This is a genomic window from Gottfriedia acidiceleris, assembly GCF_004138285.1.
GTDB classification, from domain to species: domain Bacteria; phylum Bacillota; class Bacilli; order Bacillales; family Bacillaceae_G; genus Gottfriedia; species Gottfriedia acidiceleris_A.
The window spans coordinates 1-57,671 of record NZ_SCFN01000008.1; the positions used below are offsets into that span (position 1 = coordinate 1).

Consider the following 57,671-nt stretch of genomic DNA (forward strand, 5'->3'; position numbering starts at 1 on the left):
GGGGGTTTCCCCCTGTGAGAGTAGAACGTCGCCTGGTAATCAAAAACATCAGCTATTAGGCTGATGTTTTTTTTATGTTTAAATTTGCAAATGTCAGTTCTTATCATGACTTTACATATAGAGAGAAAATATCAGAAGTCTAAAAGACAAGTTTAAGAATCGCAACAAGTTCGGATAAAAAATTAACAGTTACTTTACTTTTGCTAAAAATTAATAAAGTAAACAATAATATTAATGCTAGGCAAACACCCTTAATTATAAATCTACATAACCTAGATTGAATGGAGGGAAAAAGATGAGAGGAAAAATACTCAATTATTATGCAGGAGGTAATACTGCAAAAGGGTTTTATAATCTCTATGACTCAGCTTTAGAGGATTTAGATAAACTATTTATTCTAAAAGGTGGTCCAGGTACTGGGAAATCAACTTTAATGAAAACAATTGGAGAATTGATTGTAAATAAAGGAATCGATATTGAATATTTACATTGCTCTTCAGATACCAATTCAGTTGATGGCTTAATTATCCCGAAATTTCAAATAGGTATAGTAGACGGAACAGCACCACATGTAATTGAACCAAAAGCTCCAGGGGTTATTGAGGAATATGTGAATTTAGGTGTTGCTTGGGATTCTAATAAATTATCCGTACACAAGGAAGCAATATTATCACTAAATGCTGAAATTTCTAAGAAGTTTCAAACAGCATATAAAACATTTGCGGCTTCATTAAGTGCCCATGATGAGATTGAAGAAATTTATATCTCTAATATGGACTTTTTAGAAGCTAATAAACTGACTGACGAATTGATAGCGCAATTTTATGGTAATGACAGTAATACTGAAAAAGACTCCAAAGTAAAACATAGATTTTTAGGTGCAGCAACTCCAAGTGGTGCGGTTGATTATATTCAAAATTTAACAGAAGAAATCGAAAAGCGATATTTTATTAAAGGTAGAGCTGGTTCCGGTAAATCAACAATGTTAAAGAAAATAGCAGCTGCTGGAGAAGAAAGAGGATATGATGTAGAGATATACCATTGTGGATTTGATCCAAACAGTCTTGATATGGTAATTATTCCGGAAAAAGGTATTGCAATCTTTGACAGTACAGCACCACATGAATATTTTCCTGATCGTGAAAATGATGAAATTATTGATATGTATGAACGATGTATTACGCCGGGAACAGATGAGAAATATGCTACTGAAATAGAAAGAACAACAAATTCATATAAAGATAAAATGAAAGAAGCAATTTCTTATTTGGCAGAAGCTAAAGTTCTTAGAGACGAATTAGAAGCTATTTATATTGAAACAATGGACTTTTCAAAAGTTGATAAAATTCAGTCTGAATTAATAGAGGAAATTGAAAGTATCATAAAAAATTAAAATTATCTAATCTCTAAAAAGGCGAAACCAAAATGGTATCGCCTTTTTTAATTTAAATTATTAGTACTTATTAATCATTTTTTCTACGGAATTAGAATAAATATATGAAATTAAACAAATTTTCTTTATATTTCCACAAATTAAAATGAAAAAGAGTATATATTATTAAAAATTTCCGACACAATTATTGAATTATCGTTATATAATTTAGAATTTTTACAATTAATTTTGTCTAATACAATTTTTTTTGCCGTTTTTTGTAGAAATAACGCCTTAAATCATATGAAATTCCCCCAATTTACTTCGAAATATGTTGAATGTACATTTAGATAGTATTGTATTTATTTACTCACTTAATGGTAAGGGCTTAAGTTTAAACAAATTGACTATTCTCTATTTATTAAACTACTAACCTCTTAATCATAGTATTAAAGTAAATACATAATCGAAATATTACACTCATAAAAGGAGAACTCTAATGAAATTCAGTAAAATTATACCGTTTAAAGTAATGACTACTGTGGCTTTATCCTCTTTGATTTTCTCATCTTATACGGCTCTTGCGGAAAATAATGATACAACTACTCAAGCGATTGAGGATCAATTACCACAATTACTAGATCAAAGTCCAAAAGGCAAAGAGGACTTATATAAAGATATAAAAAAGGAAGAGTCTGAGAAAACGTATAAACCTACCGATAATGTTCGTTTTATAGTGCAAATTGAACAACCATCAACTACTGACACTTCTACATCAAACAAAAAATCCTTATTTAAAGAAAAACAAGACAAAGTAATCGAAGAAATCACAAAGAATAATAAGGCTAAATCAAATTCCCCTAAATTAAAACAACGTTTCTTTGAAGGGTTCAATGGTTTTAGTGTTGAGACGGAATATCAGAATCTCAATGAAATTAAGTCTATTCCTGGAGTACTTAACGTAAGTGTTGCAAAAACTTACCATGAAACAATGGCAGCGAGTAAAGAATTAGTACAAGCTCAAAAGGTTTGGAATCAATATGGTTATCAAGGTGAAGGATTACTTGTAGCCGTAGTTGATACAGGTATTGACTATACGCATAAGGACATGAAGTTGACTGAAAAAGGTAAACAAAAACAGAAGTTAACGCAAAGTGGAATTAGTAGTAAATTAGGCTCAACTTCTGTAAACGATATTTGGTACACAGATAAAGTACCAACAGGCTATGATTGGGCTGATAATGACACGGATGTGATCCCTCATGGAGATGGAAGTCCACACGGTACGCATGTTTCAGGTACAATTGGTGCAAATGGTGACGAGGCGAATAGTGGTGTTCAAGGAATCGCGCCTGGAACTCAATTATTAGCTGAAAAAGTGTTCTCCGATATAGGTGGAGGTGCATCCGAGGATAACATCATCGCAGGGATCGAGCATGCTGTTACAATGGGTGCAGATGTTATTAATATGAGTTTAGGTGTTGATGCAGGTTTTGTAGGAGAAGACTTTGACCCAATTCAGAAGGCGATTCGTTATGCAACGGAACAGGGTACACTTGTAATAGTTTCTGGTGGTAACTCAGCCTACAGTACAAAACACAACTTATTATTCCCTTCTGCTTATCAGCCATATGCAGAAAATCCAGATATTGGAACAGTAGGTGCACCTGGAGTAAGCCCTTTTGCTTTATCAGTTGCTTCTTATGAAAATACAAAAGTGCACTTAAATACTTTAGGGGATGCTAATGGTTTTAAACTTCCTTTCCAAGATCAAACTTACTTTGCACCAAAGTACAACTTTAAACTTTCTAAAAATTTAAACCCTGGTCAAGAGTATGAGTTAGTCTACGTAGGCGAAGGTTCGAAAACTGCTGATTTTATTAATAAAAACGTAGAAGGAAAAATCGTTGTAGCAAAAATGAACAATCAATATACTTCATATTCATTTGTTCAATTTAACGCTGCAAAATATAAAGCAAAAGCTGTTATTGTCATCCCGCCTAGTAATATAGTAGATTATCCGACTCTAAGATTTAGTGAATTTTCAATTCCAGCTGCAACAACTGGTAAGGCTGTAGGTCAAGAATTAATAAATAAATTAGCTAATAATCAAATTGTTAAGATGAAGTTAGACGGAGATACATGGATTGATAATCCTGATAAAAACACGATGTCTGATTTTTCATCATACGGTGCACCAAGTACACTAGATTTTAAACCAGAAATCTCTGGTCCTGGTGGAAATATTTACTCAACGGTTCCTGGAAATGATTATGAAGTCATGAGTGGTACATCTATGGCAGCTCCTCATGTTGCTGGTGGTTCAGCATTGGTGTTACAGTCACTTTATGAAAAAGGATTACAGCATTCAGAAAATACTGCTTTAAAAGCAAAAATAGCTTTAATGAACACATCAAATATTGTAATGGATCCAAGTACAAATGGAGAAGTTCCATATTCACCACGCGTTCAAGGCTCTGGTTTAATGCAAATTCAAAATGCGATTAGTACACCAGTCATTGTTACAAATAGAATCGGTTCTCTAGAGCAAGCTGGAGCAGTAGCTTTAAAAGAAATTGGAAAAAGTACTAGCTTTAAATTAAATGTTGAAGCATTTGATGCACCAAAAGAGAAAAATAATAGCGATGACATCGAATACAATGTTTATGTAGATTTATTAAAAGATAAAACGGAAACAAAGCAATTTGATTTAGATAATAATGGTACCCTTGATTCAAAAGATTATTTAACATTAATAAGTGAACGAATTGATGGCGCAGCAATTACTGTAAATGATAATAAAGTAACTTACAAAGATGGTTCATTACTGAAAATTAAACCAGGTCAAACAAAAATGCTGACTATTAATGTAAATTTACCAGATTCATTAAAGAAAAATAGTTTTGTTGAAGGATTTGTTCGTTTAGTTCCTGTAACTAAAGACCAAGATAGAGCTGTACCAATTTCTGTTCCTTATATGGGATTCTATGGAAAATGGGACGAGCCAAAAAACATTGATCCTCCAGCATGGGAAAAAGATGCGTTTTTAGGTTATACAGCGCTTTGGGATGGGACTTCAGAACGTTATCCAAAAGGATTTAATCCAACAACTGGTACATTCGATCTTAACAAAATCGCAATTTCGCCAAACTACCATTTAAATGGAATTTATTCTTCATTTACGGCTTTACGTAATTTAAAAGAAACTGAAATGAATATCGAAGACCAATCAGGTAATACGGTTAAATATTTAGGTAATTTTAGTGAGTTCGATGGAAAGCCATATAAATTCAGAAAAAATATAATGTCATATGGTGATACCAGCTATAACGAACTTTATGCTTGGGATATGACAGATGAGTCCGGAGAATTTGTTCCAGATGGAGACTATAAATATGTAATTAGAACAACATTAGATTATCCAGGTGCCAAACCACAAGAAGTGAAAATGCCAGTAAAAGTTGATTCAGTACTTCCTAAAGTTACAGACATTACAGTTACGCCAAAAAATGGAAAGTTCGAAATTTCATGGAAGGGTACTGATGAGAATGGATACGCAGGTTCAGTTGTTTGGGTTAATGGAAATCAATATTCACCAGGAGCAGCACAAACATTACTAGTAAATGTTGAACCGAAAAATATAGTTGTAGTTGGAGCCGACAACGCATTTAACCACTCACACACTTCTTGGGGGGACCAAAGTTCACAATACAAGAGTCCATGGATCGTTCTTTCAAATGCTAGTATTTATCCGACTACAAATATAAACCAAAACAAAGCAGCAGAAATTGCTATGTTTGCTCAAAACAGAGTAGACTTTACCTTAAATGTGAAAGATGCAAATGGAAAAATTGTCGATTCATCTGAATTTAAAAATGAAAAAGAATTTAAGACTAAATGGATTCCAGAAGCTGTTCTGCCAAACGGCACATACTATATCTCTGCTGATGTTACGACAAAAGATGGGTTCAAAGTAACATCAACTCCGACTAAAGTAACGGTTGTTCAATAAAAGTCAATAATTGAAAAAGCTATCTTTCCCATTTATTATAGGGATAGATAGCTTTTTTGTTCTTCATTGATTATTCGATAATAGAAATCCGAATAAGAAATAAAAAAATTACAGTTGCTATCAGTAATTTAATAAAAATAGGCATCATAGAATGTATAAAACTGAGTAAAACACGAACATTAAAATATTTTTTAAGAAAAACATTCATATTTTGTTGAAAAAAGAGTAATAAATTGATACTATAGAGATAGGAAATTTAGCAAACCTCATATAAGTTTGGGAATATGGCCCAAAAGTTTCTACCTAGTAACCTTAAATTACTGGACTATGAGGGGAAGTTAATCACACGTGTACGTTATCAGTATACGCCTAAGTAGATTATCTTTCTCGCCATAGAGGGATATTTCTATTTAGGCGTTTTTTGTTGGAAATTTATTGTAAAAATAAAAAAATAGCGAATAAACTTGGGGGAAAAGCAGATGAAACCGGTAGTTGGTGTCATTATGGGGAGTACAAGTGATTGGGAAACAATGAAACATGCTTGTGATGTGTTAGAAGAGCTAAATATAAGCTATGAGAAACGAGTTGTTTCGGCACATCGTACACCAGATTTAATGTTTGAGTATGCAGAATCAGCTAGAGAACGTGGTATTAAAGTAATTATTGCAGGTGCAGGCGGGGCTGCTCACTTACCAGGAATGGTAGCAGCAAAAACGACACTTCCAGTAATTGGTGTACCAGTACAATCAAAAGCTTTAAATGGTTTAGATTCATTATTATCAATTGTACAAATGCCAGGTGGTGTACCTGTTGCAACTGTTGCAATTGGTAAAGCAGGTGCGACGAATGCAGGCTTACTTGCAGCTCAAGTATTAAGTATCCAAGATCAAGAAGTTTATTTAGCATTAGAAACTCGTCGTGAAAACACTACTAAACAAGTTCTAGAAAGCAGTGAATCACTATGAATAGCAAAGTAATTCTACCAGGACAAACAATAGGGATCATCGGAGGAGGCCAACTTGGAAGAATGATGGCGCTTTCAGCGAAAGAAATGGGCTATAAAATAGCGGTTTTAGATCCTACTCCAAACTCGCCTTGTGGGCAAGTATCTGATATAGAGATTACGGCTGAGTATTCTAATATAGAAGCAATTAAACAGCTTGCGAAAGTAAGTGATGTTATAACATATGAATTTGAAAATATTGATGTAAACGCACTTGAGTATTTAGATGAACATTCCTATTTACCTCAAGGTAGTGAGTTATTAAAGCTAACAAGAAATAGATTAACTGAAAAAACAGCTATTCAAAATTTAGGAATTAAGGTTGCTCCATTTCGATTAGTAGAAAATGAAGAGCAATTTTCTGAAGCAGTTAGGAAAATAGGTTTACCAGCTGTTTTGAAAACGACAACAGGTGGTTATGACGGAAAAGGGCAAGTTGTTTTAAGATCTGAAGAAGACTTTGTTGAAGCGTTAGAACTTGTTAAAAAACAGCAATGTATTCTTGAGGGCTGGGTTCCTTTTGAAAAAGAATTGTCAATAATTGTCGCAAGAAATAGTAATGGAGAAGTAAGTACGTTTCCAATAGCAGAGAATGTTCATATAAATCAAATTCTGCATACTTCATCTGTACCGGCAAATACCTCAAAATCAGTAATAGAAACAGCAGAGAACTATGCAAAAAAAGTAGCTAGCTCATTTCATCTTGTAGGCGTTTTAGCAATTGAGTTATTTGTAACAGAAGATGAGCAGGTTTATATTAATGAATTAGCTCCGCGTCCACATAATACAGGACACTATACGATGGAGGCAGTTGAAACTTCACAATTTAAGCAGCATATTCGAGCGGTTTGTAATCTACCATTAGGGAATACGGAATTACTTAAACCAGTTGTAATGGTGAATATATTAGGTGAACATGTTGAAGAAGTATTGAATGTAATGCAAAATGATAGTACATTAAATGTCCATCTTTATGGTAAAGAAGAAAGCAAAAAAGGCCGTAAAATGGGACATATTAATATAATGGCAGCATCAACGGAACTAGCGATGCAAAAAGTACAAGAGTTAGGGATTTGGGAACAAAACCCGATGGAGGTAAAAATATGATTGAACGTTATTCACGCCCAGAAATGGCAGCAATTTGGACAGAAGAAAACAAATTTAAAGCTTGGTTAGAAGTTGAAATCTTAGCATGTGAAGCATGGGCTGAATTAGGGGATATTCCTAAAGAAGATGTAAAAGTGTTACGTGAAAAAGCTTCTTTCGATATAAACCGAATTTATGAAATTGAAAAAGAAACACGTCATGATGTAGTCGCATTTACACGTGCAGTTTCTGAAACATTAGGCGATGAACGTAAATGGGTACATTATGGCTTAACATCAACTGATGTAGTAGACACGGCACTTTCATACTTACTACGCCAGGCAAATGATATCTTATTAAAAGATCTAGAGAACTTCATTGGAATTCTTGAAACGAAAGCTAAAGAACATAAGTACACAGTAATGATGGGACGTACTCACGGTGTACATGCAGAACCAACTACTTTTGGCTTGAAACTTGCATTATGGACTGAAGAAATGAAACGTAACTTAGAGCGATTTAAGAATGCGATTGAAACAGTTCGAGTAGGTAAAATCTCAGGCGCTGTTGGAACATACGCAAATATTCCTCCATTTGTTGAAGAATATGTTTGTGAAAAGTTAGGAATTCAAGCAGCTCCAATTTCAACTCAAACATTACAACGTGATCGTCATGCTCACTACATGGCAACACTATCTTTAATTGCAACTTCAATTGAGAAGTTTGCAACTGAAGTACGTGGATTACAAAAAAGTGAAACACGTGAAGTTGAAGAATTCTTTGCAAAAGGTCAAAAAGGCTCTTCTGCAATGCCACATAAACGTAATCCAATTGGATCTGAAAACATGACAGGTTTAGCTCGTGTAATTAGAGGTCATATGGTAACGGCTTATGAAAATGTATCACTTTGGCATGAAAGAGATATCTCACATTCATCTGCAGAAAGAATCATCTTACCGGATGCAACAATACTTTTAAATTACATGTTAAATCGATTTGGAAATATTGTTAAAAACCTTACTGTATTCCCTGAGAATATGAAACGTAACATGGACCGTACTTACGGATTAATTTATTCTCAACGTGTACTTCTTGCTTTAATTGAAAAAGGAATGTCACGTGAAGAGGCTTATGATACTGTTCAACCAAAAGCAATGGAAGCTTGGGAAACTCAAGTACAGTTTAAAGAGCTTGTAGAAGCAGAGGAAAAAATTACTTCTTTATTATCTCAAGAAGAAATTAATGATTGCTTTGACTACAGCTACCACTTAAGTCAAGTCGATACAATTTTTGAACGCTTAGGATTAAATTAATAAATAATTGTTTGGCTAAGATTAGAGAAAAAAATTCTTAGCCAAACAATTCAAATAACAGATAAAGCATAAATTCTATTGGGTGTTTAAATGAGGATATGGGAGGCATTGTTAGCATGGCAGAGCAAGTAATGTTGTATGAGGGAAAAGCAAAAAGAATTTTCTCAACTGAGAATCCTGAAATTGTAAGAGTTGTGTACAAAGATTCAGCAACTGCATTTAACGGTGAAAAGAAAGCAGAGATTGCCGGTAAAGGTCGCTTGAATAATGCAATTACTAGTTTACTATTTTCAAAGTTAATGGAAACAGGTATTGCTACTCATTTCGTAGAAAAAACTTCAGAACTTGAACAACTTGTAAAACGAGTAACTATTGTACCAATTGAAGTAGTTGTTAGAAATATCGTTGCTGGTAGCTTATCGAAACGCATGGGATTAGATGAAGGTGTTAAGTTAGAAAAGCCAATCATCGAGTTTTATTACAAACGTGATGATTTAGGTGATCCGATTATTAATGAAGATCATATCGCTGCACTTGAACTAGCAACAACTGAAGATCTTGTAACAATTAAAGAAATTGCTCTCCGTGTTAATGATGTACTATTAGAACAGTTTAATGAATGTAATGTTCGATTAGTCGATTTTAAATTAGAGTTTGGCAAATTAAATGATGGAACTATTTTATTAGCAGATGAGATTTCACCAGATACTTGCCGATTATGGGATAAAGATACAAACGCGAAATTTGATAAAGATGTATTCCGTAGAGATTTAGGTAACTTAACAGATGGATACGAAGAAATTTTAAAACGCTTAGGGGGATTATCATGTTCAAAGTAAGAGTATTCGTTACATTAAGAGAAAGTGTTTTAGATCCACAAGGAAATGCAGTTAAAAATGCACTTCATAGCATGAATTTTAGCGAAGTTCAAGATGTTCGTATCGGTAAATATATGGAATTATTGATTGATAAAAATGTTGCAGATTTAGATACTACTGTAAAAGAAATGTGTGAAAAGTTATTAGCAAACATCGTAATTGAAGATTACCGTTATGAGGTAGAGGAGGTAGTCGCACAGTGAAGTTTGCAGTAATTGTGTTCCCGGGCTCAAATTGTGATGTTGATATGTATCATGCAATCAAAGATGAGTTAGGCGAAGAAGTAGAATACGTATGGCATGATTCAACGAATTTAGATGAATTTGATGGTATCTTATTACCAGGTGGCTTCTCATATGGAGATTACTTACGCTCTGGCGCAATTGCAGGCTTTGCAAACGTGATGGATGCCGTGAAGAAAGCTGCAGCTGAAGGTAAACCAGTATTTGGCGTATGTAATGGATTCCAAATCCTAACTGAAGCAGGTCTACTACCAGGTACTCTTAGACGTAATGAGAAATTAAAATTTATGTGTAAGCCTGTTGAGCTAGTTGTTGAAAACAATGAATCAATGTTTACAACTGGTTATGAAAAAGGTCAAGTAATTACAGTACCAATCGCACATGGTGAAGGAAATTACTATTGCGATCAAGAAACATATGAATCACTTAAAACTAATAATCAGATAATTTTCCGTTATCAAAACAATCCAAACGGTAGTTTAGATGATATCGCAGGAATTGTTAACGAAAAAGGAAATGTATTAGGAATGATGCCACACCCTGAGCGTGCAGTTGATGCATTATTAGGCTCAGCAGACGGACTTCAACTATTTCGTTCGATTGTAAGAAACTGGAGGGAAAACCATGTCGTTACTTCTTGAGCCAAATCCAATTCAAATTGAAAATGATAGAATTTATGCCACTATGGGCTTAACTGATGAAGAGTTTCAATTAGTCAAATCAATTATTGGTCGCAATCCGAACTATACAGAGCTTGGATTATTCTCAGTAATGTGGTCAGAACATTGTAGTTATAAAAACTCAAAGCCTTTATTACGTAAATTCCCAATTAGTGGTGAACATGTTTTACAAGGACCAGGTGAAGGAGCAGGTATTGTTGATATTGGCGATGAGCAAGCTGTAGTATTTAAAATCGAAAGCCATAATCATCCTTCTGCAATTGAACCATACCAAGGTGCTGCAACTGGTGTAGGTGGAATTATTCGTGATGTATTTTCAATGGGAGCACGTCCTGTTGCACTTCTAAATTCTTTACGATTTGGTGAATTAGAAACTCCAAGAGTTAAATATTTATTTGAAGAAGTTGTTGCAGGTATTGCTGGATATGGAAACTGTATTGGTATTCCAACAGTTGGTGGAGAAGTAAACTTCGATCCATGTTACGAAGGCAATCCTTTAGTAAATGCAATGTGTGTTGGTTTAATCAATCATAAAGATATTAAAAAAGGTCAAGCGCATGGTGCTGGAAATACAGTAATGTACGTTGGTGCTTCAACTGGTCGTGATGGAATTCATGGTGCAACTTTTGCTTCTGAAGAGTTATCTGATGCATCTGATGAGAAACGCCCAGCGGTACAAGTAGGCGATCCATTTATGGAGAAGTTATTACTTGAAGCATGTTTAGAAGTTGTTCAAAATGACGCTCTTGTTGGTATTCAAGATATGGGCGCAGCTGGATTAACATCTTCATCTGCTGAGATGGCTTCAAAAGCAGGAATGGGAATTGAGATGAATCTTGATTTAGTTCCACAACGTGAAGCTGGTATGACAGCTTACGAAATGATGCTATCAGAATCTCAAGAACGTATGTTACTAGTTGTAGAAAAAGGTAGAGAGCAAGAAATCGTAGACTTATTTGAAAAGTATGATCTACATGCTGTATCTGTAGGACGTGTTACAGATGATAAGATGCTTCGCTTACTTCATAAAGGTGAGGTTGTAGCTGAATTACCTGTAGACGCTCTTGCTGAAGAAGCTCCAGTATATCATAAGCCATCAACTGAACCTGCATATTATGGTGAGTTCCAAGCGATGGAAAACTATATTCCTGAAATTAGTGATTCAAAAGAAACGTTAAAACAATTACTTTCTCAACCTACAATTGCAAGTAAAGAGTGGGTTTACGGTCAGTATGACTATATGGTTCGTACAAATACAGTAGTTGCTCCAGGTTCTGATGCTGCAGTGATCAGAATTCGTGATACAAAAAAAGCTCTAGCAATGACAACAGACTGTAATGCACGCTACTTATATTTAGATCCTGAAGTTGGTGGGAAAATTGCAGTAGCAGAAGCAGCACGTAATGTAATTTGTTCAGGAGCTCGTCCTCTTGCAATTACAGATTGCTTAAACTTCGGAAATCCTGAAAAACCTGAGATTTTCTGGCAGTTAGAAAAAGCAACTGATGGTATGAGTGAAGCTTGTAATGTATTAAGCACTCCAGTAATCGGTGGTAACGTATCATTATATAACGAAACAAATGGTGAAGCAGTTTACCCAACTCCTGTAGTTGGTATGGTAGGTCTAATTGAAGATGTAGAGCACATCACGACTCAAAACTTTAAAACTGCTGGTGATTTAATTTATGTAATCGGCGGAGCAGAAGCTGAATTCGGTGGAAGTGAGCTTCAAAAATTATTAAATGGCAAAATCTTTGGTAAAGCACCAAGTATTGATTTAGCTGTTGAATCTAGTCGCCAAGAGCAAATTCTTGCTGCTATTCAAGCAGGTGTAGTTGCTTCAGCACACGATATTTCTGAGGGTGGTTTAGCTGTAGCGATTGCAGAAAGCACATTTGGTCCGTCAGAAGTTGGTGCAACTATTACGATCGAAGGAAATGAGGTTGTTTCATTATTTAGCGAAACTCAATCACGTTTCTTACTTTCAGTTAAACCTGAACATAAAGAACAATTCGAAGCATTAGTAGATGCAACGTTAATCGGTACAGTTACAGAAGAAACTTCAGTAACAGTTCGTAATGAAAACAATGAAACAGTTCTTCTTGCTTCAGTTGAGGAACTGAAACAAGCTTGGAAAGAGGCGATCCCATGCTTGCTGAAATAAAAGGACTAAACGAAGAGTGTGGAATATTTGGAATTTGGGGGCATACTGATGCTGCCCAAATCTCCTACTATGGTCTTCATAGCTTACAACACAGAGGCCAAGAAGGAGCTGGAATTGTTGTAACTAATGGGAATGAGCTTGAAGGTGCTAAAGGACTTGGCTTAATAACAGAAGTTTTCAGTAAAGGTCAATTAAATGATTTACATGGAAAAGCTGCTATTGGTCATGTTCGTTATGCTACTGCAGGCGGAGGCGGCTATGAAAATGTTCAGCCTCTATTATTCCAATCGCATACTGGAAGCATTGCTCTTGCCCATAATGGTAATTTAGTAAATGCTTCAAGATTACGTAAAGACTTAGAGATGCAAGGTAGTATTTTTCAAACTACTTCTGATACTGAAGTACTTGCTCATTTAATTAAACGTAATGGTTCTGCTCCATTAAAAGATAGCATTAAAGCATCTTTAAATATGATCAAAGGAGCTTTCGCTTACTTAGTTCTAACAAAAGATGCAATGTATGTCGCACTTGATCCAAATGGCTTTAGACCATTGGCGTTAGCTAAACTAGGTGACGCTTATGTTGTAGCTTCAGAGACGTGTGCATTCGATGTAGTCGGAGCGAAATATATTCGAGATATTAATCCGGGAGAATTACTTATTATTTCGGACAATGGAGTCGAAACTGATCAGTTTACTTCATCAGTTAATCACACAATTTGTAGTATGGAATATATTTATTTCTCTCGTCCTGATAGCAATATTGATAATATCAATGTTCATGCTGCACGTAAAAATATGGGGCGTGTATTAGCTAAAGAAGCTCCTGTTGAAGCAGACGTAGTAATCGGTGTTCCTGATTCAAGTATTTCAGCAGCAGTTGGTTATGCAGAAGAATCTGGTATTCCATATGAACTTGGATTGATTAAAAATCGCTATGTAGGTCGCACATTTATTCAACCTTCTCAAGAACTTAGAGAGCAAGGGGTTAAGATGAAACTTTCTCCAGTTCGTTCGATCGTTGAGGGGAAACGTGTAGTAATGGTAGATGATTCAATCGTTCGTGGAACTACAAGCCGCCGAATCGTACAAATGTTACGTGATGCAGGTGCAAGTGAAGTTCATGTTCGTATTGGCGCACCACCATTGAAAAATCCTTGCTACTACGGTATTGACACTTCTACAAGAGAAGAGTTAATTGCTGCAACTAATACAATAGAAGAAATTTGCGAAGAAATTGGTGCAGATTCATTAGAATTTATTAGTCTAGAAGGATTACTAAATGCTATTGGTAGAAATCATGAAGGACCAAATAGAGGTCAATGTACTGCTTGCTTTACAGGGAAGTATCCAACAGTAATCTATGATGAAAATGAATTAGTACATTCTCATAATTAAAAAATCGAGGCGGTGAGCAGTCGCCGCCTCTTTTCAATTGAATCTATTCATAAGGACTGAAAGGGGAAATCATCACATGGCGAATGCATATAAACAAGCTGGAGTAGATATCGAAGCTGGCTATGAAGCAGTGAACAGAATGAAGAAACACGTTCAAAAAACAATGCGTCAAGAAGTTCTTGGTGGATTAGGAGGATTTGGAGGAATGTTTGATCTTTCCAAATTCAACTATAAAGAACCAGTTCTTGTATCAGGGACAGATGGAGTAGGAACAAAATTAAAATTAGCTTTCCAAATGGACCGTCACGATACGATTGGCATTGATGCAGTCGCGATGTGTGTGAATGATATTGTGGTTCAAGGTGCGGAGCCTTTATTTTTCCTAGATTACTTAGCAGTTGGCAAGGCTGTACCTGAACGAATTGAGCAAATTGTAAAAGGTGTATCTGATGGCTGCGTTCAAGCAGGCTGCTCATTAGTCGGTGGAGAAACTGCAGAAATGCCTGGAATGTATCCAGAAGATGAATATGATATTGCTGGTTTTGCAGTAGGGATTGTTGACAAGCCGAAGCTTGTAACAGGACAAAGCATTAAAGAAGGAGATATCTTATTAGGAATCTCATCAAACGGGATCCATAGTAATGGATATTCTCTAGTTCGTAAAGTTTTATTAGAAAAAGGTGGCTTAACACTTGATCAACACATTGATAAATTAGGTCATACTTTAGGTGAAGAACTACTACGCCCAACTAAAATTTATGTAAAACCAATCTTAAATGTCCTAAAAAAGTTTGAAGTAAAAGGTATGGCACATATTACTGGTGGTGGGTTTATTGAAAATATCCCTAGAATGCTTCCAGAAGGAATCGGTGCAGAAATTGATTACGGTTCATGGCCGATCCAACCAATCTTTGATTTATTAGAAGAGATTGGTGAATTGAAGCGCGAAGAAATGTTTAATATTTTTAATATGGGTATTGGTATGGTTCTTGCGGTTAGTGAAGAGAACTTACATGACACTATTAAACTATTAGAAGAAGACGGAGAAAAAGTATTTATTATTGGAAGAACAAAAGCAGGTGAAGGTGTAACCTTTGGCGGAGGTTCTCTGTAATGAAGAAGATTGCCGTATTTGCTTCAGGAAATGGCAGTAACTTTCAAGCCATTCTTGATGCAACTCTAAGCGGAGAAGTGAATGCTGAAGTGAAATTACTTGTTTGTGATCGTCCAAATGCATTTTGTATCGAACGAGCAAAGCAAGCAAATATTCCATCATTTATATTTTCAGCGAAAAACTATGAATCAAAAGAGCAGTATGAAGGTGAAATTATTGCCCAACTTAAAGAGTTAAATGTCGAATTTATCGTATTAGCTGGTTATATGAGATTGATTGGTCCGACAATTTTAGACTCATTTCCTGGGAAAATTGTAAATATTCATCCTTCATTTCTACCATTATTTCCTGGAAAAGACGCAATTGGTCAAGCTCTCCTAGCTGGTGTCGAATCGACTGGAGTAACAGTTCATTATGTCGATGAAGGAATGGATACTGGTCCAATTATTGCGCAAGAAGAAATTCTGATTGAAAAGGGAGATTCTAAGGAGTCTCTTGAGCAGAAGGTTCATAGTGTCGAGCATGTTTTATATGTGCAAACACTAAAAAAATTGTTTAGTTAACTAGATTAGATATAGAGCATGAAATCGATTAGATAGGGGAATGTATCATGAAAAAACGAGCTTTAGTTAGCGTTTCAGATAAACAAGGGATTATTGAATTTGTAAGTGGATTAATTAAACATGATTTTGAAGTTATTTCAACAGGTGGAACTTTTAATTTATTAAAAGATGCTGGATTAAATGTAATTGGTATTTCAGAAGTAACTAACTTTCCAGAAATTATGGATGGTCGTGTAAAAACATTACATCCTTCAATTCACGGAGGTTTACTAGGTGTTCGTTCAAATGAAGAACATATGCGTCAAATGAACGAGTTAGGTATTCAGCCAATTGATTTAGTTTGTGTAAATTTATATCCGTTTAAAGAAACGATTATGAAGCCTGATGTTACATTTGAAGATGCAATTGAAAATATCGATATCGGTGGCCCTACAATGCTTCGTTCAGCAGCTAAAAATCATGAGTTTGTATCTGTAGTAGTTGACCCGACAGATTATGAAGTAATTTTAGCTGAGTTAGCTGAAAAAAATACGGTTTCTATTGAAACGAACCGTCGATTAGCTGCTAAAGTTTTCCGCCATACTGCAGCTTATGATTCATTAATTTCTAATTATTTAACAGAGCAAGTAGGAGAAGAAAATCCTGAAAGCTATACTGTTACTTACGAATTAAAACAATCTTTACGATATGGTGAAAATCCTCACCAAAAAGCAACGTTCTATCGTGCTCCAATGCCAACAGTTTCATCTATTGCTTATGCAGAGCAATTACATGGTAAAGAGCTTTCTTATAACAATATTAATGATGCAAATGAAGCATTAAATATTGTACGCGAATTCTCCAATCCAGCTGTTGTCGCTGTAAAACACATGAATCCTTGTGGAGTAGGCGAAGGCACTACAATTGAAGAAGCTTATGATCGTGCTTATACTGCTGATCCAGTTTCGATTTTTGGAGGAATTATTGCGACAAACCGTGAAGTTGATGCTGCAACAGCTAAGAAAATGCATGAATTATTCTTAGAAATTATTATCGCTCCTTCATTCAGTGAAGAAGCTTTAGAAATCTTAACTAGTAAAAAGAACTTACGTTTATTGACAGTGGACTTAGAAACTAAGCCTACGTTTGCTCCTAAATTAACGACAGTTCATGGTGGCTTATTACGTCAAGATATGGATACATTTGGATTAGATGATTCAACAATTACAGTCCCTACAAAACGTCAACCGACTGAAGAAGAGTGGGAGAATTTAAAATTAGGTTGGAAAGTTGTAAAACATGTTAAATCAAATGCGATTGTTTTAGCAAAAGATCATATGACAATCGGTGTTGGTGCAGGTCAAATGAATCGCGTTGGAGCTGCAAAAATTGCGATTGAACAAGCTGGCGAAAAATCAAATGGCGCAGCGTTAGCTTCAGATGCATTTTTCCCTATGAATGATACAGTAGAAGCAGCGGCTAAAGCTGGTATTACAGCAATTATTCAACCAGGCGGATCAATCAAAGATGAAGATTCAATAAAAAAAGCTGATGAATATGGAATTGCAATGGTCTTTACAGGGGTTCGTCACTTTAAACATTAAGAAATAAGGAGATGACAAGATGAAAGTATTAGTCATTGGTCGAGGAGGCCGTGAGCATACAATTGCTTGGAAGGTAAATCAATCGGAGAATGTAACAGACGTATTTGTTGCTCCAGGAAACGATGGAATGATTGATGTTGCAACACTTGTCAATATTGATGAAAGTGACCATGAAGCACTTATTGCATTTGCAAAAAAGGAAGAAATTGATTTAACAATCGTTGGTCCTGAAGTTCCTTTAATGAACGGAATTGTAAATGATTTTCGTGCTGCTAATTTAAAGATTTTTGGTCCAACTAAGGAAGCGGCAATTATTGAAGGAAGTAAAAGCTTTACAAAGGATTTAATGAAAAAATATGCTATTCCGACTGCAGCTTATGAAACATTTACTAATTTTGAGGAAGCAAAAGCATATGTTGAAAAAGTTGGTGCACCGATTGTTATTAAAGCTGATGGATTAGCAGCTGGTAAAGGTGTAGTTGTAGCGATGACAATTGAAGAAGCAATCATAAGCCTTCATGACATGCTACTTGATGAAAAGTACGGCGATGCAAGTGCATCTGTAGTAATAGAAGAATATTTAGAGGGCGAAGAATTCTCGCTAATGTCGTTTGTTAACGGGAATAAGGTTTATCCTATGGTAATCGCTCAAGACCATAAACGTGCTTATGATGGAGACAAAGGACCTAATACTGGTGGTATGGGTGCTTATTCACCAGTACCACAAATCTCAGAGTCAGTTGTTGAACAATCTTTAAAAGAAATAGTAGTACCAGTCGCAGAAGCAATGATTTCTGAAGGAAGACATTTTACTGGAATACTTTATGCAGGTTTAATGTTAACAAGCCAGGGACCTAAAGTAATCGAGTTTAATGCAAGATTTGGGGATCCAGAGACTGAAGTTGTATTACCTCGTTTAGAGAGTGAGTTAGCTGAAGTGTTGCTAGGAATATTAAATGAAGAAGAAATCCATTTAGAATGGTCAGAGGAAGCTGTTGTTGGAGTTGTGCTTGCTGCAAATGGATATCCTGAAGTTCCTGAAAAAGGCGCTGTAATAACTGGATTAAATAATGTAAGTAATGAAACGATGGTTTTCCACGCAGGAACAAAACTTGAAAATAATGAATATGTTACAAATGGTGGAAGAGTATTAATTATTGCGCATAAAGGAAGCTCAATTAATGAAGCTTGCGAAAATGTATATAAGCAAATTGACACGATTCAATCAACTGGCTTATTCTATCGCCACGATATAGCGCATAAAGCAATTAAAGTAAATAATTAGTAAGAAAGGGTCGTCATTTATTATCAATGACGACCCTATTTCTTGATAGAATAGGAACTAGTGTTCTATTTTTATCTATACAATCTACTCCATTTTTGATAAACTACTTTTATGAAGGTTGAATGTAATCTTCGAATGTATCTCCCTCATCGTGTTTATCTGCCATAATCTTACATTTCTTACCTAGAGCAGTCATTGGGCAAAAACGTAATACTCCCTCTGCAACTTTCATGGCACCGATTATGATCAAAATGATTACAGAATTACTACATCTTCTGCGTGTGAGCTTTGCTGTGCCGTAAGCTAAAATTGTTAAACCAGCAGTTATACGTATAAGTGCATTTATAATGCTAATATTTGGTCTCAACAGTAACTCCCCTTATAATAAGTATCAGTGACTACATCACTCTTTACCATTTTTCCCTTTAATTGTTTCAATATCATAGGAAACAATTAGTATTAATTACTTAAAATGGGGACGTAGGGTTACTTTTCCTTTTTAATAAGATACAATACATTTATATTTTTGATAAAAAGTACTTAATAAAAATAGATAAATTAATGTTAAAAAACAATTCCGGAGGACAAAATGTACGATTATTCACAATGGAATCACATATTTAAATTAGATCCAAACAAAGAAATCTCTGATGATGAATTAGAAAAAATTTGCGAGTCAGGAACGGATGCAATTTTAGTTGGAGGAACGGACGATGTAACGTTAGATGCTACGATATCTCTACTAGTTAGAATAAGACGCTATGCAGTACCATGTATTTTAGAGGTATCAAATCTTGAAGCCGTAACTCCAGGTTATGATTTCTATTTTATCCCGACAGTTTTAAATAGTAATGATCCAAAGTGGATTATTGGAATGCATCAACAAGCAATGAAAGAATTCGCTCATTTAGTTCATGCTGAAGAATTGGTAATGGAAGGTTATTGTATATTAAATGAAAATTGTAAGGCTGCAAAGCTGACAAGTGCAGTGACAGATCTTTCAGTAGAAGATATTGTAGCTTATGCGGAAGTTTCTGAGCAATTATTAAAATTACCGATTTTTTATTTAGAATATAGTGGCACATATGGTTCACCCCAGGTGGTAGAAGAAGTATCAAAAGTATTAAACAATACGAAATTATTCTATGGTGGGGGAATTTCATCAGCTCAACAAGCAATTGAGATGAAGCAATTTGCTGATACGATTGTTGTTGGAAATATTATATATGATAACTTACAAGAGGCTTTACTTACTGTGAAAGCTGTGAAAGAAGGAGCGACGAAGTAATGAAAACAGCAGAAGAATTATTGCAAGGTTTAAATCCAATGCAAAAAGAAGCCGTTAAAACGGTTGATGGTCCTTTATTAATTATGGCTGGAGCAGGTTCAGGTAAGACTCGAGTACTAACACATCGAATTGCGTATTTATTAGGTGAAAAAGGTGTCGCTCCTTGGAATATACTAGCGATCACATTTACAAATAAAGCAGCTAGAGAGATGCAAGAGCGTATTTTTAATCTAGTTGGAAAAGATGCAGAAGATATTTGGATTTCAACATTTCACTCAATGTGTGTACGTATCCTTCGTAGAGATATTGATCGTATTGGCTTCAATAGAAGCTTTTCTATATTAGATACAACTGACCAATTAACAGTAATAAAAAATATCCTTAAAGAGAAAAACTTAGACTCAAAGAAATTTGATCCACGTAGTATTCTAGGAACTATTAGTAGTGCAAAAAATGAACTACAAACTGCTGCAGATTATTCAAGAGATGCTTTTACTCCATTTGAAAAAGTTGTTGGAGAAATTTATGCATCTTATCAAGATCGACTACGTAAAAATCATTCTTTAGATTTCGATGATTTAATTATGATGACAATTAACTTGTTTGAACGTGTACCAGAAGTACTACAATATTATCAACGAAAATTTCAATATATTCACGTGGATGAGTATCAAGATACAAACCATGCTCAATATAAAATTGTAAAATTACTTGCCGAGCAATTCAAAAATATTTGCGTTGTAGGTGATTCAGACCAATCAATTTATCGCTGGCGTGGAGCAGATATTTCTAATATTCTTTCATTCGAAAAAGATTACGAAAAAGCACAAGTTATTCTGTTAGAACAAAACTATCGTTCGACTCAAACGATTCTTGATGCAGCTAACGCAGTTATCACGAATAATTCAAATCGTAAAGCGAAAAAGCTATGGACAGAAAATGGACAAGGTACTCCGATTCATTATTTTAGAGCTGCCTCTGAACAAGACGAAGGATATTTCGTAGCTGGGAAGCTAGCCGAGTGGAAAAAAGAAGGCGTTCGTCAATATGGCGACGTTGCAATTCTATATCGTACGAATGCACAATCACGTGCAATGGAGGAAGTTTTAGTTAAGTCTAATATTCCTTATAAAATGGTCGGCGGAGTAAAGTTCTATGATCGTAAAGAGATTAAAGATGTACTTGCTTACTTAAGATTTATAGCCAATCCAGATGACGAGATCAGTTTTTCAAGAATTATTAATGTGCCAAAACGTGGTGTTGGCGCGGCGTCTGTAGATAAAATTATTAACTATAGCATAATGAATGACTTATCTTTATCTGATACTTTAGAGCAAATTGATTTCGTTGGATTAAGTGGAAAAATCACGAAAGCAGTTGGAGATTTCCATGCTATGACGAAAAACTGGCAACAGATGCTAGATTATTTATCAGTAACTGAACTAGTTGAAGAAGTACTTGATAAAACAGGCTATATCCAAATGTTAAAAGATGAAAATACAATTGAATCTGCTTCTAGAATCGAAAATATTGAAGAGTTTTTAACAGTTACAAATGCTTTTGAAGAAAGCAGTGAGGATAAAAGCTTAGTATCATTTTTAACTGATTTAGCATTGGTTTCTGATATCGATCAAGCGGATAAAGAAGAGTCACAAGCAGATGAAGTTATACTTATGACGCTTCACTCTGCAAAAGGATTAGAGTTCCCAGTAGTCTTTCTAATAGGTTTGGAAGAAGGTATTTTCCCTCATAGCCGATCTTTAATGGACGAAGAAGAAATGGAAGAAGAAAGAAGATTAGCATATGTAGGTATAACACGTGCGGAAAAGGATTTATATATTACAAATGCTCAAACGCGTACACTTTATGGTCGCACTAGTGTAAACCAAGAATCTCGCTTTATTAATGAAATTCCTGATGAACTATTAGATCGTGCAAATAAGAAAGTAGTAACTGAGCGTCGTGCTGTTTCGAGACCAGCAGTTGCAATGAAAACAACAGGCGGCGAGTCACTCGGTTGGCGAGTTGGAGATAAAGCTTCTCATGGTAAATGGGGAATTGGTACAGTTGTAAGTGTAAAAGGAGAAGGAGAAGCAATGGAGTTAGATATTGCATTCCCAAGTCCTGTCGGTATTAAGCGTTTATTAGCAAAATTTGCTCCAATTACGAAAGCATAGAAGGGATGGAGAGCACTTGGATCAAAAAATCATTGATAAAGTTGAAGAACTAAGAACAAAATTAAATCAATACAACTATGAGTATTACGTATTAGATCAGCCATCAGTGCCAGATGCCGAGTATGACTCACTGTTACATGAATTAATTGGTTTAGAAGAACAATATCCTACTATTTTAACACCAGATTCTCCATCTCAACGTATAGGTGGACAGGCAATTGATTTGTTCGAAAAAGTCGTTCACAGTCATCCAATGTTAAGCCTAGGAAATGCGTTTAATGAAGGAGATTTAAGAGATTTCGACCAAAGAATTAGACAGGATTCAGCGGAAGTATCTTATGTTTGTGAACTTAAAATAGATGGCTTAGCCGTTTCACTTCAATATGAAAATGGATTGTTTATCAAAGGTGCAACTCGTGGTGATGGTACAGTTGGGGAAGATATTACGCATAATTTAAAGACGATTAAAGCAATTCCATTAAGACTTTCTGAGCCAATTACAATAGAAGCTCGTGGTGAAGCATTCATGCCAAAAGCTAGCTTCGAAAAGGTTAATGAATCGCGTGAAAAGAATGGAGAAGAATTATTTGCAAATCCAAGAAATGCAGCGGCTGGCTCATTACGCCAACTTGACCCAAAAATTGTTGCAAAGAGAGATTTATCGTTCTTTGTTTATGGATTCCCAACAGCTGAGGAATTTTCAATTCAAAAGCATAGTGAAGCATTAGACTATCTTCACAAACTTGGATTTAAAACAAATACTTTCCGCAAAACATGCCATACAATTGAAGAAGTAATTGAATACGTTGAGGAATGGAAAGAAAAGCGCCCATCATTGCCTTACGAGATTGATGGAATTGTAATAAAAGTGGATGAATACAGTACTCAGAAAAAGTTAGGATCAACAGCTAAAGTACCAAGATGGGCTATTGCATATAAGTTCCCAGCTGAAGAGGTTGTTACAAAATTAGTAGATATCGAATTAAGTGTTGGACGTACAGGTGTGGTAACACCAACTGCAATTTTAGAACCTGTTCGTGTTGCAGGTACAGTAGTGAAACGTGCATCGCTTCATAATGAAGATTTAATTAAAGAAAAAGACATTCGAATTGGGGACTCAGTCGTTATTCGCAAGGCTGGAGATATTATTCCTGAAGTCGTAAATGTATTATTAGATCGTCGTACTGGTGATGAACAACCTTTTGCAATGCCAACTCACTGCCCTTCATGTGATCATGAGTTAATAAGAGTGGCAGGTGAAGTAGCACTACGTTGTGTAAATCCTTTCTGTCCATCTCAAATTCGAGAAGGATTAATTCATTTTGCGTCTCGTGATGCAATGAATATCGATGGTTTAGGTGAAAGAGTAGTATCGCAATTATTCGATGCTAATTTGATTAAGACATTCACAGATCTTTATCTTCTAACGAAAGAACAATTATTATCATTAGAACGATTTGGAGAGAAGTCAGCAGATAAATTAATTTCTGCAATTCAAGCTTCTAAAGAAAATTCACTTGAAAAATTATTGTTTGGTTTAGGTATTCGTCATGTTGGAGCTAAAGCAGCAAAAACATTAGCACAGCATTTCCAAACAATTGATCGATTGGTGGAAGCATCGGTTGAGGAAATAACCGGAATTAATGAAATTGGTTCTAAAATGGCCCAGTCAATTAATGATTATTTTTCACAAGACGAAGTAAAAGAACTTATTTCAACGTTTAAAACTGTTGGAGTAAATACTGAATATAAAGGGATTCAAGTAGAAAATGTAAATATGGATTCTCTTTTTGCTGGTAAAACAGTAGTGTTAACTGGTAAGCTAGAACAGATGACTAGAAGTGAAGCTAAGAAACAATTAGAAGCACTTGGCGCAAAAGTAGCAGGAAGTGTTAGTAAGAGTACTGATTTAGTCATTGCAGGTGAGGCTGCTGGATCGAAATTAGATGCTGCACGTAAATTAAATATCGAGGTTTGGGATGAAGAGAGAATGATTAAAGAGCTTCAACCACAATAATATTTCAATCAACTAGAGGGCGGATTAATGAAGTATTAGTTCGTTCACTTAATAAGTAGAAGGTGTGAGTTAAATGAAAAAACGTATAGGAATGCTCCTATGTTGTTTTTCGCTCATCTTATCTGGCTGTTCATTATCAATAAAGAATGAAGATAAGGTTGTACAAGAGAGCAATAACAAAAAAGGGGAAGATGCAATAATACCCCGTTATTCAATTTCAAATGATTACTACAAGACAATACTTCCATTTAAGCCGAGTAAAACAAGAGGTGCTGTCGTTGCAAATATCGATAATAGACTTGATATTAGTGAATTTGAATTAGGTTTAATGCGAATTGTACAAGAGCAATATTCAACAAAAGATTACTTGTATCAAGAAGGACAATTATTAAGTAAAAAAACAGTAGAATCTTGGCTAAAAAGGAAGTATACTCCTTCACAGTTTAAACAAAAACAAGATGCACTTAAGAGCGCAAATTTAAAACCGAATTCGATTACAAATGATGGATTGAATCCAATTCAAACGGATACAAAAAATCTTAATGAAGATCAAAAGGCTAAACAGGCTCCGATTTTTTTAAATTCTATTTTAGAGCAGGATTATCTAAAAAAGAACGGAAAAGAAGTTAAAGTTGAGGGAGTAGCAATTGGTTTAGCAATGAACTCTGTTTATTATTATCAAGAGGAGCACGGCTACCCAAGAGAGCTTAAAATTCCTCAAGATGAAATGATTAAACAAGGTAAAGCGATAGCACAAGAAATTTTGACGCGAGTGCGAAAAATGGACGAATTTAAAGATATACCAATCACATTTGCTATTTTCCGTCAGCAAAGCCAGTCATCTGTAGTACCTGGAAACTATGTTGCTATGACTTCAGTTTCTGGAAATGACTTCTCGATTAGTAATTGGGATAAAATAAATGAGAAGTACTATTTATTCCCTTCAGCTGCTGCAACTGCAGATTATCGAGATGATGCAATGAAAATGGTTAATTTTAAATCGGATATAGAAAATTATTTTCCGAATTATACAGGCGTTGTAGGCACAGGTTTTTATAAGGATAATGAATTAATACAACTAAAAATTGATATACCTATGCAATTTTATGGTAAGGCAGAAGTCATAGCTTTTACTCAATATGTGGCGGGACTTATGATGGACCATTTCCCTTCATACTTAAAGGTTGAGACGAATATATTCTCATCAAATGGACAGGAAGCACTCATCGTAAAAGATGTAGATGCTAAGGAACCAAGTGTGCATATTTATAACTAAAAGGAAGAGGACTACTCTTCCTTTTTTTTATATAAGGGAAGAATCTGTAAGCGTTTCATATTTGAAGAATATATAGGAATATTGTATTATGTAATTGTGAGTTTTTTATACAGTAGTTATTCTACTAGCAATTGACTGAAAAAACTGATAGAAAAACGGTTACAGTTGTTGCTATTTTCAAACTAAAGGGGGATTTATTCAATGGTTATACCTTACAAACATGAGCCATTTACAAACTTTGGCTTAGAGGAAAATCAAGAACAATACAAACAAGGATTAGCAAAAGTTTCATCTTATTTAGGTGAAAAATATCCACTAATCATTGGTGGAGAGCGTATCTTTACAGAAGAACAGATCGTATCTGTAAATCCTTCAAATCATAAAGAAGTTATTGGTTCTGTATCTAAAGCAAGCCGTGACTTAGCTGAAAAAGCTATGCAAATTGCTGATACAACTTTTAATACATGGAAAAAAGTTAAACCTGAAGTTCGTGCTGACATCTTATTCCGTGCGGCTGCAATTATTCGTCGTCGTAAACACGAATTCTCAGCTCTATTAACTAAAGAAGCTGGTAAACCTTGGAATGAAGCAGATGCCGATACAGCTGAAGCAATTGATTTCTTAGAGTTCTATGCTCGTCAAATGTTACAATTAAAAGACGGAATTCCTGTTGAAAGCCGTCCTGGTGAATATAACCGTTTCAACTACATTCCATTAGGAGTTGGTGTTGTAATCTCTCCTTGGAACTTCCCATTTGCAATCATGGCTGGAACAACTGTAGCTGCTGTAGTAACAGGTAACACTGTTCTATTAAAACCAGCAAGTACAACTCCAGTAGTTGCTTACAAATTCTTAGAAGTATTAGAAGAAGCTGGATTACCTGCAGGAGTAGTAAACTTCGTTCCAGGTAGTGGTGCTGAAGTAGGAGATTACTTAGTTGATCACCCACGCACTCGTTTCATCAGCTTTACTGGTTCTAAAGAAGTAGGTATCCGTATTTATGAGCGCGCTGCAAAAGTAAACCCAGGTCAAATCTGGTTAAAACGTGTTATCGCTGAAATGGGCGGTAAAGACACAATGGTAGTTGATAAAGAAGCTGATTTAGAATTAGCTGCTAAATCAATCGTTGCATCTGCATTCGGATTCTCTGGTCAAAAATGTTCAGCATGTTCTCGTGCAGTAATTCACCAAGATGTGTATGATCAAGTTCTTGCTCGTGCAATTGAATTAACTAACGAATTAACTGTTGGAAACCCAGAAGACCGTTCAACTTACATGGGTCCAGTTAATGACCAAGCTGCTTTCAATAAAGTAATGAGCTACGTACAAATCGGACGTGAAGAAGGCCGTGTAGTAACAGGTGGAGAAGGAGACGATTCTACTGGTTGGTTCATCAAACCAACAATCGTTGCTGACGTTAAAGAAGATGCTCGTTTAATGAAAGAAGAAATCTTTGGACCAGTTGTAGCATTCTGCAAAGCTAATGACTTTGATCACGCTTTAGAAATTGCTAACAACACTGAATACGGTTTAACAGGTGCTGTTATCTCTAACAACCGTGCAAACATCGAAAAAGCACGTGAAGATTTCCACGCTGGTAACTTATACTTCAACCGTGGATGTACTGGTGCAATCGTTGGTTACCAACCATTTGGTGGATTTAACATGTCAGGTACTGACTCAAAAGCAGGCGGACCAGACTACCTAGTTCTTCACATGCAAGGTAAAACAACTTCAGAAATGCTTTAATTAATAGAGTAAAGGTTTGTTTTATTGACATCCTTTATAAGAATAAACCCCACAGAGAAGTTAATTTCTTTGTGGGGTTTCTTTGTATTCATTCCCTATTATCATAAATTAAAAAGAGAGCTTATGAATTTTACACTCTTCTTATACTAACACTTTACTAACTAAGCCTTTCACCATATTATTATGCTATAATTTTAAATAAACGATAGTGAACAGAGAGAAGGGATACCATGCAAATTTTACAGAGAATTATTCAATTAGTAGATTCAATTCCTTTAGGAACTCGTGATGATTGGGACTCTTATTTTTTAGGACAGGCATTTATAACTTCTCTTCGTTCAACTTGTGGAAGTAGAAGGGTTGGAGCAGTTATTGTAAGTGATAATAGAATAATTGCTTCTGGGTATAATGGTTATCCAAAAGGAGCTAAGCATTGTATTGATGGTGGATGCCCACGCTTTGCTGCTCGTCAAGAAGGGTTATTAGATAGTGGTAAATACTCAGATCAATATCCTTGTGACGCTTTCCACGCTGAAGAAAATGCAATTTATCAACTAGTACAATCAGGAATTCAAAAAACGAAAGGTGATAATTGGACAATCTATTGTACAACTGCACCATGTCGAGCTTGTGCAAAAATGATAAATGGAGCGGGGATTACTAGAGTTGTATATAATGTAGGCTATCCGGATGATTATTCAATTGAGTATTTTAAAAAATATGGAATTGAACTAACAAGAATACCTACTGAATAATCGTTAATCCATATTTAAACAAACGTTTGATTTATTTTTATAAGTAGGTTAATCCAAAATTTGATGTACAGACTGTTTGGAAGCGAATGTCTTTCGAGGCACGTGAGCCTGATGAGGAGCGGAGTTACCTTATACGGTAATGAGAACTTCAGTTAGGTGAAGTAACGAAGAAAGCGAGCGTTTGGCGGGCAGTCTGTAATTATTTTACTTGGATTTAAGTGGAATGTTGCCCGACACATGGGAAATTTGGTATTATCAGTATATTGTATGTTGTGCGAATAATATGGAGGTGCATATAAATGTCAAAAATTACAATGGAGCAAGTTAAGCACGTTGCTCATTTAGCGCGTTTAGCTGTGACTGAGGAAGAAGCAGAGAAGTTTTCAAAACAACTTGGAGCAATTTTAGATTTTGCTGAGCAGTTAGGTGAACTTGATACAACAAATGTGAAACCAACTACACATGTCCTAAAAATGCGTAATGTATTACGAAAAGATGAGCCAGGTAAAGGTTTACCAATTGAAGAGGTACTGAAAAATGCACCAGACCATAAAGATGGACAAGTTAAAGTACCGTCAATATTGGATTAAGGGGGGAAAATAGAATGTCATTATTTGAATATACAGTTTCAGAATTACATAGCAAATTAAAATCAAAAGAGATTAAAGTAGAAGAATTAGTAAATGAATCTTATGAGCGAATTTCTGCAGTTGATGGTGAAGTAAAATCATTTTTAACTTTAAATGAAGAGCAAGCGCGTCTACAAGCGAAAGCACTTGATGAAAAGCCTTGGGATGAGTCTCGTGGAATTCTTTCTGGTATGCCTATTGGTGTAAAAGATAATATCGTTACAAAGGGTCTACGTACTACTTGTGCGAGTAAAATTCTTGAGAACTTCAATCCAATTTATGATGCGACAGTTGTAACGAAACTAGCACAAGCTGAAAGCATTACGATCGGAAAATTAAATATGGATGAGTTTGCAATGGGTTCATCTAATGAAAATTCTGCGTTTGGTGGTACTCGTAACCCTTGGAATACTGAATACGTACCAGGCGGAAGTAGCGGTGGATCTGCAGCTTCAGTTGCTGCTGGAGAAGTATTATTCTCTTTAGGTTCTGATACAGGTGGGTCAATTCGTCAACCAGCTTCATTCTGTGGGGTTGTTGGTTTAAAACCTACATATGGCCGTGTATCTCGTTCTGGTTTAGTAGCATTTGCTTCTTCTCTAGATCAAATTGGTCCAATTACTAGAAATGTAGAAGATAATGCACTGTTATTACAAGCAATTTCAGGATTAGATGCAAGTGACTCAACTTCAGCAAATGTAGAAGTTCCTTCATTTGCCAAGGCGTTAACAGGTGATGTAAAAGGTCTTCGAATCGCTGTACCTAAAGAATATTTAGGTGAAGGCGTTGGAGAAGAAGCTCGTGCATCTGTAATGGCTGCTTTAAATTTATTAGAAAGCTTAGGTGCTACTTGGGAAGAGGTTTCATTACCACATTCTAAATATGCATTAGCTACATATTATTTAATTTCTTCTTCTGAAGCATCTGCTAACTTAGCTCGTTTCGATGGTATTCGTTACGGTCATCGCGCAGCTGATGTAGAAAACTTAATTGATCTTTATAAGAAAACTAGAGCTGAAGGCTTTGGAGATGAAGTAAAACGCCGTATCATGTTAGGTACTTATGCATTAAGTTCTGGTTACTATGATGCTTACTATAAAAAAGCTCAACAAGTACGTACATTAATAAAAGAAGATTTCGAGAAAGTATTTGAAAACTATGATGTTATTATTGGACCAACTACACCAACTCCTGCATTTAAAGTAGGAGAAAAAGTAAGTGATCCAATGACAATGTACGCAAATGATATTTTAACGATTCCTATTAACTTAGCGGGTGTACCTGCGATTTCTGTTCCTTGTGGTTTCCATAATGGTCTTCCATTAGGATTACAAATTATCGGTAAACATTTTGATGAGTCTACAATTTACAGAGTTGCCCATGCATACGAGCAAGCAACTGACTTTACAAAACAAAGACCACAACTATAAGGAGGCGCGGGAAAGATGAATTTTGAAACGATAATCGGTTTAGAAGTACACGTAGAATTAAAAACAAAATCAAAAATCTTCTCACCAAGCCCTAATGCGTTTGGTGCAGATCCAAATACAAACACTGGTGTAATTGATTTAGGTTATCCAGGTGTGTTACCAGTATTAAATGAAGAAGCTGTAAACTTTGGTATGAAGGCAGCAATGGCATTAAATTGTGAAATTGCAACTGAAACAAAGTTTGACCGTAAAAATTACTTCTATCCTGACAATCCAAAAGCTTACCAAATCTCTCAATTTGATAAGCCGATTGGTGAAAATGGATGGATTGAAATTGAAGTTGGTGGCAAAAAGAAACGTATCGGTATTACTCGCGTTCATTTAGAAGAGGATGCTGGAAAGTTAAATCATACAGATGAAGGTTATTCATTAGTAGACTTTAACCGTCAAGGAACTCCATTAATTGAAATCGTTTCTGAGCCGGATATGAGAACTCCTGAAGAGGCTTATGCATATTTAGAAAAACTTAAGTCAATTATTCAATTCAGTGGGGTATCAGATGTAAAAATGGAAGAAGGCTCACTTCGTTGTGATGCTAATATTTCATTACGTCCATTTGGACAAGAAGAATTCGGTACAAAAGCAGAATTAAAGAACTTAAACTCTTTTGCTTTCGTTCAAAAAGGATTAGAGCACGAGCAAGTTCGCCAAGAAAAAGTATTATTATCTGGCGGAGTAATCCAACAAGAAACACGTCGTTACGATGAAGCTACAAAGACTACAATCCTAATGCGTGTTAAAGAAGGATCAGATGATTATCGTTACTTCCCAGAACCAGACTTAGTTGAGCTATACATTGATGATGAGTGGAAAGAACGTGTCCGCAAAAGTATTCCGGAGCTTCCAGATGCTCGTCAAAAACGCTATGTAGAGCAATTAGGTTTACCAGCATACGATGCAATGGTATTAACTTTAACAAAAGAAATGTCTGATTTCTTCGATGCCACTGTGAACAATGGTGCAGATGCAAAATTAGCATCTAACTGGTTAATGGGTGAAGTTTCAGCATACTTAAATAAATCACAGAAAGAACTGCATGAAGTTGCTTTAACGCCTGAAAACTTATCTAGTATGCTTAAGTTAATTACAGACGGTACAATTTCTTCTAAGATTGCGAAAAAAGTATTCACTGAGTTAATCGAAAACGGCGGAGACGCAAATGAAATTGTAAAAGCGAAAGGTTTAGTACAATTATCTGACGAGGGCGCTCTTCGTAAAATCGTTATTGAAACTCTTGATGCTAACCCACAATCAATTGAAGACTTTAAAAATGGTAAGGACCGAGCTATTGGTTTCCTTGTTGGTCAAATGATGAAAGCGACTAAAGGCCAAGCAAATCCACCACTATTAAATAAGATCTTAATGGAAGAAATTCAAAAAAGATAAGGTTTTCAATAAAAAAACTACGGGCTATAAGCTCCGTAGTTTTTTTGTACTGTTTAGGGTTAAAATGACTCAATAATATGGTTGGCTTGTTGGTGCATACAAAAGGATATCCATTTTACTGTTGGGTCGTTATATAATCCTGTTATATGTATTAATAAAGAAAAACAACCAGCACCTAGTATATTTCCAATGTAGGTTATAAGCCACAAATTTAACACCTCTAGCCAATTCATTTTTCCTTTAATTGCAGTATAGGCAAAATAAAATATGTTACCTATAAATAAGTCAGCACCACCGTATGCAATTAGAAGAATGGCGACAGAAATTGTTATAGCAGCCATTGGGTAGGCAAAAGGTGTATATGCAGCATGAAAGAAATTACCTGATTTAAATGCTACTATAACTCCGAAGCCTATAAACATACTAGCCATAATTGCTCTTAATAAAAAACGCAAAACACTATCACGGTAAATTTTTAACTTTTTTAGAGCAAAATACTCTACATTCACGAACGGTTTGTTTCCCATCTCATTATCAATCCTTAATTCTACTTTAATGTATTTATCATCAATATGTACTATAATGATTAAGTTGTTCAAAACGTTTGAAAAATATAGCAAAGAAACGAATGTAATATAAATTTAATATAATATAATACAATATTGCTTTTTAATCTGGGTTTGAACATGCTTTAGAAAGGTAAAAATAGATAAGTAAATGGAAAAAGTTTACTACAAAAACTTTTTAGGTTAGGATATAAGTTAGAGAACTTAAATAAATAAGTAGGATGGTTAATGATGAAACGTGCTAGAATTATCTACAACCCTACTTCTGGTCGTGAAATTTTTAAGAAAAAGCTTCCTGATGTGTTGCAATTGTTCGAGCAAGCAGGTTATGAAACCTCTTGTCATGCAACAACCGGTGCAGGTGATGCGACAATCGCAGCAAGAGAAGCATGTGAACGAAAATTTGATTTAGTTGTAGCTTGCGGTGGAGATGGAACACTTAATGAAGTCATTAGTGGTATGGCAGAACAAGAATATCGACCAAAGTTAGGATTAATCCCGGTTGGGACAACAAATGATTTTGCTAGAGCAATTGGTGTGAATGTTTCAATTATGGAAGCGGCTGAAGTCATAACAAATGGGCAAACTGTCCCTCTTGATATTGGAAGAGTTGATGATAAATATTTTGTAAATATTTTAGCTGCCGGTAAAATTACAGAATTAACATATGAAGTACCTAGTAAACTAAAAACAATGTTAGGACAGCTAGCATATTATTTAAAAGGTATTGAAATGTTACCAAGAGTTAAGCCTACACGATTAAAAATTGAGTATGACGGAAAAGTATTTGATGAAGAAGCATTTTTGTTCTTATTATCGAATACAAATTCTGTTGGTGGATTTGAAAAAATTGCACCTGAGGCAAGCATCAATGATGGACAATTTGACTTATTAGTCTTAAAGAAATCAAATATTGCCGAAATCATCAGAGTATGTGCTCAGCTATTAAGTGGCCAGCATGTGCAAAATGAACATGTTCTTTATACTAGAGCAAGCCATTTGAAAATTATGTCTGATGATAAACTACTATTAAATATTGATGGTGAGTATGGTGGAGAAACACCATGTACTGTCGATATGCTTTACAACCACCTAGAAATCTATGTACCATAATAAGTGAAATAGTAGCAAATACTAGTAAAAGTAACCACGGTAGTTAACGTGGTTATTTATTTTGTATAATGAAATGGTTTAATAAAAGGTCGAAAGGTAGGTAAGGGACTTGTCGAAAAGAGTGTTACCTGTAGAAAAGAATCAATTCATAGATGTTGAATTTATCGATTTAACTCATGAGGGACATGGAGTTGCAAAGGTGGATGGATATCCGATATTTGTACCAAATGCACTTCCTGGTGAAAAAGCACAAATTAAGGTGCTAAAAACAAGCAAAGGCTTTGGGTTCGGTAAAATTATTGAATTCCAAAAAGAAAGTGATGTTCGAGTTGAACCAATTTGTTCGATTTACAATCAATGTGGTGGTTGTCAAACTCAACATATGAGCTATGAAGGCCAACTTGAGGCGAAACATAAACAAGTAGTAGAAGTTGTGAAACGAATTGGGAAACTTGACGATGTAGTAATCCATCCAGTGTTAGGAATGGAAAATCCATGGAGTTATCGTAATAAAGCACAAGTTCCAGTAGGGGAACTAGAAGGTGGACTAGTTGTTGGTTTCTATCAAAAGAGAAGCCATGAAATTATTCCAATGAATGAATGCTACATTCAAGGAAAAGAAAATGATGAAATGATACAAGCTGTGAAAGATCTTTGTGAGGAATTAAAAATCGAGCCATACGATGAAGTTGGCCACAAAGGGCTATTGCGTCATATTATGGCACGCTATGGATACTATACAAATGAATCAATGCTAGTTCTTGTTACAAATAAAGTGAACTTTGCTCAAAAAGACGAATTAATAGCTAGAATTGTTGAGAAATATCCAACAATTACAAGCATTATTCAAAACGTAAATAATGAAAAAACAAATGTGATTCTTGGAAATCAAACAATTGTATTATACGGAAGTGAAACAATCAAAGATAAAATTGGTAACATTACTTTCGAAATTTCAGCGCGATCATTTTATCAGGTAAACCCTACACAAACTAAGGTTTTATATGATAAAACACTCGAGTATACAAACTTAAACGGTAGTGAAACAGTTATTGATGCATACTGTGGAATCGGATCAATATCCTTATTTTTAGCTCAAAAGGCTAAAAAGGTTTTTGGTGTAGAAATTGTACCAGAAGCGATTGAAGATGCGAAACGAAATGCAATGATTAACGAGATGACAAATGTTGAATTTGAAGTAGGGAAAGCTGAAGAAGTTATACCTAATTGGTACAAGCAAGGAATTACAGCAGAAATATTAGTTGTAGACCCTCCAAGAAAGGGTTGTGACGAGGCTTTATTAAATACAATCATTGATATGAAGCCCAGCAAAGTAGTTTACGTATCATGTAATCCTGCCACATTAGCAAGAGATTTACGAGTACTTGAAGACGGCGGTTATAAAACAGTAGAAATACAGCCAGTGGATATGTTCCCACATACTAGTCACGTGGAAGCTGTCGCGAAATTAGTACTTAAAGAAGGGAACTGACTCTAGGGCATTGCTTTTTCTTACCACCAGTTATTTGTCTTTTTAGTAAATTAACATAAAATGATGAAGCATAGGGTGTAAAAAAAGCAGGGACTCGTTTTTTATTTTTGGGATAAGGGCTGGACTATTATCCCATAATGAGAGGATTTGAATTTAATATGTTAGATAATTTTTGGCGTGATTTACCACGACCATTTTTTGTACTTGCACCAATGGAGGATGTGACAGATGTTGTTTTTCGTCATGTAGTAAGTAAAGCTGGTCGACCGGATGTATTTTTCACAGAGTTTACAAATTCGGATAGCTATTGTCATCCAGAGGGCATGAAAAGTGTGCGTGGCCGTTTGATTTTTACAGAAGATGAACAGCCAATGGTAGCACATATCTGGGGGGATAATCCCGAATATTTCCGTCAAATGAGTATTGGTATGGCAGAACTAGGATTTAAAGGAATCGATATAAATATGGGTTGCCCTGTACCGAATGTAGCATCAAGAGGGAAGGGTAGTGGCCTTATTCTGCGTCCAGACGTTGCTGCAGAACTTATTCAAGCAGCAAAAGCAGGCGGACTGCCTGTCAGCGTAAAAACGCGACTAGGCTTTAAGGAGGTAAATGAGTGGGAGGAGTGGTTAACGCATATTTTAAAACAGGATATTGCAAACCTTTCTATTCATTTACGAACAAGAGAAGAAATGAGCCAAGTAGATGCGCATTGGGAGCTAATTCCTGAAATCAAGAAATTACGTGACCGAATCGCACCAAATACGCTGTTAACAATCAATGGAGACATTCCTGACCGTCAAGTTGGGCTGCAGCTTGCCGAAAAATATGGTATTGATGGGGTAATGATTGGACGAGGCATTTTTAAAAATCCTTTTGCTTTTGAAAAAGAGCCAAAAGAGCATAGCAGTGAAGAACACCTTGATCTTTTAAGACTGCAGCTTGATCTTCAAGATCAATATGCGGATGTATTGCCACGATCAATCACAGGGCTACATCGCTTTTTCAAAATTTATGTAAAAGGATTCCGTGGGGCTGGTGAATTAAGAAATCAATTAATGAACACGAAATCAACAGATGAAGTGCGTGCATTACTTGATAATTTTGGAAAAGAATAGAATGTAATAAGCCCAAGAGCGCTTTTGTGTTGCCTCAAATACTTTACACATGTTGAGACCGAATCGCAACTAGTTTTAAAAACGAAATAATGGAAAGAAGGCAACGTTCCTATATTGGTAAGTGGCCTCTGCAATTTATCCACACACTTTAGAACAGGAATTTGAAAAAAAAGGGAGATACTTTTAATGGTATCTCCCTTTATTTCATTGAAATATTTATATCGTTACTTAAGCGTAATTGATCGCTTTACAGAATTACTCTTGTTACCTGCATGATCGATTGCATATAGTACATATTCATTTTTCCCTTTTGATGGCTTCGGAAGTATTGCGACAAATGTTCCATTACTTGAAACTTTAACCTTCGCCACTTCTTTTGTGCCTTTTTTTACAATAATCGTAGCTCCTGCTTCTGCTGTACCTTTAATTTCAAATTTTCCTTTAGCAAAAAAGCTTGTAATTTTAGGTGCATTCGGAGCTGTTCGGTCTAATACAGTTGTAGTCGCTGCTTTACTTTGATTTCCTGCTGCATCAATGGCGAATGCAGTTAAGGCTGTGCCTGCTTTTTGTCTGCTAATTTTAAGACTAAATGCGCCTTTAGAGTTCGCTTTTCCAGATACGATTATTTTGTTTTTGTATTTTACAATAACTTTCGAATTCGCTTCCGCTGTTCCTACAATCACAGTATCATTATCATCTACTGCTTTGATTTTAGGTGCATTCGGAGCTGTTCGGTCTAATACAGTAGTAGTCGAAGTTTTACCTTGATTACCTGCTGCATCGGTAGCGAACACAGATAGGACTATACCCGCAGTTTGTCGGCTAATCTTGATACTAAATGCGCCTTTTGAGTCTGCTTTTCCAGTTGCGATGACCTTGTCTTTAATTTTCACAGTAATGTTAGAATTCGCTTCCGCTGTTCCTACAATCACAGTATCATTATCATCAACAGCCTTGATTTTTGGTGCACTTGGAGATGTTTGATCTAATCCAACGTTCTTAGTCAAAGTTGATACATTACCTGCTTTATCAGTAGCGATTGCTTCAATCGAATTTTCACCTTTTACTAATAAGATTGGTAATGTGAAAGATCCAGCATTATCAACTTTTGCTTTCGTACCGTTAATCATAACTGAATCAAAGTTTTCATCAGTGGCAGTTCCTTTCACAATAACAACGTCTTTATTTGTTTTATATCCATTTGTTGGCGCTGTAATCGTGAGTTGAGGTTTGGTCTCATCCAGGATTACCTTAACAGGATTCGAAGGTTCCGTCATTCCCGTTTCAGTTGAAGCCGTTGCTGTAATCACATTATTTCCTTTAGACATTAAAACATCTGCTTTAAACTTACCATCTTCATTAGATGTAGTTGTTCCTATATCGCTGCCATCTCTAAAAATGTGTACTTTTGTTAGCGGAGTCGTTTCCCCTGCAACAGATACAGTTTTTTCATTTGTATATTTTCCGTCAACTGGCTGTGTGATTAATGGCTGTGCAACCTCATAGCTGACATGAGCTCTAATCATGTAATTTCCTTCTGTAGTTGGCGTTTGAGACCATATTCCTTCTTTACACTCCCAGCTTCGGTAAGCTTTGTCTCCATTATCGTCTCTTCCTATACCTGGGACAGAAGGGTATCTATTTTCCTGTACGTAGACAATATAGAAATCACTGTCAACAACAATACCTTCAGATGATAAATCTACTGACATATATTGCCCGTTTCGGACTGCTGTTGCATTGATTGGTCCAGCTAGCTTTTTGCCAGGTGCACCAAAATTACCGTTTGCATCATAAACTTCAACCTTGAATTCCGTTCCACCTGGAGTCGGCCAGCTAGCATGGAAGGCGAATAAACCTTCAGTTACTAAAGCACGTTTTTTCCCTTTAGGGAGTGACATTTTAACTGCAAATTTATTCCCACTATTCGTTAATGCTGTACCAGCTTCCAATGATCCATCATCATAACCAATTTCGCCTTGTTGTCCAACGAATGGTTTTAATTGAGAATTTTGTTCTGTCGTTTTTCCACCTGAAATAGTGATCGTCATGTCTTGATTGTAAAAGTTGTTAGGTGCTGAAACATGCATTGTGTAAGTGCCTTCATAAGCAGTAATCGTAAATTGTCCATTTTCATCAGTTAATACTGGTTTGATTACTGCATCTTCCATCAACATTAACCTTGCATTTTGAATTGGTTTACCAGTAACTTTGTTAACTACCTTACCGGTAACCGTACCCTTTGGAATTGGCTTTAAAGTAAAATCTTCTTTCGTTACATTTTTATCTGCAATATTAACTGTATGGCTAGCTGACTGGAATCCATACGCCTCAGCTTTTAAGGTGAATGTTCCAGTTTCTTGGCTTAACAAGTAACTACCATCAGCAGGATTCGTATTGACAGAGCGTCCTGTTTCAAGAACGCTTACTCGTGCTTGAAGAGGTAATGCGGATGATCCAGATACATTGGCTTGTTCAGTTGATAATGTCTGATTTCCAGTTTGTGTATCGTTCGAATCAACCAACTTTTTCTGAATAGTATTTGAAACATTTAAAGCTGTATTTGTGATCGAAATATCATCTAAATGCCATCCAAAGGCTTGATAAGAATCGTTAGACTTTACATTAAAGATTACATAGATTTTTTTACCAGCATATTTAGATAGATCAATTTTTCCGTCCTGCCATCCATTAGCAGTATTTTCATACTGTGCAACTTGTTCCCAATTTGTTTTATCTGTCGACACGTAAATGTAGCCAAAATCGGTTTTATATTCAAACCCATACCAATGCTTGAAGTTTAAAAATGTTTGACCTTCTGGAACATTAATTGGCGGCATTGCCAATGACATGTCTGCGTTTGGAGCATACGCACCTGACAAGCTTGTTCCATACATTTTATTTTTTAGCACATCTGCACCTGGCTTAATTGGTCCGCTTTTTGCAAAAACTCCCTGTTCCCAACTGTTATTTTTTCCGTAGCTGTACCAGCCTATTGGAATCGATTCGAAATCTTGTTTATATCCTACTGAAGCTCCTGAAACGATTTTTGTTGAATAGCTGTCACTAGTCGTTTCATTTCCTCCGAAATCTACTATTTTCCATCTATAAGAGATTTCAGGTTGTGCAATCTTTTCACCAGGAATATTTGCACGATAAGTCCCATCAAGGTAATTACCAGAAGTGCGTGTTGTAGGTATAGATTGCCATTCTTGATCTTCACCAATACGATATTGTAGCTCTACTTTTTTGACGCTGACATTATCTTTAGCATTGATTTCAAGTGGTAAAGCTAAACCTTCATATGCTTCTGAAGGGACAGTATGCTGGAATGTTGGAGGCTTATTATCTTCTCCATCTCCAAGGACTTGACCTGATACTGCTCCAAAATTATTTGTAATAGAGGAAACAGCTTTAAATACGTTCAATAGACCATAACCATACCCGCTATTTGGCACTTCAGTATACTTGCTATCTGTAAGCGGCTTTGCAGTTTTCATCAAAATTTGTTCAATGTCATCTACAGTTAAAGAAGCGTTTGCCTGTAGAAGTAATGCGGCAGCGCCAGCTACGGCCGGTGCAGCCATTGAGGTTCCGCTCATTGCTCCGTATGTACTCCCTGGTACGGTAGAAAGAACATTAACACCTGGTGCAGAAATATTTGGCTTAATCTCATCATATGGAGCTGGGCCTCTTGACGAAAAGTCAGCTAATTTTTCATCAATATCTAACGCTCCAACTGTAAATGATTCAGGGTAGTTTCCAGGTGCAGCTGCAGTTCCAGTACCCGGTCCGGAATTTCCTGCAGAGAACACCGGTAGAATACCGGCTTCACGCCAATTTTGAACCATTAATCTGTACCACTCATTTAATCCAGGCCCGCCGCCCCATGAATTATTAACGATATCTGGAGCTTTTTCAGGATGTGGATTTCCTTCTTTATCTTTTGGAGCAAGAATCCATTCTCCAGCTTGAAGTAAATCGGCATCTGTTGCTCCTAAAGTCGAAAATGCTTTAACTGCAATCCACTTTGCACCTGGAGCAACTCCAACCTTTTTGTCATTGGTAGAACCAACCATAGTACCCATTGTATGTGTACCATGGGCTCCTGCGTCGTAAGGGTCTTCTGCTCCGCCTGTAGCATCAAACCAGTTAAACTCATTATTCGGCTGATCCGGATGTGCAGGGTCATACCCACGATACTTTTCCTTTAACGCAGGGTGATCCCATTGAACACCTGTATCGATATTGGCTACAACAACACCAGTACCGTCAATTCCCCTATCCCAAGTTTGGGGTGCTCCGATTTTTTCAATATTCCACTCAATATTAGTAGCATCTTCTGTGTTATTAATTTTTGCAGATGTCTTTGTAGTTTCCTGTACGGGTTCAATTTGATGTCTGATCTCATTCGGAAGAATCTTCTCTACTTCTCCAAATTCAGCAAGCTCATTCATTACCTCTTCCGTTCCCGTAACAGCCATAGCGTTTACGATATAGAAAGATTCATAATCTTTAACACTTCCATCTTTCTTCTTTTTTCCTAAAAATTCTTGTATATTATGTTGAGTTTCTGAAGCTTTTGATTTTAATGAAGATACGACTGTTGAGCGGACTGCTAGCTCACTCCTTGCTTCAGAAAGCTTTTGATCTTCAGCTTTTTCAGCAGCAATAGCTGCAATAGTAGGCGTATTAACCTGATCTCTAAACTTAACTAGAAACGTTACATATTTTTGATCGTCAAATTGATTAAGAAGCCTCTCACTAACCTTGTCTGTTCCTACATCATTGGAACTGTACACACTCAAATTTGATTGTGCGTAAGAAACAGCTGAAAAATTGGATGGTACAAATAGCGTCATACTAAGTGATGCAATAGCCAACCTAGAGCTAAAACTTTTCTTTCTCCTCATCCTACTCAATCTCCTTATTATGTTTAGATTTGTCTGGACTTCAAGCACTCTCCAATTAAAAAATGGAGTTGCTAAAAAGCCAAAATGGCGTTATTCTTTCCTCCTTTCTTGCATTAAAAAGTAAAATACAATTTTAATAATAGGTGCAGTTTATGTGTTTTTAATGTTTTGAAAATTATGTCAATTTTAATTTTTCTTATATTTTTTTAATGCGAGGTGCTGTTATTCTGATTTAGAAATCAACTTTTCGATTGGGGTCTTTTATAAATCTAGAAGATTTCACTAGTCTTGAAGTATGTTTAAAGCCTTTAGTAGAAAGAAGGTATCATGAATATATGCGGATTAATTTTTAAGGAGTTCAACAGAGAAGACAATCTTGAAGTAACGAATTGAAGAACGCAATTTTAATAAGTGGTTTTTTTCCGTTATATAAAGAAAATATCATCCTAGAAAAATAGGGAAGTATACTTTACAATGAATGCAACTATACGTTAACAACATGATGAAATTAATAAAGAACGGTTGAGAAATGAACTGAAACGTCGAATGTATTCGTAGATTGCCTAAAATATCAAGAGTGTTGGACGCAACATATTAAATGAATGAAAGGATGAATAAACAGCTAATGACTAATAGATTGATAATTGGAATGGACGGCGGAGGAACGAAAACGAGAGTTGTGGTCAAAGAACGACTAGATGGAGAAACGTTATTTGATCAAAATTTTGGAATGTCAAATTATAACAACATCGGTGTAGAAGGGCTTAGACCAGTATTTAGTGAAATATATGAATCGCTTATTTCTAAATTTGGAGAGCGCTTACAAAATGCGATTCTTGTACTAGGCTCTGCTGGAGTAGATCGACCGAAAGATATTGATATTTATTTGAATGCATTAAAAGAAAGTGGTTTTACTTGCCAGTTAGAAGTAGTGAATGATGCAGAAATTGCTCTTGTTGGTGGGAACGGAGATCGAAAAGATGCTTTAATGATTGCTGGAACAGGTTCCATTGTTATGGGGGTAGACTCAAAAGGAAATACAATACGCTCAGGCGGATGGGGTGGATTAATAAGTGATGAGGGTGGCGGCTTCAAAATCGGTTTACATGCAATCGCGGCTGTTATGAATGAGTATGACAAAGTTATTGCTCCTACATCATTTACCGAAAAATTACTCGCTCACTTTAAGTTGAATTCTCCGGAAGATTTTATGGACTTATTATACATGGACGATACAATTCCGGTAGATAAGGTAGCTTCATGCACGCCAATCGTTCTAGAAGCATGGGTAAAAGGAGACGAAGTTGCTCGTACAATTGTTGAAGGGGAACTAGATAAGTTGGTTCGTTTAGTCATTGGAATCAGCCGACAAATGGGCTCAATTAATTTCCGCCTTTCTGTGGCAGGAAGTTTGCTGACGAAATCGGCTGAGTATTTTGATACGCTAAAAGAGAAGTTAAGAGTGGTTTTACCACAAGTTGAACTTTCTGCACCTCTTTATGATCCAGTTTTTGGTGCCATCATTATTGGCGAAAAATACAAGTAATCTAAAATAAATATAGTAAGGAATGGCGATCTAATATGCGTGAAATAGGAATTAGTGTGTATCCCAACTTTTATCCTTTGAATCAAATTAAAGATTATTTAGAAAAGGCTAATTCATTAGGTTTTAAAAAGGTATTTGTTTCACTGATTTTAAATAATCATGGTTTTGAAGGTGCACTAAATGTAAATGCGGACACTTGGAATGAATTATTCAGTTATTGTAAAGAACTTAATATGAATGTGTCAGCTGATATGAATGATGAAGTTTTCAACGAGTTGGATTGTACATTGACCGACCTTACAGCATTACAAAATATGGGCATCACAAGACTCCGCATCGATGGAGGGTTTACGAGTGAAGAAGTAGCAGTTCTTTCAAAAAATAAGCAGGGAATTCAAATAGAAGTAAACGCTTCGATGTCTTCTTCTAATAATCAAGATGGAAACGCTTTACGCGAATGTCGTGAGTTTTTAGAAACAATAGAAAGAGAAGGAAATATTGGACAACTAACAGCTTGTCATAATTTTTTTCCCCTACCAGATACAGCATTGTCTTTAGAAGACATACGCTCAATTAACAATATGTTTGCTTTATTTGGTGTGCCAGTTGGAGGGTTTGTTGCATCGCAACTTTCGCCTAAAGATTTACACCACTTAGGTCATGGGGTTTGTACAATTGAAAAACACCGCTTCTTGCCTAGCCATATTGCCATGTTAGAGTTATTTGCTAATGGTTTTAATGATGTGTTAATTGGTGACTCATTTGCAGATTTTTCAGAGCTCAAAGAAATGGCAAGATGTTACAAACAAGATTATATAGAAATTCCAGTTGTTTTTAATCAGTTTGTTCCCGAGCAGACAAAGATGAAAATTCAAGAACAAGCTCTTATTTCAAGAGTAGATCAACCAGCGAATCTAATTCGTGCAACTGATACAAGAGGAATGGAAGTACCTCATTGCTATTGTGCACCAAGAGGAAAATATACAGTTTCTATTTTAAATAATCGAAGTGCACAATATGAGGGAGAGGTACAAATCTCATTAAAAGATTTAGGACAATCCGTTGAACATAATGTCATTGGATTTGTTCATCCTTTTGCATACGATTTAATGCCTTATCTATTAGCAGGCAAAAATAAATTTCGATTAGTTGAATATAAGTAAAAAATTTTTATAGTCGAGGTATTGGAATGGTAAAAAATGCAGTTATTCTTGCGGCAGGCAAAGGGAGTAAAATGAATCCTTTCAACGCAGTTCGCTCCAAAACAGCAATAAAAATCGCTGGTAAACCATTAATCCGTTATAATATTGAATCCATTGTAGCAATGGGAATAGAAGAGATTGTTGTTGTCGTTAATGAGGAACATCAAAGAGAAATTGAGAATCTTCTATACGACATAGATAATGTTAAATTTGTAGTTGATCAATCAAATTTAGGAAGTGCAGAAAGTTTAGTAAAGGGAGTTGAGAAACTTTCAGCTACTAAGGAGTTTCTTGTACTTTACGGTGATACGATCGTCGAACAAAAGGATCTCGAGCAATTAGCTAATTCCAACAAACCTACTGTTTTGTTGAAAAAATTAGAAGAGTCATCAAGAAATTGGATCGGTGCGAGTTTAAGGGATGGATTTGTTCAGTCAATCGGTGCTCACTACCGTGGTGACAGTATTACCCATCAATTCGCAGGATTTCTTTTTGAAGAGTCATTACTGGATGAAGTGAGGAGAACGCCCGATTATTTTCCGAATGTAAAAGTAGGAGTGGGTGTTCCGAAAGAACGATATATCGAAGCTGCACTTCTAAAATCACTTGAGAAAACAAAATTACAAGCGATTGAGTGTAATGGTCATTTCTTTGATATAGACAAGCCTTGGCATATGTTAGAAGCGAATGAATATATGGTGAATCATTATTGTAATGCAATAAAAGAGAACGAACTAGCAGAAGGTTCGACGATTTCTGAAAATGCAACCATTCATGGTCATGTAAAGCTTGGTAAGAATTCCTCAATTGGTGATCGAGTTGTCATTCACGGTAACCTAATTGTAGGTGATAATACAATTATAGATAATGGTGCGATTTTCAATGGCAATGCAGTTATTGGGGATCATACAGCCATTCGTAATTATTGTATGATTTATGATGGAGTTTCAATTGGATCGAATTGTATATTCGACCATTGTGCAGAGTTCCTTGGCGGAATGGTAATGGATAAGGTATATCTTTACCACTATGGCGAGTTTTATGGCGCAATAGGCAGTCATACGGATATCGGTGCTGCAACAGTTTGTGGAACATTACGCTTTGATGACGGTGAAACTGAGCACGTTGTAAATGGACGGAAAGAAATACCTTTACATTTTTCAAATGCAGCTTATCTTGGTGATTATTGTAGAACTGGTGTGAATACGATTATTATGCCTGGATGTAAAATAGGTGCTTATAGTGTGTTAGGAGCAGGTGCGATTATCGATAAAGATATTGAACAAAATAGTCTTGTTTTCGTAAAACAAGATATAGTTATTAAAAAATGGAGTGAAAAGAAGTACGGTTGGTAATTTATTAAATCAATAAAAGAAGGTATTCATTTATGGAGAATTATTTTAAGTATGTGATGGCAAATCTCGAAAAACTATATACGACACAGAATCAAAAAATGGACGAAGCGGCAACTTGTATTTTTGAAGCCATTCAAAATGGTGGTCGTTTCCTTGTTACTGGTTCAGGTCATTCACATATGTTTGCAGAAGAATTTTATGTAAGAGCAGGTGGGTTTGCTGGGGTCTCTCCAATTTTGCCGAATGAGTTTTTTTTACATGATCATCCATTAAAAAGTACTGTGATTGAAAGGATAGAAGCTTATGCAAAGGTGATATTTGATTTATACAAAATAAGCTCAAAGGATATTCTTGTGATTGCTTCCAATTCGGGAAGAAATGGAATGACTGTTGAACTTGCAAAAATGACACAGGAATGCGGCGCAAAGGTTATTGCTTTTACAAATCCAAATCATCCTGAAGGCTCAAAATCAAGACATAGTAGTGGGAAATATCTTTGTGATTTTAGTGATGTAGTAATAGATAATTGCACTGGACCTGGAGATGCTTACTTTTATGTAGAAGAAGCAAATACAGGTATGGGGGCAACTTCTACAATGGCTGGAGCCTTTGTTGCTCAAACAATATCCATATTATTAGCAAAAAAATATCATCAAGCTGGTTTAAAACCACCTGTGTTTAAAAGCTCTAATGTAGATGGTGGAGATGAATGGAATAAAGAGTTGTTTGCTAAGTACTATGGTGTTTAATCATTAATCGATTAGCTATTAAAAATAACTAGAAAGACTTATCTTACTTATTGACTCGCTTTTGCGTTCCTAGTTTATGGGAGCGCTTTTCCTGTTTGAGGATTAAGGTGTTAACCTCGTCTTACAGAATTTCTAATACGTTGTTAAGAAATGCTTAAAACAACAAAAAGCTAAAATCCTTGATCTTAGTGCTTTTATGCTAAGAAAAGGATTTTTTTTGTATACAAAAGAAATAGAATCTGTTTGTGTTAGTAAAATGTACCTGTATTTTATGGTAGGACATAGGTCGTATTATAGCAGTAGAAGGTAGTGTGACATATGAACTAGACTTATTTGTTTTAAATTGCGAACTATTTTGGAAAAATTCAAACTGTTAAATAGATTTGTTGGAAAGTAAACTTAAAATACTAGATTAGGCATCTAGGGTGGTGAGGTAATGTATGCGAAGAGATTTAATTTTGCAATATTTGTATCAAAAAGGAAAATCACTAACTTCACAAGAACTTGAATCAGAATTCGCCATTTCGAATCGTACTTTACGAAATGAATTAAAAGAATTAAACACGATTGGAGAAAAGTCCGGATTTGTGATTCAGAAAAAACGTGGTGAAGGCTATTTACTTCATGTTGAAAACCAAGAGTTGGTTCAAACGTATTTGAAAGAAATAGACGGAGCATTATCTCCAGATTTACCTCGAGTTCGAGTGAATAATATTATTATGCTTTTGCTTCAAACGACAGAATTTCAAACGATCGATATGTTTGCTGATAGTCTAATGATTAGCAGATCGACAGTTTTTACAGACATGATAGAAGTTGAAAAGCAAGTTAGGATTTTTGATCTAAAAGTAGAAACAAAATCACGTTACGGAGTTCGGTTACTAGGTGACGAAACAAATTTTAGAAGGGCGTTTTCCTACTTTTTAAGTCAAAAAGAAACAGGATTGTTAAAAAAGTCAATTTATCAAACTTTCGAGAAAGCGTTTCCGTTTGCGGAAATTCGAGCTGTTTTGAGTGAAGAAGTACAGAATAATCAACTGAAATTAAGTTATTTTGCACTTGAGAATATTTTAGTGCATATCCAAGTACTCTCGTTTCGAGTAACTCAACACAACTTTATCTTGCCTAATCAAGAAAAAAAGTTAGATGTTTCTCTAATCAAACCGTCGTTTATGAATATAGCAAAGAGAATTTGTGAAATTCTTTCTGAACTATATCATGTCGTATTACCAGAGAGTGAAATAATCTATTTAGCTGCTCATATAAGTGGTAAATCGAGTGTAGACGATATTGAGGAACATGAAAAAAATGACTTAAAACAAAAACTAAAGAATTGTTTAGAAAGATTAGATCAAACATTCTTAACTCAGTTTTCAGGTGATCAGCAACTTTTAAATACGATGATCATGCATATGTATCCATTGTTAAGAAGATTATATTTCAATTTAAAGCTTACGAATCCATTGATAGATGATGTATACAGTAGGTATTCGGATGTATTTATGATTGCTTTAAATTTTTCTGAAATGATAAAGGAAATATGGGGATTCGAACTTTCTAGTGACGAAATGGGTTACATTACAATGCATTTAGCTGCTCATGTTGAAAGGGAGAAGCAAAAACAATTAAGTTCCTACAAAAAAATTCTACTATCTTACGGATTAGGAGCAGGATCAGCCGATTTAATGAAAATGAAACTTGAAACACTTTTTCAAGGGGCAGTAATTGACGTCGTTGTGTATAGTGAGCTTCAATTAGTAAATTTAGAATATTACGATTTATTAGTTTCATCGACTTCGATTCCCTTTGACAATATTTCGATTCCGTATATTCAAGTAGCACCAATACTAACTGAAACGGATGTCCAAAGAATTCGTCGTACGCTTACTAGATACCCAGCTAACAAAGTTAAAGAAGATGTACCTACACTTTTATCTTTATTTCATACAGATTTGTTTTATATAGAAGAAAGCAAAGAGTCGTTTGACTACAAAGCCTTTATTAAAGAAAAGGCGAAAAGTGTTGTTGAACTAGGATTTGCAGCACCTAACTATCCTACTTTAGTTGTCGACCGTGAAGAAAAAATATCGACGATACTGCAAAATGGAATAGCTGCGCCACATGCATTAAAAATGGTTGCTATCCAAGATTCAATCAGTGTGGTGATCTTTAAAAATCCGCCAACAATCGATGGAAAAGTTGTACAAATCCTATTTTTAATTAATCTTCGTGCCGGAGACTTGTTTTTACACAAAGAATTAAGTCGATTATTTTTACACTTAATGGATCACCCCGAGACGAAGCAGAAAGTATTAAAATCAAATAATTTCAACGATTTTCAATATGAAATTTCAAAAATCTTGTTTCAGTATGGTTCGTAATCGTAAACGTTCATCTAGTTAAAAATTAGTTTCAAACTGAAAGAGTTTAGCTGGGTGAACGATACGATTACGAATTAATATACTCTGTATTATTAGTTCACTCCATTTTCATACGTATGTAAGCGATTACTTTTTTAGCGGAATAAACAGTTGAATAAATACATTCAAGATACTGCTGATTAAAATATTTGCTTAAATAGGTATCCCGCTAAAATGGAGATGGCAGAAGAAAAAAGCAATTTTAAGTTAAAAACATTAAAAATATATATTTTGGAGGAAGTTAAATGAAAAGAAATAAATGGTTTTTGGGTAGAGCTTTACCGGCTTCAGTATTAGCAGCTTCAATGTTTGCAGGTACTTTTAACAGTGTAGTAGTTAATGCTGCTCCTACCATTTCAACTCAATCTACTGTATCTCCTATTTCAACTGGTACTAAGATTTATATGACAACTACACAAATCACTCATGCAAAACCTGCTGATTTAGATACAACAAAGCCAGTAAAATGGACAACTTCTGATCCATATGTTGCATATGTTGATACGATTGGTAACGCAAAAGGTGATTATAGCGGAAAGATTTTAGGGGTATCTGGTGGTACTGCAAGAATCACTGGTACTGGAGTAGATATGAGTGGTAATGCAAAAACTGTGAATATTACGGTTACCGTAAGTGAGACACAGTCATCTACAAATCTTGAAAAGCTTGTTTATTATTACAATGCTGGAGATTCAAATATTCCGGTTGAACTAAAAGACTCAAAATGGGAAACAACAAATATTCCTACTGCACCATCAGGAGTTAAATTCCCATCTAAGAGCTATGTTGGCTATGTAAATGGAGAAAGTGGCGTAAAATGGTTAGTTTCAAAAGATACTTTAATCAAGTCAAACGATAAAATTATTCTTGGTGATGAAAGAGCTCATGGAGTAATTACTGGTATCGTATCTGATGCAATTACACTTTACGATCCAAACTTAGCACCAGCAGATCAAATTCAGTATCTACAAGGTGGAAGATATATTCCTCAAACTGGTGAATCTTCAGGTTCTGGTACTAATAATTCTGGTGCGGCTGCAACTTTTAACGCAAAAGAAGTGATTACAAACATTATGCCTGATGGTAATAATGGACTTTGGGTTCTAGGTGAAAAAGGTAATGCAACGCATATCGTTAGAAAACAAATGTCACTAATGGGTAAATCTTTACTACAAACAGAGGTTTCTAGAAACTATACAGATAGATTTGGGTTCCAATCAGGTAGTATGTCTTTCTCTTCTACAGCGGACATGGTTAAAGCTCTTATGACAGCTGATAAAGACGCTGCTAGAGCAACAGGTGATACAGACAATGATGGTCTTTGGACGACAATGTATGCTTCTGGTGAAATCTGGAGATACAACTACATGAAGGAAAACTTCGGAGCATCTGATGAAAGAACAAAAGATGCAAAAGCATCTGCTATTCGTGCAGTTGAATCAATTGTAACTCTTGGTTATATATCTGGTACGCAATTAAAAGTTACATCTAAAAACAATGTAAACGACTATGTGTATGTTGTTAACTCTTACGGTGGAAACGTATCAACGATCGATGAAGCAAAAGCGTGGCTTGCAGAGAACGAAGGAAAGCCAGTTTACGTTGATGAAAATGGTAAGTATACATTAGATCACACAAAAAAACCTGCTTCATCTGGATTCTTTGCTAGATCGTACAAGGTTAATACAAGTAATAACGGTGCTACAGTTCCAGAAGCTGAAACTTGGGATAATGCATGGATTAAAAAGAAGGCAGGACAAGCTGAAGATATAAATGGAGATACAGTTTACTATAACGTGCCAGGATCTTTCAAAAATGGAACGAATAATGCTCTTAAAGCTTATGACACAGTTGCAGTACCTCCACGTTTAACAGAAATATTTGCAAACCAAAACGAAGGTATGGATGCTGATACAAAAGCTTTAGACTCAAATAAAGTTGTTTACAAAGCAACAACATCTACAGATGAATTAGTAGGTCATTATTTTACACTTGATCTAGCATATAAAGCGTTCAAAGATGAGGATCCAGAACTAGCAGCGTTAATTAAAAATAATATGATTAACCACACAAATGCATTAATGCTAAACAACTATTTCCAACTGACTGTTAACGGCGAGAACCCAACTGAATCTCGTTTTAATGAGGGAACGATTCGTGGAAATGGATTAAACGTTCCAAATGCTCCAACTAGATGGGCAAATTTAAACCCTGAATACCTTGATGGTAATAAGGATGCATGGGGAAGAGACGCAGACTATGAAGATGGTCCTTTAAATGCACAATTACTGTTACAAGCACTTGTAGTTGCAAGAGATTTAGGTGGATATAGTGACACTGAAAAAGAAATACTAAAAGCTCAAAAAATTAATATTGCTGAACCACTTGACTATGCAAACGAGTACAAAGTAATGAACGGTGAAAAAGCGTCAACAAAGGCTAATGAACACAATGATTTTGAAGTAAGATATCCAAAAACACACAATTCAAAATCGATGCTTGATATGACATTACAATATCTTGCAAGATACTTTGGTATTGCTGCTCATAATGGTGATGATATCGGTGTAAACGGTGTAACTCATGAATCATATATGAACTACTCGGATGAAGAAGAAGAAGCTTTAGCATACTACACATTATCTCATCATGCTGATAAGTTTAACGGTGACGAAATCTTAGAAGGTATGAATCAATGGTGGACAAACGAAAAGAGAGAGAAAAATCCATTCATGACAACTTTCTATGCAGCTTCACTTGGTGCATTGAAAGCAAAAGGAATTGATATCGGAAATGCACAAGTTGATCTTGCAGGTTCAGAATGGCAAATGTCACGTATCCCTAACAATTTCATGAACTGGGATGTTCTTTCTGCAAACAGAAATGACGTAACACATGTAGCACCAAATCTTATGGTTGACCAATTAATTCCACGTGATGAAGTTATGATGTCTAAATACAATACAAACATTTTCGGAACGATGGATCGAAGAACAATTGACTCTGGTAACAGCAGAACAATGGAATCATCAACTGTAATCTCAATGCCTTACTGGATCACTCAAAACCCTGAAGATGCTGCTAATGTAGAAGAGTTAGGATCAAAAGTTACTGCACCAGTAAACAATGGTACAGAAAGCTTAGGTTATCCAACTAACATTGCAAAGATGAATCCTCATGCGAAATATAATGAAGATACACATACATTTACGATTAATGTGGGTGACTCGGTTAAGCTTGATGCAAAAACAACGGGCTATGTTAGAAATGTGTCTTGGGCAACGAATGCTTGGGATCAAGCAGGATACAGCAATGGATTACCTTCACAAATCAATGCTGAATCAAATGTTTCTCAAGTGATCGACCTAAGAAATCTAGCAACTTATGGTGATGAAGGTAACGTAAAGCCAACCGACTTAAGTGTAAATGGCGAGTACTATGGTTCATACGCAACTGCTTTAAAACCAGGAACTTGTACAGTTTCGGCATATGTGATCGATGGATTCTTTAGAACACCGAAAAAAATAACTTACACTATCAAAGTTGTTGATCCGAAGAAATCAGCTGAAACAATTGCTCCTACTGAGCTTGACAAGAACTCATTTGCATATCCAACTTGGTTAAAAGATGCAATGGCTGAAAAAGGATTAAATACAGATGGAAACAAATATGTAGAAGTTAGTTACGAATCATCTTCACCAGACGATGTTGTTGTTGATGAAGATGGAAAAGTAACGTACAACACTGATAAACCAGCTAACATCACTGCGACGGTTGTATACTCTGCAATGACATTGAACGGAGATCCACAATTTGCAAATGATAGTCACGTGATGACGTTTGTACGCACAGTATCTAAAGATGCAAAACAAAAAGTATCATTTGATTCAAAAGGTGGATCGGTAATAGATTCAAAGACTGCAAGTTACAATGAGGAAATTACATCTCCAACACCAACAAAAACGGGTTATACATTCCTTGGTTGGTATAAAGATGAAGCAGGTACTCAAGTGTGGAACTTTGCAACTGATAAAGTAACAGAATCTACAACACTTTACGCTAAATGGGGTACTAACAAACACACAGTTACATTTAACAGTAAAGGTGGATCTAAAGTAGCTACTATAACAGGAAACTATGATTCTGTCATTGCGAAACCAGCTAACCCAACGAAAAAAGGATTTGTCTTTGTTGGATGGTACAAAGATGCAGCGCTTAAAACAGCGTGGAACTTTACTACTGATAAAGTAACAGCTAATACAACACTTTACGCAAAATGGGATGTTGCTAAACCAACAGGGTTAAAAGTAACAAAAGCAAGTACTACTTCAATTAAAGTGAATTGGACTGGAGTAAGTGGTGTTTCTGGTTATGAAATCGTTCGTGCTACAAAAAGCGATTTCTCTGATAAAACAACAAAAACAACTACAACTGGAACATATACTGCAACAGGATTAGTTAAAGGTAAAACGTACTACTTTAAAGTTCGTGCTTTCACTCTTGATGGAAATGTTAAAGTTTACGGAAGTTACACAACTGTTATTAAATTCAAACTTTAAAACTTAATTATTGAAAAGAAAAAACTCTAAAAGGATCTTGGTATATGGGGAATTATTGATTTACCAAGATCCTAATTCCTTAGAGAGGGGAAAAAGAAATGAACAGTAATTTTTTTGAAAAAAAATTCTTACCGATCGCTTCGAAAATAGGTAATCAAAGACACTTACTTGCTTTGCGTGACGGTATTATGTTTGCCATGCCACTAATGATCATTGGTTCATTTTTCATTATCGTAGCTTGGTTAGAAGCAGAATGGTATCAAAACTTCATGTCAAAAATATTTGGCGAAAATTGGAATGCTTTCGGAGATATCGTTTATAACGGTTCAATGGGGATTATCGCTTTAGTTGCAGTATTTGGGGTAGCGTATTCCTTAGCAAGTAGTTATAAGGTCGATAAAAAGAATATTGATGGAGTTCCAGCTGGAGTATTAGCATTAGCAAGCTATTTAATTGTTAACATTATGAGCACGTTTAAAGATGGTAAGGAAAGCGTTTCTGCTTGGTCGCCTGATCTATTTGGTGCACAATACTTGTTCGTAGGATTAATTGTAGCAATTATTACTGCTGAAATTTATCGTTTCTTCTTACAAAAGAAGATCATCATCACGTTACCAGATACTGTACCGCCAACAGTTTCACGTTCATTTACGGCTCTTATTCCTGGTTTTGTGATTATCCTGTTCTTCTTATTAGTTCGATACGGATTTAGTCATACTGGATGGGGAGATTTTGCAACGTTTGTTCATAAAGTTGTAACACAACCATTTACAATTTTAGGTTCAACTTATATTGGTACACTTGTCGCATGTTTAATGGAACATCTTTTATGGAGCTTTGGTATCCACGGTTCTTCGATTATCACGTCTGTTATGGAACCAATTTGGATTACAAATGCTGATGCAAACTTAGCAGCAGTTAAAGCAGGTAAAGAGTTACCACATATCATTACGTATACATTCTATGAGAATGGAATCTGGATGGGTGGATCTGGTGCTACTTTACCAGTTGCGATCTATATGACGTTTTTAGCAAAGTCAAAACTTCTTAAGAAGGTAGGACGTCTAGCAATTGGGCCATCTATCTTTAACGTAAATGAGCCAATTATGTTTGGTGTTCCGATTGTTTTAAATCCATTTTTAATGATTCCTTATATTCTAGCTCCGGTAGCAGTATTAACAGTAACGTACTTTGGTACGGCAATGGGAATTTTCCCACATACGACTGGAACGATCATTCCGTGGACAACTCCATATTTCATAAGTGGTTATCTAATGACGGGTGGTAAGATTATGGGTGTAGTCATGCAATTGGTAGCTTTTGCAGTGGCTTCGATTATTTGGTTCCCATTCATTCGTATTTGGGATAAGAAAAATTTAGAATTGGAGAAAGCTAGTAAATAATACTCCCAGGTAAATAGATGGATAATTGATTAGAAGAAGGGACTACAACTTATGGGAAATCGACAAAAAATTATTACTTCGTTTCGATTAAAAAGAATCGGTGCCTTTGCCATTGATGCAATAATTGTTTCAATCATCTTGTCAATTGTGTATCGAATTACGGGACTCCCAAACTTTCCAGGGGTTCTAGCAAATATGATTGAGCTTCAAAAATCAGTGAGTGGAGCTGTTGGACAGGATGCAACCGTAAGGGTAATGGCTCTTTTTAATGAAGCATTTTTACAATCGCTTATAATCTATTTTTGTTATGACGTTGTAACAACCCTATTATTGAGAGGATCAACAATTGGAAAGATGATCTTTCGATTAAAGTTAACACGTATTAATAACAAAAAGGGAAAGCTTCCTTATATATTACTAGTGATTGTTAGAAGTTTCTTTAAATTTTTGACGATGTTTATTTTTCAAGGTATCCCGTTCTTCTTATCCGTTATTAGCATGTTTGCTAATCAAAAATCATTAGCTGTACATGATCGAATCGGTCGATTTGTCGTTATTAATAAGAACGAAGCATAAAAACTTACTAAAGAAAGAGGAAATCATCATGAATATCTTACTTTGCTGCGCTGCGGGCATGTCAACAAGTCTAATCGTTTCTAAAATGGAAAAAGTTGCTGATTCAAAAGGGATTTCAGCACGTATATGGGCAGTTTCAGAATCAGTTGTTCGTTCAGAAATCGAAGAAGCTGATGTGTTATTATTAGGTCCACAAGTACGTTTCCTTTTAGAAGAAATGGAAGAAATCTGTGAAGAGAAAAACATTCCAGTTGAAGTAATTAATATGATGAATTATGGTATGTGCGATGGTGAAGCGATTTTAGAGCAAGCTATCAATTTAGTTGAAAATAAGTAGTAACTGTTAAAGAAGTGACTTTTCTGATCTTTGATCAAGCAAAATTCGATGAATACCTTAAAGGTTTATAACTTTGAAAATTAATAGCCGTTGGGTTATGACGATAAAAAATTTTATTAATAAAGAGAGGAGGTCAGTTTTATGGTAAAAAATGAAACAGAAATTTTCACGCTGATTCTTCATGGTGGAAATGGTCGAAGTGCTGCAATGGAAGCGATTCAAGCAGCAAAAAAACAAGACTTCGATTTAGCTCGCAAGAAATTGAAAGAATCAGGTGATGCTTTAAATGAGGCACACCATATCCAAACAACGCTTATTCAATCAGAGATTGGTGGCACTCCAACGGAGATTTCACTTTTAATGATTCATGCTCAAGATCACTTAATGAATGCAATGACTGTAAAAGACTTGGCTAAAGAGTTCGTTGACATGTATGAAAGGGGCCTAAAGTAATGTCAAAGAAGTTTAAAATCGTGACAATAGGTGGAGGCTCTAGTTATACACCAGAATTAGTTGAGGGAATTATTAAGCGCTATGAACAAATCCCAGTAACTGAGCTGTGGCTTGTCGATGTCGAAGCTGGTCGCGAAAAATTAGAAACAGTTGGTGCACTAGCAAAGCGTATGGTCAAAAAAGCTGGAGTACCAATGGAGATTCATCTTTCGTATGATCGTCGTGAGGCTTTAAAAGATGCTGATTTTGTTACAACACAGCTCCGTGTTGGACAACTAGCTGCACGCGCACTTGATGAAAGAATTCCACTTAAACATGGCGTAATCGGTCAAGAAACAAATGGTGCAGGTGGATTGTTTAAAGCCTTACGTACAATTCCTGTTATTTTGGATATTTGTAAAGAAGTTGAAGAGTTATGTCCAAATGCTTGGATCCTTAACTTTACAAACCCTGCCGGAATGGTAACAGAAGCAGCATTAAGATATTCAAATATTAAGAGATTTATAGGTCTATGTAATATACCAATCGGAATGGAAATGGGTGTTGCAAAACTATTAAACGTAGATCATTCGCGTGTACGTATTGATTTTGCAGGTCTAAATCACATGGTATTTGGAACAGAGGTTTATTTAGACGGAGTTAGTGTAAAAGAGCAAGTACTTGAAATGATTATGGATCCTGCTAATGCTAGTTTTGTAAAAAATATAGATGCTGAAGAATGGGCACCTGAATTCCTAAAAGCGATCAATGTCATTCCTTGTTCATATCACCATTACTACTATAAAACATCTGAAATGCTTGAAAGAGCATTAAAAGATTTTGAATCGAATGAAACGCGTGCAGAAGTCGTGCAAAAAATTGAAGCATCTCTTTTTGAAAAGTATAAAGATGAAGCGCTAGATGTAAAACCACCTGAGTTAGAAAAACGTGGTGGAGCTTACTATTCTGATGCGGCTTGTCGTTTAATTTCATCTATTTATAATGATACGAGAGATATCCAACCTTTAAATACGATGAACAAGGGCGCTATTTCAGGCTTACCATATGACGGAGCAGTAGAGGTTAGCTGTGTCATCACAAAAGATGGTCCAATTCCACTGACAATCGGGGAATTACCAGTTCCAGTTCGAGGATTAATTCAAACGATTAAATCTTTCGAACAGACAGCAATTGAGGCTGCTGTAGAAGGAAATCGTGAAAAAGCAATTCTTGCATTGACGATTAATCCGCTTGTAGCAAACGATAAAGTAGCTGTAGCCATCGTTGACGAAATGTTAGAAGCTCATAGAGAATATTTACCGAGGTTTTTTAAATAAAACGAATGTTTAAGGCAGCGAACTCGATGTGGGTGCTGTCTTTTTTGTTTTTTGACTTATTAAAAGCTATTCGTTAGCCACGGGCCTTCTTAATGCTTATTTAATTTGGGATTTCAAACACATAAATTTACTATATAAGTCTTACAGTATTTTTTTCTATTTTTAAAAAATTTATGAATATTTATCTAGATAAATAAACAATTCTAGAACTTTAAGTCTATAAAATACATACTTAAAACGCTAATATAATACAAAATTTTACATATTTTTATCAAAAATACAATATAACTTTAAAAATTTTGAAAATATTGGAAATTTTTTAAAGGAGTTTTGACTCAAAAAAAGAATTATTTAATTTATCTATTATTCCTTAAAAACTTTTTAAAAAATTATTAAGAAAGTATAGGCATTAATAGGTTCAATAACGATGAAAGGAGATATTAGGGGGTTATCTGGAATTAAATGTTAGAGGTAATTTGGCATGTTCTTGATTGAGAAGTATTTTCATTGAAGTGTCGATATTCCTCGAATTACCGTATTAAAAAACAGGGGAAGTTTTTTAAGAAAGTTTATACTAATCTATTTTATTTTTTACTTAAAATTTTCATGAGAGGAACTAAAGAAATGAATAACAAGAAGAACCGTAAAATTACTACATATGCTTTGGCATCTGCTCTTGCTCTTTCTAATTTAGCTTTTGTTTCACCAACTTCAGCTGAATCTTACCGACCAGGTGATTTAGCATCCAAGTTGGAACAAATTAAACAATCACAGGAAACAAAAGAACTACAAAATAAAAACAAAGTATCTGATGCGAAAGCAAATTTAAAAGCGTCAGATAAAGTTCGCGTTATCGTTGAAGTGGACGGACAGTCACCAATTGAATACGCAACAAAACAAGGAAAATTATTTAAGGACTTATCTGAAAGCCAAAAATCTAGTCTTTATGCTACTGTAGAAAGCCAACAAAACTCAGTTAAATCTAAGTTACAATCAAAAGGAATTAATATTAATTATAAGAAACAATTTTCAACTGCATTTAACGGTTTCAGTGGTGTAGTTGAGTTTGGTGATGTAGCAAAAATTGAAGCTAC

General features: G+C 35.5%; 41 protein-coding genes and 1 riboswitch (1 of these 42 running past the window's edge). Of the genes, 38 read left to right on the plus strand and 3 right to left on the minus strand.

Going from position 1 to position 57,671, the window contains the following annotated elements; genetic code table 11:
- Positions 1-295: 295 nt before the first annotated feature.
- The 14 genes from EP747_RS13630 (at position 296) to purD (ending at position 18,692) form a co-directional block, all read left to right on the plus strand.
- Positions 296-1,393: a PRK06851 family protein gene (locus tag EP747_RS13630; RefSeq protein ID WP_129690689.1), complete on the plus strand. Its 1,098-nt coding sequence runs from the start codon at positions 296-298 to the stop codon at positions 1,391-1,393.
- 478 nt (positions 1,394-1,871) lie between these two features.
- Entirely contained in the window at positions 1,872-5,384 is a 3,513-nt protein-coding gene (locus tag EP747_RS25225) for a S8 family serine peptidase (RefSeq protein ID WP_129690690.1), read from the plus strand.
- 246 nt (positions 5,385-5,630) lie between these two features.
- Positions 5,631-5,732, plus strand: a riboswitch (purine riboswitch).
- A 131-nt stretch (positions 5,733-5,863) separates the two neighbouring features.
- Positions 5,864-6,349 carry a 5-(carboxyamino)imidazole ribonucleotide mutase gene (gene purE / locus EP747_RS13640; protein ID WP_097973951.1) on the plus strand — a complete coding sequence of 162 codons (486 nt, stop codon included), beginning with the start codon at positions 5,864-5,866 and terminating at the stop codon, positions 6,347-6,349.
- The gene (purK, locus tag EP747_RS13645) at positions 6,346-7,494 is read left to right on the plus strand and encodes a 5-(carboxyamino)imidazole ribonucleotide synthase (protein ID WP_129690691.1); all 1,149 of its coding nucleotides are present in this window, start codon (positions 6,346-6,348) and stop codon (positions 7,492-7,494) included. Before purE ends, purK begins: the two co-directional genes overlap by 4 nt.
- Entirely contained in the window at positions 7,491-8,786 is a 1,296-nt protein-coding gene (gene purB / locus EP747_RS13650) for an adenylosuccinate lyase (RefSeq protein ID WP_069032643.1), read from the plus strand. Before purK ends, purB begins: the two co-directional genes overlap by 4 nt.
- 116 nt (positions 8,787-8,902) lie before the next feature.
- Positions 8,903-9,625: a phosphoribosylaminoimidazolesuccinocarboxamide synthase gene (purC, locus tag EP747_RS13655; protein ID WP_129690692.1), complete on the plus strand. Its 723-nt coding sequence runs from the start codon at positions 8,903-8,905 to the stop codon at positions 9,623-9,625.
- The gene (gene purS / locus EP747_RS13660; RefSeq protein WP_069032645.1) at positions 9,613-9,867 is read left to right on the plus strand and encodes a phosphoribosylformylglycinamidine synthase subunit PurS; all 255 of its coding nucleotides are present in this window, start codon (positions 9,613-9,615) and stop codon (positions 9,865-9,867) included. The genes purC and purS overlap by 13 nt, the downstream gene beginning before the upstream one ends.
- Complete coding sequence (gene purQ, locus EP747_RS13665; protein WP_129690693.1) at positions 9,864-10,547, plus strand: phosphoribosylformylglycinamidine synthase subunit PurQ; 684 nt, start codon at positions 9,864-9,866, stop codon at positions 10,545-10,547. The genes purS and purQ overlap by 4 nt, the downstream gene beginning before the upstream one ends.
- Positions 10,531-12,750 (plus strand): phosphoribosylformylglycinamidine synthase subunit PurL, encoded by a 2,220-nt coding sequence (gene purL / locus EP747_RS13670; protein ID WP_129690694.1) that lies wholly within the window; start codon positions 10,531-10,533, stop codon positions 12,748-12,750. The genes purQ and purL overlap by 17 nt, the downstream gene beginning before the upstream one ends.
- Positions 12,735-14,147 carry an amidophosphoribosyltransferase gene (gene purF, locus EP747_RS13675; RefSeq protein ID WP_098859437.1) on the plus strand — a complete coding sequence of 471 codons (1,413 nt, stop codon included), beginning with the start codon at positions 12,735-12,737 and terminating at the stop codon, positions 14,145-14,147. Before purL ends, purF begins: the two co-directional genes overlap by 16 nt.
- A 76-nt stretch (positions 14,148-14,223) precedes the next feature.
- Positions 14,224-15,261, plus strand: coding sequence for a phosphoribosylformylglycinamidine cyclo-ligase (gene purM / locus EP747_RS13680; protein WP_129690695.1), 1,038 nt, complete (start codon positions 14,224-14,226; stop codon positions 15,259-15,261).
- Positions 15,261-15,824: a phosphoribosylglycinamide formyltransferase gene (gene purN / locus EP747_RS13685; protein ID WP_129690696.1), complete on the plus strand. Its 564-nt coding sequence runs from the start codon at positions 15,261-15,263 to the stop codon at positions 15,822-15,824. The genes purM and purN overlap by 1 nt, the downstream gene beginning before the upstream one ends.
- Positions 15,825-15,871: 47 nt before the next feature.
- Positions 15,872-17,407 carry a bifunctional phosphoribosylaminoimidazolecarboxamide formyltransferase/IMP cyclohydrolase gene (purH, locus tag EP747_RS13690; protein ID WP_129690697.1) on the plus strand — a complete coding sequence of 512 codons (1,536 nt, stop codon included), beginning with the start codon at positions 15,872-15,874 and terminating at the stop codon, positions 17,405-17,407.
- A 19-nt stretch (positions 17,408-17,426) separates the two neighbouring features.
- Entirely contained in the window at positions 17,427-18,692 is a 1,266-nt protein-coding gene (purD, locus tag EP747_RS13695) for a phosphoribosylamine--glycine ligase (RefSeq protein WP_129690698.1), read from the plus strand.
- A gap of 109 nt (positions 18,693-18,801) precedes the next feature.
- On the opposite strand, the gene EP747_RS13700 is transcribed toward purD, so the two are convergent.
- A complete protein-coding gene (locus EP747_RS13700) occupies positions 18,802-19,059 on the minus strand; it encodes a YgaP family membrane protein (RefSeq protein WP_069032652.1) in 258 nt (85 codons plus the stop codon).
- A gap of 222 nt (positions 19,060-19,281) precedes the next feature.
- Here EP747_RS13700 and EP747_RS13705 point away from each other — a divergent pair, with 222 nt between their 5' ends.
- The 9 genes from EP747_RS13705 to gatB all read left to right on the plus strand — a co-directional run bounded on the left by EP747_RS13705 (position 19,282) and on the right by gatB (position 31,459).
- A complete protein-coding gene (locus EP747_RS13705; protein WP_129690699.1) occupies positions 19,282-19,980 on the plus strand; it encodes a heptaprenylglyceryl phosphate synthase in 699 nt (232 codons plus the stop codon).
- Positions 19,980-22,157: a DNA helicase PcrA gene (gene pcrA, locus EP747_RS13710; protein ID WP_129690700.1), complete on the plus strand. Its 2,178-nt coding sequence runs from the start codon at positions 19,980-19,982 to the stop codon at positions 22,155-22,157. Before EP747_RS13705 ends, pcrA begins: the two co-directional genes overlap by 1 nt.
- 16 nt (positions 22,158-22,173) lie before the next feature.
- Positions 22,174-24,174, plus strand: a complete 2,001-nt coding sequence (gene ligA, locus EP747_RS13715) for an NAD-dependent DNA ligase LigA (RefSeq protein WP_129690701.1) — start codon at positions 22,174-22,176, stop codon at positions 24,172-24,174.
- Between the two features lie 73 nt (positions 24,175-24,247).
- Entirely contained in the window at positions 24,248-25,450 is a 1,203-nt protein-coding gene (locus tag EP747_RS13720) for a CamS family sex pheromone protein (RefSeq protein ID WP_129690702.1), read from the plus strand.
- Between the two features lie 201 nt (positions 25,451-25,651).
- The gene (gene pruA, locus EP747_RS13725; RefSeq protein WP_129690703.1) at positions 25,652-27,199 is read left to right on the plus strand and encodes an L-glutamate gamma-semialdehyde dehydrogenase; all 1,548 of its coding nucleotides are present in this window, start codon (positions 25,652-25,654) and stop codon (positions 27,197-27,199) included.
- A gap of 230 nt (positions 27,200-27,429) precedes the next feature.
- Positions 27,430-27,954 (plus strand): deoxycytidylate deaminase, encoded by a 525-nt coding sequence (locus EP747_RS13730; protein ID WP_056474707.1) that lies wholly within the window; start codon positions 27,430-27,432, stop codon positions 27,952-27,954.
- Positions 27,955-28,253: 299 nt separating this feature from the next.
- Complete coding sequence (gene gatC / locus EP747_RS13735) at positions 28,254-28,544, plus strand: Asp-tRNA(Asn)/Glu-tRNA(Gln) amidotransferase subunit GatC (protein WP_069032659.1); 291 nt, start codon at positions 28,254-28,256, stop codon at positions 28,542-28,544.
- A gap of 14 nt (positions 28,545-28,558) precedes the next feature.
- Entirely contained in the window at positions 28,559-30,013 is a 1,455-nt protein-coding gene (gene gatA / locus EP747_RS13740; protein WP_129690704.1) for an Asp-tRNA(Asn)/Glu-tRNA(Gln) amidotransferase subunit GatA, read from the plus strand.
- 15 nt (positions 30,014-30,028) lie between these two features.
- Positions 30,029-31,459 (plus strand): Asp-tRNA(Asn)/Glu-tRNA(Gln) amidotransferase subunit GatB, encoded by a 1,431-nt coding sequence (gene gatB / locus EP747_RS13745; protein WP_129690705.1) that lies wholly within the window; start codon positions 30,029-30,031, stop codon positions 31,457-31,459.
- A gap of 59 nt (positions 31,460-31,518) precedes the next feature.
- On the opposite strand, the gene EP747_RS13750 is transcribed toward gatB, so the two are convergent.
- On the minus strand, positions 31,519-31,986 hold the full coding sequence (locus EP747_RS13750; RefSeq protein ID WP_129690706.1) for a formate/nitrite transporter family protein: 468 nt from the start codon (positions 31,984-31,986) through the stop codon (positions 31,519-31,521).
- A 267-nt stretch (positions 31,987-32,253) separates the two neighbouring features.
- Between EP747_RS13750 and EP747_RS13755 the strand changes: the two genes are divergently transcribed.
- From EP747_RS13755 to EP747_RS13765, 3 genes are all read left to right on the plus strand, one after another.
- Positions 32,254-33,138 carry a diacylglycerol kinase gene (locus EP747_RS13755; RefSeq protein ID WP_129690707.1) on the plus strand — a complete coding sequence of 295 codons (885 nt, stop codon included), beginning with the start codon at positions 32,254-32,256 and terminating at the stop codon, positions 33,136-33,138.
- Positions 33,139-33,247: 109 nt separating this feature from the next.
- Positions 33,248-34,630: a 23S rRNA (uracil(1939)-C(5))-methyltransferase RlmD gene (gene rlmD / locus EP747_RS13760; protein WP_129690708.1), complete on the plus strand. Its 1,383-nt coding sequence runs from the start codon at positions 33,248-33,250 to the stop codon at positions 34,628-34,630.
- Between the two features lie 137 nt (positions 34,631-34,767).
- On the plus strand, positions 34,768-35,748 hold the full coding sequence (locus tag EP747_RS13765) for a tRNA dihydrouridine synthase (RefSeq protein WP_129690709.1): 981 nt from the start codon (positions 34,768-34,770) through the stop codon (positions 35,746-35,748).
- A gap of 224 nt (positions 35,749-35,972) precedes the next feature.
- Here the strand turns inward: EP747_RS13765 and EP747_RS13770 are convergent, their stop codons facing one another.
- Positions 35,973-40,661: a S8 family serine peptidase gene (locus EP747_RS13770; protein ID WP_129690710.1), complete on the minus strand. Its 4,689-nt coding sequence runs from the start codon at positions 40,659-40,661 to the stop codon at positions 35,973-35,975.
- 625 nt (positions 40,662-41,286) lie between these two features.
- Between EP747_RS13770 and EP747_RS13775 the strand changes: the two genes are divergently transcribed.
- The 12 genes from EP747_RS13775 to EP747_RS13830 all read left to right on the plus strand — a co-directional run.
- A complete protein-coding gene (locus EP747_RS13775; protein WP_165347050.1) occupies positions 41,287-42,207 on the plus strand; it encodes an N-acetylglucosamine kinase in 921 nt (306 codons plus the stop codon).
- A gap of 35 nt (positions 42,208-42,242) precedes the next feature.
- Complete coding sequence (locus EP747_RS13780; protein WP_129690712.1) at positions 42,243-43,370, plus strand: MupG family TIM beta-alpha barrel fold protein; 1,128 nt, start codon at positions 42,243-42,245, stop codon at positions 43,368-43,370.
- A 26-nt stretch (positions 43,371-43,396) separates the two neighbouring features.
- On the plus strand, positions 43,397-44,764 hold the full coding sequence (locus EP747_RS13785; protein ID WP_205753832.1) for a sugar phosphate nucleotidyltransferase: 1,368 nt from the start codon (positions 43,397-43,399) through the stop codon (positions 44,762-44,764).
- A gap of 32 nt (positions 44,765-44,796) precedes the next feature.
- Positions 44,797-45,513, plus strand: a complete 717-nt coding sequence (locus EP747_RS13790) for an SIS domain-containing protein (RefSeq protein WP_129690714.1) — start codon at positions 44,797-44,799, stop codon at positions 45,511-45,513.
- A 440-nt stretch (positions 45,514-45,953) separates the two neighbouring features.
- Entirely contained in the window at positions 45,954-47,894 is a 1,941-nt protein-coding gene (locus EP747_RS13795) for a BglG family transcription antiterminator (protein ID WP_129690715.1), read from the plus strand.
- A gap of 284 nt (positions 47,895-48,178) precedes the next feature.
- On the plus strand, positions 48,179-52,492 hold the full coding sequence (locus tag EP747_RS13800; protein ID WP_129690716.1) for an InlB B-repeat-containing protein: 4,314 nt from the start codon (positions 48,179-48,181) through the stop codon (positions 52,490-52,492).
- 98 nt (positions 52,493-52,590) lie between these two features.
- Entirely contained in the window at positions 52,591-53,895 is a 1,305-nt protein-coding gene (gene celB / locus EP747_RS13805; RefSeq protein WP_129690717.1) for a PTS cellobiose transporter subunit IIC, read from the plus strand.
- A gap of 51 nt (positions 53,896-53,946) precedes the next feature.
- Entirely contained in the window at positions 53,947-54,471 is a 525-nt protein-coding gene (locus tag EP747_RS13810; protein WP_129690718.1) for an RDD family protein, read from the plus strand.
- A gap of 28 nt (positions 54,472-54,499) precedes the next feature.
- Positions 54,500-54,808 (plus strand): PTS sugar transporter subunit IIB, encoded by a 309-nt coding sequence (locus EP747_RS13815; protein WP_129690719.1) that lies wholly within the window; start codon positions 54,500-54,502, stop codon positions 54,806-54,808.
- A 141-nt stretch (positions 54,809-54,949) separates the two neighbouring features.
- The gene (locus tag EP747_RS13820) at positions 54,950-55,261 is read left to right on the plus strand and encodes a PTS lactose/cellobiose transporter subunit IIA (RefSeq protein ID WP_097974004.1); all 312 of its coding nucleotides are present in this window, start codon (positions 54,950-54,952) and stop codon (positions 55,259-55,261) included.
- Positions 55,261-56,577 carry a 6-phospho-beta-glucosidase gene (locus EP747_RS13825; RefSeq protein ID WP_129690720.1) on the plus strand — a complete coding sequence of 439 codons (1,317 nt, stop codon included), beginning with the start codon at positions 55,261-55,263 and terminating at the stop codon, positions 56,575-56,577. Before EP747_RS13820 ends, EP747_RS13825 begins: the two co-directional genes overlap by 1 nt.
- 624 nt (positions 56,578-57,201) lie before the next feature.
- Positions 57,202-57,671: the 5' end (the start) of a S8 family serine peptidase gene (locus tag EP747_RS13830; RefSeq protein WP_165347052.1), read on the plus strand. 4,069 nt of this gene lie beyond the right edge of the window; only the first 470 of its 4,539 coding nucleotides appear in the window; its start codon is at positions 57,202-57,204; its stop codon lies off the right edge, out of view.

Coding starts and splice junctions, on each gene's coding strand:
- EP747_RS13630 (WP_129690689.1), top strand. CDS start 296: ATGAGAGGAAAAATACTCAATTATTATGCAGGAGGTAATACTGCAAAA.
- EP747_RS25225 (WP_129690690.1), top strand. CDS start 1,872: ATGAAATTCAGTAAAATTATACCGTTTAAAGTAATGACTACTGTGGCT.
- purE (WP_097973951.1), top strand. CDS start 5,864: ATGAAACCGGTAGTTGGTGTCATTATGGGGAGTACAAGTGATTGGGAA.
- purK (WP_129690691.1), top strand. CDS start 6,346: ATGAATAGCAAAGTAATTCTACCAGGACAAACAATAGGGATCATCGGA.
- purB (WP_069032643.1), top strand. CDS start 7,491: ATGATTGAACGTTATTCACGCCCAGAAATGGCAGCAATTTGGACAGAA.
- purC (WP_129690692.1), top strand. CDS start 8,903: ATGGCAGAGCAAGTAATGTTGTATGAGGGAAAAGCAAAAAGAATTTTC.
- purS (WP_069032645.1), top strand. CDS start 9,613: ATGTTCAAAGTAAGAGTATTCGTTACATTAAGAGAAAGTGTTTTAGAT.
- purL (WP_129690694.1), top strand. CDS start 10,531: ATGTCGTTACTTCTTGAGCCAAATCCAATTCAAATTGAAAATGATAGA.
- purF (WP_098859437.1), top strand. CDS start 12,735: ATGCTTGCTGAAATAAAAGGACTAAACGAAGAGTGTGGAATATTTGGA.
- purM (WP_129690695.1), top strand. CDS start 14,224: ATGGCGAATGCATATAAACAAGCTGGAGTAGATATCGAAGCTGGCTAT.
- purN (WP_129690696.1), top strand. CDS start 15,261: ATGAAGAAGATTGCCGTATTTGCTTCAGGAAATGGCAGTAACTTTCAA.
- purH (WP_129690697.1), top strand. CDS start 15,872: ATGAAAAAACGAGCTTTAGTTAGCGTTTCAGATAAACAAGGGATTATT.
- purD (WP_129690698.1), top strand. CDS start 17,427: ATGAAAGTATTAGTCATTGGTCGAGGAGGCCGTGAGCATACAATTGCT.
- EP747_RS13705 (WP_129690699.1), top strand. CDS start 19,282: ATGTACGATTATTCACAATGGAATCACATATTTAAATTAGATCCAAAC.
- pcrA (WP_129690700.1), top strand. CDS start 19,980: ATGAAAACAGCAGAAGAATTATTGCAAGGTTTAAATCCAATGCAAAAA.
- EP747_RS13720 (WP_129690702.1), top strand. CDS start 24,248: ATGAAAAAACGTATAGGAATGCTCCTATGTTGTTTTTCGCTCATCTTA.
- pruA (WP_129690703.1), top strand. CDS start 25,652: ATGGTTATACCTTACAAACATGAGCCATTTACAAACTTTGGCTTAGAG.
- EP747_RS13730 (WP_056474707.1), top strand. CDS start 27,430: ATGCAAATTTTACAGAGAATTATTCAATTAGTAGATTCAATTCCTTTA.
- gatC (WP_069032659.1), top strand. CDS start 28,254: ATGTCAAAAATTACAATGGAGCAAGTTAAGCACGTTGCTCATTTAGCG.
- gatA (WP_129690704.1), top strand. CDS start 28,559: ATGTCATTATTTGAATATACAGTTTCAGAATTACATAGCAAATTAAAA.
- gatB (WP_129690705.1), top strand. CDS start 30,029: ATGAATTTTGAAACGATAATCGGTTTAGAAGTACACGTAGAATTAAAA.
- EP747_RS13750 (WP_129690706.1), bottom strand. CDS start 31,986: ATGGGAAACAAACCGTTCGTGAATGTAGAGTATTTTGCTCTAAAAAAG.
- EP747_RS13755 (WP_129690707.1), top strand. CDS start 32,254: ATGATGAAACGTGCTAGAATTATCTACAACCCTACTTCTGGTCGTGAA.
- EP747_RS13765 (WP_129690709.1), top strand. CDS start 34,768: ATGAGAGGATTTGAATTTAATATGTTAGATAATTTTTGGCGTGATTTA.
- EP747_RS13770 (WP_129690710.1), bottom strand. CDS start 40,661: ATGAGGAGAAAGAAAAGTTTTAGCTCTAGGTTGGCTATTGCATCACTT.
- EP747_RS13775 (WP_165347050.1), top strand. CDS start 41,287: ATGACTAATAGATTGATAATTGGAATGGACGGCGGAGGAACGAAAACG.
- EP747_RS13780 (WP_129690712.1), top strand. CDS start 42,243: ATGCGTGAAATAGGAATTAGTGTGTATCCCAACTTTTATCCTTTGAAT.
- EP747_RS13785 (WP_205753832.1), top strand. CDS start 43,397: ATGGTAAAAAATGCAGTTATTCTTGCGGCAGGCAAAGGGAGTAAAATG.
- EP747_RS13790 (WP_129690714.1), top strand. CDS start 44,797: ATGGAGAATTATTTTAAGTATGTGATGGCAAATCTCGAAAAACTATAT.
- EP747_RS13795 (WP_129690715.1), top strand. CDS start 45,954: ATGCGAAGAGATTTAATTTTGCAATATTTGTATCAAAAAGGAAAATCA.
- EP747_RS13800 (WP_129690716.1), top strand. CDS start 48,179: ATGAAAAGAAATAAATGGTTTTTGGGTAGAGCTTTACCGGCTTCAGTA.
- celB (WP_129690717.1), top strand. CDS start 52,591: ATGAACAGTAATTTTTTTGAAAAAAAATTCTTACCGATCGCTTCGAAA.
- EP747_RS13810 (WP_129690718.1), top strand. CDS start 53,947: ATGGGAAATCGACAAAAAATTATTACTTCGTTTCGATTAAAAAGAATC.
- EP747_RS13815 (WP_129690719.1), top strand. CDS start 54,500: ATGAATATCTTACTTTGCTGCGCTGCGGGCATGTCAACAAGTCTAATC.
- EP747_RS13820 (WP_097974004.1), top strand. CDS start 54,950: ATGGTAAAAAATGAAACAGAAATTTTCACGCTGATTCTTCATGGTGGA.
- EP747_RS13825 (WP_129690720.1), top strand. CDS start 55,261: ATGTCAAAGAAGTTTAAAATCGTGACAATAGGTGGAGGCTCTAGTTAT.